The 57,177-nt window shown below is 68.7% G+C and carries 51 protein-coding genes, 3 tRNA genes, 1 pseudogene and 1 riboswitch (1 of these 56 only partly in view); of the genes and pseudogenes, 36 read left to right on the top strand and 19 right to left on the bottom strand.

The genetic code is table 11. The features are described from left to right. From recA to hflX, 11 genes are all read left to right on the top strand, one after another. Positions 1 to 1,611, top strand: the 3' portion of a protein-coding gene (recA, locus tag VFW71_12015; GenBank protein HEU5003485.1) for a recombinase RecA. The gene continues 567 nt to the left of window position 1, outside the view; the window shows 1,611 of its 2,178 coding nt (coding positions 568-2,178); the start codon falls outside the window, past its left edge; the stop codon is at positions 1,609 to 1,611. Continuing rightward, a complete protein-coding gene (locus VFW71_12010) occupies positions 1,583 to 2,176 on the top strand; it encodes a RecX family transcriptional regulator (GenBank protein HEU5003484.1) in 594 nt (197 codons plus the stop codon). The genes recA and VFW71_12010 overlap by 29 nt, the downstream gene beginning before the upstream one ends. Before the next feature lie 281 nt (positions 2,177 to 2,457). Continuing rightward, positions 2,458 to 3,987, top strand: coding sequence for a ribonuclease Y (gene rny / locus VFW71_12005; GenBank protein ID HEU5003483.1), 1,530 nt, complete (start codon positions 2,458 to 2,460; stop codon positions 3,985 to 3,987). 180 nt (positions 3,988 to 4,167) lie between these two features. Continuing rightward, positions 4,168 to 5,463 carry an ammonium transporter gene (locus VFW71_12000; GenBank protein HEU5003482.1) on the top strand — a complete coding sequence of 432 codons (1,296 nt, stop codon included), beginning with the start codon at positions 4,168 to 4,170 and terminating at the stop codon, positions 5,461 to 5,463. Continuing rightward, positions 5,460 to 5,798, top strand: coding sequence for a P-II family nitrogen regulator (locus VFW71_11995; protein HEU5003481.1), 339 nt, complete (start codon positions 5,460 to 5,462; stop codon positions 5,796 to 5,798). The genes VFW71_12000 and VFW71_11995 overlap by 4 nt, the downstream gene beginning before the upstream one ends. A 12-nt stretch (positions 5,799 to 5,810) precedes the next feature. After that, complete coding sequence (locus VFW71_11990) at positions 5,811 to 8,168, top strand: ACT domain-containing protein (protein ID HEU5003480.1); 2,358 nt, start codon at positions 5,811 to 5,813, stop codon at positions 8,166 to 8,168. 81 nt (positions 8,169 to 8,249) lie between these two features. Next, on the top strand, positions 8,250 to 9,596 hold the full coding sequence (miaB, locus tag VFW71_11985) for a tRNA (N6-isopentenyl adenosine(37)-C2)-methylthiotransferase MiaB (protein HEU5003479.1): 1,347 nt from the start codon (positions 8,250 to 8,252) through the stop codon (positions 9,594 to 9,596). Beyond that, on the top strand, positions 9,593 to 10,513 hold the full coding sequence (gene miaA, locus VFW71_11980; protein HEU5003478.1) for a tRNA (adenosine(37)-N6)-dimethylallyltransferase MiaA: 921 nt from the start codon (positions 9,593 to 9,595) through the stop codon (positions 10,511 to 10,513). The genes miaB and miaA overlap by 4 nt, the downstream gene beginning before the upstream one ends. Continuing rightward, positions 10,510 to 11,304: a diaminopimelate epimerase gene (gene dapF, locus VFW71_11975; GenBank protein ID HEU5003477.1), complete on the top strand. Its 795-nt coding sequence runs from the start codon at positions 10,510 to 10,512 to the stop codon at positions 11,302 to 11,304. Before miaA ends, dapF begins: the two co-directional genes overlap by 4 nt. A 10-nt stretch (positions 11,305 to 11,314) precedes the next feature. Continuing rightward, the gene (locus VFW71_11970) at positions 11,315 to 12,532 is read left to right on the top strand and encodes an LL-diaminopimelate aminotransferase (GenBank protein HEU5003476.1); all 1,218 of its coding nucleotides are present in this window, start codon (positions 11,315 to 11,317) and stop codon (positions 12,530 to 12,532) included. Then, positions 12,529 to 13,929 (top strand): GTPase HflX, encoded by a 1,401-nt coding sequence (gene hflX / locus VFW71_11965; protein ID HEU5003475.1) that lies wholly within the window; start codon positions 12,529 to 12,531, stop codon positions 13,927 to 13,929. The genes VFW71_11970 and hflX overlap by 4 nt, the downstream gene beginning before the upstream one ends. A 694-nt stretch (positions 13,930 to 14,623) precedes the next feature. On the opposite strand, the gene lexA is transcribed toward hflX, so the two are convergent. Further along, positions 14,624 to 15,292, bottom strand: coding sequence for a transcriptional repressor LexA (lexA, locus tag VFW71_11960; GenBank protein ID HEU5003474.1), 669 nt, complete (start codon positions 15,290 to 15,292; stop codon positions 14,624 to 14,626). Between the two features lie 151 nt (positions 15,293 to 15,443). On the opposite strand from lexA, the gene VFW71_11955 reads away from it, so the two are divergent. The 9 genes from VFW71_11955 to VFW71_11915 all read left to right on the top strand — a co-directional run bounded on the left by VFW71_11955 (position 15,444) and on the right by VFW71_11915 (position 23,330). Further along, positions 15,444 to 15,719: a LysM peptidoglycan-binding domain-containing protein gene (locus VFW71_11955; protein ID HEU5003473.1), complete on the top strand. Its 276-nt coding sequence runs from the start codon at positions 15,444 to 15,446 to the stop codon at positions 15,717 to 15,719. Between the two features lie 175 nt (positions 15,720 to 15,894). After that, on the top strand, positions 15,895 to 18,684 hold the full coding sequence (locus tag VFW71_11950; protein HEU5003472.1) for a vitamin B12-dependent ribonucleotide reductase: 2,790 nt from the start codon (positions 15,895 to 15,897) through the stop codon (positions 18,682 to 18,684). Positions 18,685 to 18,718: 34 nt separating this feature from the next. Next, entirely contained in the window at positions 18,719 to 19,078 is a 360-nt protein-coding gene (locus tag VFW71_11945; GenBank protein HEU5003471.1) for a VOC family protein, read from the top strand. Between the two features lie 106 nt (positions 19,079 to 19,184). After that, on the top strand, positions 19,185 to 19,673 hold the full coding sequence (gene nrdR, locus VFW71_11940) for a transcriptional regulator NrdR (protein ID HEU5003470.1): 489 nt from the start codon (positions 19,185 to 19,187) through the stop codon (positions 19,671 to 19,673). Further along, positions 19,670 to 20,113 carry a dUTP diphosphatase gene (gene dut / locus VFW71_11935; protein HEU5003469.1) on the top strand — a complete coding sequence of 148 codons (444 nt, stop codon included), beginning with the start codon at positions 19,670 to 19,672 and terminating at the stop codon, positions 20,111 to 20,113. The genes nrdR and dut overlap by 4 nt, the downstream gene beginning before the upstream one ends. Before the next feature lie 97 nt (positions 20,114 to 20,210). Continuing rightward, a complete protein-coding gene (locus tag VFW71_11930) occupies positions 20,211 to 20,768 on the top strand; it encodes a hypothetical protein (protein HEU5003468.1) in 558 nt (185 codons plus the stop codon). A gap of 12 nt (positions 20,769 to 20,780) precedes the next feature. Next, positions 20,781 to 20,856, top strand: a tRNA-Gly gene (locus VFW71_11925). 757 nt (positions 20,857 to 21,613) lie between these two features. Further along, positions 21,614 to 22,561, top strand: a complete 948-nt coding sequence (locus VFW71_11920) for an NADP-dependent oxidoreductase (protein ID HEU5003467.1) — start codon at positions 21,614 to 21,616, stop codon at positions 22,559 to 22,561. Positions 22,562 to 22,619: 58 nt separating this feature from the next. Further along, positions 22,620 to 23,330 carry a hypothetical protein gene (locus VFW71_11915; GenBank protein HEU5003466.1) on the top strand — a complete coding sequence of 237 codons (711 nt, stop codon included), beginning with the start codon at positions 22,620 to 22,622 and terminating at the stop codon, positions 23,328 to 23,330. Here the strand turns inward: VFW71_11915 and VFW71_11910 are convergent. Genes VFW71_11910 through VFW71_11900 form a run of 3 tightly spaced genes read right to left on the bottom strand, consistent with a single transcriptional unit; the run spans position 23,309 to position 26,126 of the window. Then, positions 23,309 to 24,118, bottom strand: coding sequence for an ABC transporter ATP-binding protein (locus VFW71_11910; GenBank protein ID HEU5003465.1), 810 nt, complete (start codon positions 24,116 to 24,118; stop codon positions 23,309 to 23,311). The genes VFW71_11915 and VFW71_11910 overlap by 22 nt on opposite strands. Further along, positions 24,115 to 25,131 (bottom strand): iron ABC transporter permease, encoded by a 1,017-nt coding sequence (locus VFW71_11905; GenBank protein ID HEU5003464.1) that lies wholly within the window; start codon positions 25,129 to 25,131, stop codon positions 24,115 to 24,117. Before VFW71_11905 ends, VFW71_11910 begins: the two co-directional genes overlap by 4 nt. Positions 25,132 to 25,184: 53 nt before the next feature. Continuing rightward, positions 25,185 to 26,126, bottom strand: coding sequence for a helical backbone metal receptor (locus VFW71_11900; GenBank protein HEU5003463.1), 942 nt, complete (start codon positions 26,124 to 26,126; stop codon positions 25,185 to 25,187). Positions 26,127 to 26,236: 110 nt separating this feature from the next. Continuing rightward, a riboswitch (cobalamin riboswitch) is annotated at positions 26,237 to 26,297 on the bottom strand. A gap of 152 nt (positions 26,298 to 26,449) precedes the next feature. Between VFW71_11900 and VFW71_11895 the strand changes: the two genes are divergently transcribed. From VFW71_11895 to VFW71_11875, 5 genes are all read left to right on the top strand, one after another. After that, positions 26,450 to 26,520 (top strand) — tRNA-Cys (locus VFW71_11895). 226 nt (positions 26,521 to 26,746) lie between these two features. Then, entirely contained in the window at positions 26,747 to 27,025 is a 279-nt protein-coding gene (locus VFW71_11890) for a hypothetical protein (protein ID HEU5003462.1), read from the top strand. Between the two features lie 103 nt (positions 27,026 to 27,128). Beyond that, positions 27,129 to 27,302, top strand: a complete 174-nt coding sequence (locus VFW71_11885; GenBank protein HEU5003461.1) for a hypothetical protein — start codon at positions 27,129 to 27,131, stop codon at positions 27,300 to 27,302. Positions 27,303 to 27,769: 467 nt separating this feature from the next. Beyond that, complete coding sequence (locus VFW71_11880) at positions 27,770 to 28,252, top strand: response regulator (protein ID HEU5003460.1); 483 nt, start codon at positions 27,770 to 27,772, stop codon at positions 28,250 to 28,252. A gap of 92 nt (positions 28,253 to 28,344) precedes the next feature. Further along, the gene (locus tag VFW71_11875; protein HEU5003459.1) at positions 28,345 to 29,349 is read left to right on the top strand and encodes a hypothetical protein; all 1,005 of its coding nucleotides are present in this window, start codon (positions 28,345 to 28,347) and stop codon (positions 29,347 to 29,349) included. 58 nt (positions 29,350 to 29,407) lie between these two features. Here the strand turns inward: VFW71_11875 and VFW71_11870 are convergent, their stop codons facing one another. Next, positions 29,408 to 30,292 carry a sigma-70 family RNA polymerase sigma factor gene (locus VFW71_11870; protein HEU5003458.1) on the bottom strand — a complete coding sequence of 295 codons (885 nt, stop codon included), beginning with the start codon at positions 30,290 to 30,292 and terminating at the stop codon, positions 29,408 to 29,410. A 299-nt stretch (positions 30,293 to 30,591) separates the two neighbouring features. Here VFW71_11870 and VFW71_11865 point away from each other — a divergent pair, with 299 nt between their 5' ends. Beyond that, the gene (locus VFW71_11865; GenBank protein HEU5003457.1) at positions 30,592 to 31,392 is read left to right on the top strand and encodes a hypothetical protein; all 801 of its coding nucleotides are present in this window, start codon (positions 30,592 to 30,594) and stop codon (positions 31,390 to 31,392) included. Between the two features lie 132 nt (positions 31,393 to 31,524). Here VFW71_11865 and VFW71_11860 read toward each other — a convergent pair whose 3' ends face one another. After that, entirely contained in the window at positions 31,525 to 32,523 is a 999-nt protein-coding gene (locus VFW71_11860; protein HEU5003456.1) for a hypothetical protein, read from the bottom strand. A 291-nt stretch (positions 32,524 to 32,814) separates the two neighbouring features. Here VFW71_11860 and VFW71_11855 point away from each other — a divergent pair, with 291 nt between their 5' ends. From VFW71_11855 to VFW71_11845, 3 genes are all read left to right on the top strand, one after another. Then, complete coding sequence (locus tag VFW71_11855; protein HEU5003455.1) at positions 32,815 to 32,979, top strand: alkaline phosphatase family protein; 165 nt, start codon at positions 32,815 to 32,817, stop codon at positions 32,977 to 32,979. Then, a complete protein-coding gene (locus VFW71_11850; GenBank protein HEU5003454.1) occupies positions 32,976 to 33,104 on the top strand; it encodes a hypothetical protein in 129 nt (42 codons plus the stop codon). The genes VFW71_11855 and VFW71_11850 overlap by 4 nt, the downstream gene beginning before the upstream one ends. A gap of 54 nt (positions 33,105 to 33,158) precedes the next feature. Beyond that, positions 33,159 to 33,230 (top strand) — tRNA-Val (locus tag VFW71_11845). A 938-nt stretch (positions 33,231 to 34,168) separates the two neighbouring features. Here the strand turns inward: VFW71_11845 and VFW71_11840 are convergent. The 8 genes from VFW71_11840 to VFW71_11805 form a co-directional block, all read right to left on the bottom strand. Further along, the gene (locus VFW71_11840; GenBank protein HEU5003453.1) at positions 34,169 to 34,807 is read right to left on the bottom strand and encodes a tyrosine-type recombinase/integrase; all 639 of its coding nucleotides are present in this window, start codon (positions 34,805 to 34,807) and stop codon (positions 34,169 to 34,171) included. Positions 34,808 to 34,909: 102 nt separating this feature from the next. Then, positions 34,910 to 35,284 (bottom strand): hypothetical protein, encoded by a 375-nt coding sequence (locus VFW71_11835; GenBank protein HEU5003452.1) that lies wholly within the window; start codon positions 35,282 to 35,284, stop codon positions 34,910 to 34,912. Then, entirely contained in the window at positions 35,277 to 35,504 is a 228-nt protein-coding gene (locus VFW71_11830; GenBank protein ID HEU5003451.1) for a helix-turn-helix domain-containing protein, read from the bottom strand. Before VFW71_11830 ends, VFW71_11835 begins: the two co-directional genes overlap by 8 nt. A 95-nt stretch (positions 35,505 to 35,599) precedes the next feature. Continuing rightward, the gene (locus tag VFW71_11825) at positions 35,600 to 37,105 is read right to left on the bottom strand and encodes a replication initiator (GenBank protein HEU5003450.1); all 1,506 of its coding nucleotides are present in this window, start codon (positions 37,103 to 37,105) and stop codon (positions 35,600 to 35,602) included. Continuing rightward, positions 37,098 to 38,765 (bottom strand): FtsK/SpoIIIE domain-containing protein, encoded by a 1,668-nt coding sequence (locus VFW71_11820; protein ID HEU5003449.1) that lies wholly within the window; start codon positions 38,763 to 38,765, stop codon positions 37,098 to 37,100. Before VFW71_11820 ends, VFW71_11825 begins: the two co-directional genes overlap by 8 nt. Next, complete coding sequence (locus tag VFW71_11815; protein ID HEU5003448.1) at positions 38,765 to 39,013, bottom strand: hypothetical protein; 249 nt, start codon at positions 39,011 to 39,013, stop codon at positions 38,765 to 38,767. Before VFW71_11815 ends, VFW71_11820 begins: the two co-directional genes overlap by 1 nt. Next, positions 39,010 to 39,450 (bottom strand): hypothetical protein, encoded by a 441-nt coding sequence (locus tag VFW71_11810; protein HEU5003447.1) that lies wholly within the window; start codon positions 39,448 to 39,450, stop codon positions 39,010 to 39,012. The genes VFW71_11815 and VFW71_11810 overlap by 4 nt, the downstream gene beginning before the upstream one ends. Continuing rightward, positions 39,447 to 39,794 carry a hypothetical protein gene (locus VFW71_11805; GenBank protein HEU5003446.1) on the bottom strand — a complete coding sequence of 116 codons (348 nt, stop codon included), beginning with the start codon at positions 39,792 to 39,794 and terminating at the stop codon, positions 39,447 to 39,449. Before VFW71_11805 ends, VFW71_11810 begins: the two co-directional genes overlap by 4 nt. A 170-nt stretch (positions 39,795 to 39,964) precedes the next feature. Between VFW71_11805 and VFW71_11800 the strand changes: the two genes are divergently transcribed. After that, positions 39,965 to 41,272, top strand: a complete 1,308-nt coding sequence (locus VFW71_11800; protein HEU5003445.1) for a helix-turn-helix transcriptional regulator — start codon at positions 39,965 to 39,967, stop codon at positions 41,270 to 41,272. On the opposite strand, the pseudogene VFW71_11795 reads toward VFW71_11800, so the two are convergent. Continuing rightward, positions 41,269 to 41,957: pseudogene (locus VFW71_11795) on the bottom strand (HAD family hydrolase). The gene VFW71_11800 and the pseudogene VFW71_11795 sit on opposite strands and share 4 nt — an antisense overlap. Before the next feature lie 713 nt (positions 41,958 to 42,670). Here VFW71_11795 and VFW71_11790 point away from each other — a divergent pair. The 3 genes from VFW71_11790 to VFW71_11780 all read left to right on the top strand — a co-directional run bounded on the left by VFW71_11790 (position 42,671) and on the right by VFW71_11780 (position 44,625). After that, positions 42,671 to 42,856 (top strand): hypothetical protein, encoded by a 186-nt coding sequence (locus tag VFW71_11790; protein ID HEU5003444.1) that lies wholly within the window; start codon positions 42,671 to 42,673, stop codon positions 42,854 to 42,856. 355 nt (positions 42,857 to 43,211) lie between these two features. Beyond that, positions 43,212 to 44,060 carry a hypothetical protein gene (locus VFW71_11785; GenBank protein HEU5003443.1) on the top strand — a complete coding sequence of 283 codons (849 nt, stop codon included), beginning with the start codon at positions 43,212 to 43,214 and terminating at the stop codon, positions 44,058 to 44,060. Continuing rightward, positions 44,023 to 44,625, top strand: coding sequence for a hypothetical protein (locus VFW71_11780; GenBank protein HEU5003442.1), 603 nt, complete (start codon positions 44,023 to 44,025; stop codon positions 44,623 to 44,625). Before VFW71_11785 ends, VFW71_11780 begins: the two co-directional genes overlap by 38 nt. Positions 44,626 to 44,680: 55 nt before the next feature. Here the strand turns inward: VFW71_11780 and VFW71_11775 are convergent, their stop codons facing one another. After that, on the bottom strand, positions 44,681 to 45,328 hold the full coding sequence (locus VFW71_11775; GenBank protein HEU5003441.1) for a hypothetical protein: 648 nt from the start codon (positions 45,326 to 45,328) through the stop codon (positions 44,681 to 44,683). A gap of 289 nt (positions 45,329 to 45,617) precedes the next feature. Here VFW71_11775 and VFW71_11770 point away from each other — a divergent pair, with 289 nt between their 5' ends. Further along, positions 45,618 to 46,151: a PH domain-containing protein gene (locus VFW71_11770; GenBank protein ID HEU5003440.1), complete on the top strand. Its 534-nt coding sequence runs from the start codon at positions 45,618 to 45,620 to the stop codon at positions 46,149 to 46,151. A gap of 584 nt (positions 46,152 to 46,735) precedes the next feature. Here VFW71_11770 and VFW71_11765 read toward each other — a convergent pair. Further along, positions 46,736 to 47,227: a carbonic anhydrase gene (locus VFW71_11765; protein HEU5003439.1), complete on the bottom strand. Its 492-nt coding sequence runs from the start codon at positions 47,225 to 47,227 to the stop codon at positions 46,736 to 46,738. A gap of 684 nt (positions 47,228 to 47,911) precedes the next feature. Here VFW71_11765 and VFW71_11760 point away from each other — a divergent pair. Continuing rightward, on the top strand, positions 47,912 to 52,885 hold the full coding sequence (locus VFW71_11760; GenBank protein ID HEU5003438.1) for a hypothetical protein: 4,974 nt from the start codon (positions 47,912 to 47,914) through the stop codon (positions 52,883 to 52,885). 186 nt (positions 52,886 to 53,071) lie between these two features. Here the strand turns inward: VFW71_11760 and VFW71_11755 are convergent, their stop codons facing one another. Together VFW71_11755 and VFW71_11750 are read right to left on the bottom strand one after the other, a co-directional pair. After that, the gene (locus VFW71_11755; GenBank protein HEU5003437.1) at positions 53,072 to 53,572 is read right to left on the bottom strand and encodes an SgcJ/EcaC family oxidoreductase; all 501 of its coding nucleotides are present in this window, start codon (positions 53,570 to 53,572) and stop codon (positions 53,072 to 53,074) included. Continuing rightward, the gene (locus VFW71_11750) at positions 53,569 to 54,387 is read right to left on the bottom strand and encodes an alpha/beta hydrolase (protein HEU5003436.1); all 819 of its coding nucleotides are present in this window, start codon (positions 54,385 to 54,387) and stop codon (positions 53,569 to 53,571) included. Before VFW71_11750 ends, VFW71_11755 begins: the two co-directional genes overlap by 4 nt. A gap of 159 nt (positions 54,388 to 54,546) precedes the next feature. Here VFW71_11750 and VFW71_11745 point away from each other — a divergent pair, with 159 nt between their 5' ends. Next, the gene (locus VFW71_11745; GenBank protein ID HEU5003435.1) at positions 54,547 to 56,907 is read left to right on the top strand and encodes a tetratricopeptide repeat protein; all 2,361 of its coding nucleotides are present in this window, start codon (positions 54,547 to 54,549) and stop codon (positions 56,905 to 56,907) included. Positions 56,908 to 57,177: the final 270 nt, after the last annotated feature.

Here is a 57,177-nt window from a genome sequence, read left to right as displayed (position 1 = left end):
AGCCGGTCAAACAGCATGATCATCTTCATCAACCAGTTGAGGGAAAAGATCGGCGTCATGTTCGGCTGCTTTTCCTATTCCACCCGCATTACGCTGGCGGACGGGACTCAGGAGAAGATCGGCAGGATTGTCAACCAGAAGCTGCCAGTGGAGGTCCTGTCCTACGACCCCGAGGCGGGGGCCGTCGTGCCGAAGAAGATCGTCAACTGGTTCGACAACGGCCCGACCGAAGGGTTCCTGCAGTTCACCGTCGCCCGGCCGGGCGGGAACGGGAGGGCGCAGTTCGCCTGCACGCCCAACCACCAGATCCGCACGCCTGGAGGGTGGCGGGAGGCCCAGGAGCTCCTCCCCGGGGACCGTGTCCTGCAGGCGGTGGACCGGGTGCTCTCCCCGTTCCAGTGGGAAGCCCTGCTGGGGATGCTCATGGGGGGCGGCGCCCTCTTGCCTTCCCGCAGCGGCCACGGGGCGCGCGTGCGGTGGGGCCACGGTGCCCACCAGGAGGCGTACTGCGACTGGAAGGCATCCCTGTTCGCCAACATAGGCCAGCGCCGGTCGACCACCGCCAAGGGGGCCGTGTCCTACGACCTCATGCCGCTGCCCGAGCTCGCCGAGCTGCGCCGGGCGGTCTCCATCAGCGGGAAGAAGGTCCTCAGTGCGGAGTACCTGAAGCAGCTCACCCCGCTCTCCCTGGCCCTCTGGTACATGGATGCCGCGAGCTTCGCCTTCGGTGCCCCGGGCACGCAGTCCGGGACCATCGGGGGGAGCGGCCGTGCCGACATCGGTATCGAGGCGATGGAAGAGGGCACCCGCCAGCGCCTGGTCGAGTACCTCGCCGACACCTGGGGGATCCAGGGCACCCTGATCGACCGGGCCGGCACGGCGGTGGTGGTGTTCCCTGAGGACGAGACCCGCAAGCTGGTCGAGCTCATCGCCCCGTATATCCACCCCTCGATGGACTACATGCTGCCGCCCCAGCTCCGGGGCCGGTTCGCCGTCGAGCCGAGGTTCGTGGAGCCCAGCAAGGAACTGATGCCGCTGCCGGTCGTCGAGATCCGCCAGAAGCCGCCCACCCGCAACGCCCACCGCTTCGACCTCGAGGTGGAGGGCACGCACAACTACTTCGTCGACGGGGTGATGGTCCACAACTCGCCCGAAACCACCCCGGGCGGTCGCGCCCTGAAGTTCTATTCCTCGGTCAGGCTGGACATCCGTAAGATCGAGAACATCAAGAGCGGCCAGGAGGTCACCGGGTCCCGGGTGCGGGTCAAGGTGGTCAAGTCCAAGGTCAGCGCCCCCTTCCGCCAAGCCGAGTTCGACGTCATGTACGGGCACGGGATCTCGAAAGAGGGGTCGGTGCTCGACGTCGCCGCCGAGCGGGGGATCGTGATGAAGTCCGGCTCCTGGTACCTGTTCGAGGGCGACCAGATCGGTCAGGGCCGGGAGAACTCCAAGGCGTTCCTCTCCGAGCACCCCGACGTGATGGAGGAGATCTGCCGCCGGGTGAAGACCGCGGTCGGGCTGGTGCCCGGGGCCGAGTCCGAGTCCAAGTCCGAGTCCATGGGGGCGCCCACCGAGCTGGACGATGCCGCGGTCTTCGCCCCCACCCGCTGACCCACCAGCCGACCCACTCGCTGGCCTGGGGGAGGCCCGGGCGGCCGCCCTCGACGCCGCCCTGACCTTCCTGGCACCAGCCCGGCGCACGTGCCTGGAGGTCCGCCGGCACCTGGCGAAGAAGGGGTTCGCCGAGGAGGCTGTCGCCCGGACCGAGGAGCGCCTGCTCGAGCTCGGCCTCCTCGACGACGCCGCCCTGGCGGCCGCCTGGGTGGAGCTCGCCGTGGTCGGGCGCCACGAGGGGCGCGCCCGGGCGGAGGCCGCCCTGGCCGCGCGCGGGGTCGAGGCGTCGGTCATCGCCACCGCTCTGGCCGCTCTGGCCGGGATGGAGGAGGGCGACGGAGAGCTGGACCGGGCCATCGCTGCCGGGAGTGCCCGGATGCGGGCGATGAGCGGCCCGCCCGCCGCCCTGCGCCGGCGCCTCTGGAGCTACCTGGCCCGGAGGGGCTTCGACGCCGACACGGTCGAGCAGGCCTGCAACCGCCTTCTCGACCCGGCGAGCACCCCTGACGATTCCGAAGAGCAGGCCGGAGAATCCCGGGTCTGGGGCGTCCGGGTACGGTAAGATTGGGTGCCGGCTTGAAGAAGCGGATGCACTGAACAGCTCCAGGCAGAGGTACCTGACGCACATATCCATCTATGCGAACCGTCCACTGTCACTAGCTCTACCACTCTCCCGGATCTTGGCGCCCTAGGAGGGCCGGGCACCGGATGTGCCCCGAAAGCCGACTCCCGAGAGGGACTGACAGCCGCATACCACTCTTCAGGCCGAGCGAAAGCTCGGCTTTTTTTGTGAACATACAGGGGTTTAGTGATCGATATGTGGTCTAAGGGAGGTCCTACAAGATGGCTGTTGTGCTTGCTATCGTGGGCCTGCTTGTCGGTGGCGGGATTGGCTATGTCGTTCGAAAGACCATGTCCGAGGCTCGAGCCGGAGCTATCGAGCTCCGTGCCCGGGAACTCCTGGCTGAGGCTGAGCGCGACGCAGTCGCGGTCAAGAGCCAGGCTCTGGTCGAGGCGAAAGACGAGGCCATTCGGATCCGGCAAGAGGCCGAGACAGAAGCCAGGGGGCGCGCCGTTGAGGTGCAGCGTCGTGAGGCTCGCCTGATTCAGAAGGAAGAAACGCTCGACGAGATGTCCCGCCGGCTCGAGGGCCGGGAACGCAACCTGCTGGACCGTGCCGCCGAGGCCGACCGCCTCCGCGCGCAGCTGACCGAGAACGTCGCCCGCCAGCAGACCGAGCTGGAGCGCCTCGCCGGGCTGACCGCCGCCGAAGCGCGGGAGACTTTGGTGCACCAGGTCCAGGACGAGGCCAAGCGCGAGGCCATGGTCATGGTGCGCGACATCGAGGCCCATGCCCGGGAGGAGGCCGACCGGCGGGCACGCAAGATCGTGGCGATCGCCATGCAGCGCATCGCGTCCGAGGAGACCTCGGAGAACTCGATCTCGGTGGTCACCCTGCCCAACGACGAGATGAAGGGCCGCATCATCGGTCGGGAGGGCCGCAACATCCGGGCCTTCGAGGCCGCCACCGGCACGAACCTCATCATCGACGACACCCCGGAGTCGGTCGTGCTGTCGTGCTTCGACCCGATCCGCCGGGAGACCGCCCGCCTGACCCTGGAGAAGCTGATCGGCGACGGGCGCATCCAGCCCGGGCGCATCGAGGAGATGTACGAGAAGTCGCGGGCCGAGGTCGAGCGGGCGATCCGGGAGGCCGGCGAATGGGGCCTGCTGGAGGTGGGGATCACCGACATGCACCCCGAGATGGTGAAAGTGCTCGGCCGGCTGAACTACCGGACTTCGTACGGCCAGAACATCCTGAAGCACCTGGTCGAGGCCGCCCACATCGCCGGCATCATCGCCGCCGAGCTGGGCACCGACGTCGAGCTCGCCAAGCGCTGCACGCTGCTGCACGACATCGGCAAGGCGATCACCCATGAGGTCGAGGGGTCGCACGCCCTCATCGGGGCGGAGCTCGCCCGCCGGCTGAAGGAGCCGCCGGCCGTCGTCCACGCCATCGAGGCCCACCACGGCGAGGTGGAGCCCCGCACGATCGAGGCGGTCATCGTCCAAACCGCCGACGCCATCTCCGGTGCCCGCCCCGGTGCCCGCCGGGAGACGCTGGAGACCTACGTCAAGCGGCTGCAGCGCCTCGAGGCCATTGCCGAGTCCTTCCACGGCGTGCAGAAGTGCTACGCCATGCAGGCCGGCCGGGAGATCCGGGTCATGGTCCGCCCGGAGCAGGTCGACGACCTGGGGGCCGAGATCCTGGCCCGGGACATCGCCAAGCGCATCGAGGAGGAGCTCCAGTACCCCGGCCAGATCAAGGTGATGGTGATCCGGGAGCACCGAGCCATCGAGTACGCCAAGTAGGCGGTGCGCGGGTGGTGAGCGCGACACGGCCCGAGTTGCGACGCTTGCCTGCCCGAGAGAGGCCCTGATCCCCGGATGGGCTTGAAATCTGGCGGGAACACTGCCTTAATCTCCCAGAAGTAGTCCGGCGGGTCGGGGGGAACGGGCAGGGTGCAGGTCAACACGGGCGATACCGCGTGGATGCTGGTCAGCACCGCGCTGGTGATGTTCATGACTCCCGGCCTGGCGCTGTTCTACGGCGGCCTGGTGCGGTCCAAGAACGTCCTCGGGACCATCATGCAGTGCTTTTTCGCCCTGGGCGCCGTCTCGATTGTCTGGTTCGTCGCTGGATACACGCTGGCTTTTGCGCCGGGCAACCGGGTGCTGGGCGGCCTCAAGTACCTCTTCCTGACCAACGTCGGGGCGACCCCGTCCCGGCTGGCGCCCACGATCCCGCACACCGTCTACATGACCTACCAGATGATGTTCGCCATCATCACGCCCGCCCTCATCATCGGAGCGGTGGCCGAGCGCATGCGCTTCCGCGGGTACGTCGTGTTCCTCAGCCTGTGGTCGCTCCTCGTCTACTCGCCGGTGGCCCACTGGGTGTGGGGCGGCGGGTTCCTGGGCGCCGGTCCGGGCCGCGTGGGGGCCATCGACTTCGCCGGCGGCACGGTGGTGCACATCAACGCCGGCGTCGCGGCCCTGGCCGCTCTGCTGTACCTGGGCAAGCGCCGGGGTTTCGGCCGGGAGGCGATGCATCCGCACAACATCCCGATGGTCGTGACCGGTGCCGCCATCCTGTGGTTCGGCTGGTTCGGCTTCAATGCCGGCAGCGCCCTCGGCTCGGGCGCCCTGGCGGGGCAGGCCTTCCTCAACACCCAGATGGCGACGGCGGCGGCGATGATCGGCTGGCTGGTCGCCGAGTGGGGCCGCAACAAGGTCCCGACCACCGTCGGCGCGGCCAGTGGGGCCGTGGCGGGCCTGGTGGCCGTGACCCCGGCCGCCGGGTACGTCGAGACCTGGGCCGCCGTCCTCATCGGCTTCGCCGCCGGCCTGATCTGCTACGCCGCGGTGTCGCTGAAGCCCCGGCTGGGCTACGACGACTCCCTCGACGTCGTGGGCGTCCACATGGTCGGCGGCATCGTGGGGGCCCTGCTGCTCGGCCTCTTCGCCACCAAGGCCATCAACCCTGCGGGCGCCGACGGGCTGTTCTACGGGCACCCCGTCCAGCTGGCCCGCCAGGCGATCGCCGTCGGCGTGATGATGGTCTACTCCTTCACCGTCAGCATGGTGCTGCTCAAGGTGACCGATCTCGTCGCCGGGCTGCGGGTGGACGAGCGAGCGGAGTTGACCGGCCTGGACCTGTCGCAGCATGCCGAGTCGGCCTACGTCACCGTCGAGAGCGGGACCCTGGTCACGCACCGCCCGGCGGCCTCGGCGACCAAGCCCAGCTCCAGCTCCAGCCGCCGTGACGCCAAGGAGGACTCGACATGAAGCTCGTCACAGCCATCGTCCAGCCCTTCCGCCTGGAAGAGGTCAAGGAGGCCCTCCAGGACGCCGGGATCCGGGGCATGACCGTGATCGAGGTGCGCGGCTTCGGCCGCCAGCGGGGCCACACCGAGGTCTACCGCGGGGCTGAGTACCAGGTCGACTTCGTCCCCAAGGTGCGCATCGAGGTGCTGTGCGACGACGGCCAGGTGGACCAGCTGGTGCAGGCGATCGTGGGGGCGGCCCGCACCGGCCAGATCGGCGACGGCAAGATCTTCGTCACTGCCGCCGAGCAGGTGGTGCGCATCCGCACCGGCGAGATGGGCCGGGACGCGGTCTAACATCGGGGCCCGATGAGCGAGCCTGAGCCGACGCGCCCCACCGAGCGGCTTCTCGAGGCCCGGCGTCGGATCCGGGAGGCCCACACCGCCGGAGCATCCGGGCTGGAGACCGCCCGGGCCCTGAGCGCCGCTGTCGACGACGCCCTGCGGGCGCTGTGGGATGGGGCCGGGGGCCACCCGGGGGCCGCCCTGGTGGCGGTCGGTGGCTACGGCCGCCAGGAGATGTCGCCCGGCTCGGACATCGACCTCATCGTGCTGCATGCCAAGCGGGACGACGTGTCCGCTCCGGCCCGGGCGCTGGCCTACGAGCTGTGGGACGCCGGGATGGACGTCGCCCCGGCGCTGCACACCCCGGCCGAGGGCCTGCGCCTCGCCACCAGCCGGGTCGACTCGCTGACTGCCTTCCTCGACGCCCGGCTGGTGGCCGGGGATCCGGGGCTGTTCGACGAATTCCGGGGGCGCCTCCAGATGTGGGCGGAACGGTGGCGGGACAAGGTCCGGGCCCAGCTGGCGGCGACGACCGGGGAGCGCCATGCGCGGGCGGGCGACGCCGGTGCCGAGCTGGAGCCCAACCTCAAGGCCGGGCGGGGAGCGCTGCGGGACCTGGCCACTCTGGGCTGGCTCGACCACCTGGAAGCCCCGCCGGCACCCCGGCCACCCGCGCTCGGTGCCGCCCTCGACTTCCTCCTCCGGGTCCGCCACGAGCTCCACTATCAGTCCGACCGGCACACCGACACCCTGGCGATGCGGGATCAGCAGGCGGTCGCCGAGGCTCTGGCGATCACAGCGGGCGACACCGACGGCCAGGGCCTCGCCCCGGAGGACGTGCTCATGCGCCGGCTCTACCGGCACTGCCGCACGGTCGCCCACCACCTGGAGGCCGCCTTCGGCCGGGCGGTCGAAATGGACCTCGGGACGCTGCCGGGCGGGCGTGCGGGGATGCGGTGGCCTGACGCGGTCCGGACCCGGTTCCTCGCCCTGCTCACCGGCGCCAACCCCCGGGCGGCATTCGAGGCCCTCGATGAAAAGGGGGTCTGGGTCGCTGCGGTCCCGGAGTGGGCCACCATCGCGTGCCTGCCGCAGCGCAACGTCTACCACCGCTTCGCTGTCGACGTGCACAGCCTGGAGACCGTGGCAGCCGTGCAAACGCTGCCCGGCCAGGCATTTCCCATCATCGCCGAGTCCCTCCCACCGCCCGGCCCGGACCGGGACCTCCTCACCGTCGCCTGCCTGTTCCACGACATCGGGAAGGGTGGCTCCGAGGACCATTCGGTGCGCGGGGAGCGCCTCGCCCGCTCGGCCGGGGAGCGCATGGGACTGGCTCCGGGCGACGTCGAGGACCTGGCCTGGCTCGTCCGCCACCACCTCCTCCTGGCCGAGACCGCCACCCGGCGGGACATCCGGGATGAGCGGGTGATCGTCACCGTCGCCGAATCCGTCGGCACCGGGCGCCGCCTCCGTCTCCTGGTGGCGCTCACCGCGGCGGACAGCATCGCCACCGGGCCGTCAGCCTGGGGGTCGTGGAAGGCGACGTTGATCTCGCGGCTGGCGGGCCGGGTGCTCCACCTCCTGGAGCGGGGCGAGTTGGTCGGGGGCGACGTCAGCGCCTTGGCGGCCCGGCGGGAACGCGACCTGCGGGGTGCGCTGGTGGGCTTCCCGGCCGCCGAGGTCGACGCCCACCTTGCCAACATGCCGCGCGAGTGGCTCCTGGGCGAACCCCCCGCCGAGCTGGTGCGCCAGTCGCAGGCGATGCTGGCGCCCTTGCGAGGCGACGAGGTGTCCCTCAGCGCCGAGCTCGAGGCCGGCTCGGGGATCTGGCAGGCCCTCGTCGTGGGCCGGGATCGGCCCGGGTTCTTTTCCCGGGTCTCCGGGACCCTGGCCCTGCACGGGTTCAACGTGGTCGGGGCCGAGGTCTACACCCGGGAGGACGGCCTGGCCCTGGAGGTCTTCCGGCTGGAGGCGCTCGGCGACGAGGAGCACCGCCTTGACCGCGCCCGGGAGGACCTGCGCAAGGTGCTGGCGGGCCGCTTGTCCCTCGACATGCGCCTGGCCCACAAACGCCGGGACTACGAGCCCCGCCAGGGGAAAGGCAAGGGAGGGCCACCCAGGATGGTCATCGACAACGACTCGTCTGACTTCTACACGCTGATCGACGTCCACGCCGAGGACCGCATCGGCCTGCTGTACGCCGTCACCAAGGTCCTGGCCGACCTGATGCTGGACATCCACAAGGCCAAGGTCTCGACCTACGGCCACGACGTGGTCGATGTCTTCTACGTCCGGGACGCCGAGGGCACCAAGATCACGGACCCCGGCCACGCACGGGAGGTGGAGGCCAGCGTCCTGTACGCCGTGAGCGCCGCTCGCTGAGCCCGGGAAGCAACGCCCCCCGGGCGCCCCGGCGCCGGACGGCCGCCGCGCCCGCCCCGCCGCCGGTATCGTGGGGGCACCGTGTCCAAGAGCTACTGGATCCGCACCTTCGGGTGCCAGATGAACGAGCACGACTCCGAGCGCATCGCGGGGCTCCTCGAGGCGCAGGGCTACCGGCGTGCGGACTCGGCGGAGGACGCCGACGTCATCCTCTTCAATACCTGCGCCATCCGGGAGAACGCCGACAACAAGCTCTACGGCAACCTGGGCGCGGTCAAGGCCCTCAAGGCGCAGCGGCCGGGCCGCCAGATCGTGGTCGGCGGCTGCCTCGCCGAGAAGGACCGGGGCCTTGTGGTGCAGAAGGCACCCTGGGTGGACGTGGTCTTCGGCACCCGCAACATCGAGGCCCTGCCCGGGCTCATGGGGGCGGCCGAGGCGCAGGGCGTGCCCATGGTCGAGTTCGCCGAGACCCTCTCGGTCTTCCCCTCGGCCCTGCCCGCCCGCCGGGGCTCGAAGACCCACGCCTGGGTGGCGATCCAGTTCGGCTGCAACAACGCGTGCACCTTCTGCATCGTGCCCAGTGTCCGGGGCCACGAGACCTCCCGGCGTATCGGCGACATCCTGGGCGAGGTGTCCGCCCTGGTGGCCGACGGGGTGGTCGAGGTCAGCCTCCTCGGCCAGAACGTCAACTCCTACGGCCGCGACGTGTACGGGACGCCCCGGTTCGCCGACCTGCTCCTGGCGCTCGACGGCATCCCGGGCCTGCGCCGGGTGCGGTTCACCTCGCCGCATCCCAAGGACTTCCGGGAGCCGGTCGCCCGGGCGATGGCCGCGTCGGGTGTGGTGTGCGAGCACCTCCACCTGCCGCTGCAGTCCGGCTCCGACCGGGTGCTGAAGGAGATGAAGCGGTCGTACTCCCGGGAGCGCTACCTGGACAAGATCGCCCTCGCCCGGCGGGAGATCCCCGGCCTGGCGATCACCACCGACATCATCGTGGGGTTCCCGGGCGAGACCGAGGAGGACTTCGCCGGCACCCTGTCGCTCGTGGAGGAGGTGGCCTTCGACGCCGCCTACACCTTCCAGTACTCGCCCCGCCCCGGGACGGTGGCCGGGGCCCGGGAGGACCAGATCCCCAAGCCGGTGGTGCAGGAGCGCTTCGACCGCCTGGTGGCCGCCCAGGAGCGCCACTCCCTGGCCCACAACCGGGACCTGGTCGGCGAGATTGTGGAGCTGCTCATCGAGGGGCCGTCCAAGAAGGTCCCGGGCAAGGCCACCGGGCGCACGCGGACCAACAAGCTCGTGCACGTGCCGGACCCCGACGGTGTGCTCGCAGACGGGCAGTTCGTCCACGCCCGGGTGATGTCCGCGGCCCCCCACCACCTGGAGGGCGAGGTCGTGCCCGACCGGGTCGGGGCCTCCCCCCGGTGACCCGGCCGCGGGTCCTGGCGCTCGTCGGCCCCACCGCCGCCGGCAAGACCGCCCTCGCCCTGGAGATCGCCCCCGGGCTGGGGGCCGAGATCGTCTCGATGGACTCGGCCATGGTGTACCGCGGGATGGACATCGGCACGGACAAGCCCTCGGCGGCCGAGCGCTCGCGGGTGCCCCACCACCTCATCGACATCGTCGAGCCCAGCCACACCCTGACGGTCGCCGACTTCCAGGCGCGGGCCCGGGCGGCGGTGAGCGCGGTGGTCGCCGCCGGGCGCGTGCCCCTGCTGGTCGGCGGCTCCGGGCTCTACGTGCGGGCGGTCATCGATCCCTTCGATTTCCCCGGCACCGACCCGGCGGTGCGGGCATCGCTCGAGGCGGAGGCGGCCGAGGTAGGTGCGCAGGCCCTGCACCGGCGCCTCGCAGGCCTGGATCCCCAGGCGGCGGCGCTCATCGACCCGGCCAACGCCCGGCGGACGATCCGGGCCCTCGAGGTCCTCGAGGTGACCGGGCGGCCCTTCTCGGCGTTCCGGACCGCCTGGCGCCAGCCCGAGTCGGTGTTCGACGTGACCCTCGTCGGGCTCACCGCCCCCCGCCCGGAGCTGGACCGGCGCATCGAGGTGCGGGTGGAGGCCCAGATCGAGCGGGGGCTGGTCGCCGAGGTCGAGGGCCTGGTGGCCGCCGGGATGCGGGCGTCGGCGACGTCGGTGCAGGCGCTCGGCTACGCCCAGGTGCTCGCCTTTCTGGACGGGGACTGCACCCTGGAGGAGTCGGTCATGGCCATCAAGGTCCGGACCCGCCGGTTCGCCCGCCGCCAGGAGCGGTGGTTCGGGGCTGATCCCCGGGTGGCGTGGTTCAACGCCGATGCGGCGGGTGCCGCGGCGGCACTACGAGCGGGAAGGGAGGCGGCGGCGTGAGCGGTGAGGTACCGGTTCGCCCGAAGGGGCCCCCGATCGAGTTCTCCAAGTACCAGGGGCTGGGCAACGACTTCATCATCATCTTCATCGAGGACGTCACCCCCGAGCTGGCCCGCTTCGCCTGCGACCGGCACTTCGGTATCGGGGCCGACGGCATCATCCGGCTGGTGCCGTCCTCCAGCCCGGAGATCGATTTCCACTTCCGGCTGTTCAATGCCGACGGCGGGGTGGCCGAGGTGTCCGGCAACGGGCTGCGCTGCGTCGGCCGCTTCCTGCACGAGGCCGGGTTGTGGTCGCAACCCCGCATCCGGGTGGAGTGCGGCGGTGACATCAAGGTGGTGGAGATCGCCGTGGCCGAGGGCGAGGTGGCCAGCGTCCGGGTGGACATGGGCGTCCCGCAGCTGCAGGGCACCGTCGAGCTGTTCGACCGCACCTGGCACAAGGTGGCGACCGGCAACCCGCACGCGGTCACCATCGTCGAGGACCTGGCGGTGGTGCCGATCCTGGAGCTGGGACCCCAGGTCGAGACCCACGACCACTTCCCCAACCGCACCAACGTCGAGTTCGTCCAGGTGGAAGGCGACGACGCCCTCGCCGTGCGCTTCTGGGAGCGGGGGGTGGGGGTGACGCTGGCATCGGGTTCGGGCTCGACCGCCGCGGTGGCCGCCGCCGGGCTGGACCGGGCAACCGTGCGCACCCTGGGCGGTGACCTGGTCGTCGAGCGCGGCGAGGACGGCCACCTCTACCAGACCGGCCCGGCCGCCCACGTGTACGACGGAGCCCTGCCGTGAGGGGCCGCGCGTGAGGACGGCCAAACGGATCGACCAGCTGCCGCCCTACCTGTTCGCCACGCTGGACCGGCGGATCGCCGAGGCCCGCGACCGGGGAGTGGACGTCATCTCGTTCGCCATCGGCGACCCCGACCTACCCACCCCGGGCCACATCGTGGCCGCTGCTCAGGCGGCGGTCGCCGACCCCGCCAACCACCGCTACCCGTCGTACTACGGGCTGGCGGACCTGCGCCGGGCCATCGCCGGCTACTACCAGCGGCGCTTCGGCATCGACCTCGACCCGGAGTCGCAGGTGCTCCCGCTCATCGGGTCGAAGGAGGGCATCCACAACTTGGCGACCGCCTTCGTGGATCCGGGCGACACCGTCCTCATCCCCGACCCGGGCTACCCGGTCTACGCCACCAGCGCCATCCTGGCCGGAGGCCGGCCGGTGCCCTTCCCGTTGGAAGCTGCCCATGGCTTCCAGCCCCGGCTGGGCGAGATCAGCCCGGGCGACGCCGTGGCCGCCAAGATCCTCTGGCTGAACTACCCGGGGAACCCGACCTCGGCGACGGTGGCGCCCGGGACCTTCGAGCAGGCGGTCGAGTTCTGCCGCAGCCACAACCTGCTGCTGGCCCACGACGCCGCCTATGTCGACGTCACCTACGACGGCTATGTCGCCCCCAGTGTCCTGCAGACCCCGGGGGCGACGGAGGTCGCCCTCGAGTTCGGCTCGCTGTCGAAGACCTACAACATGACCGGCTGGCGGATCGGCTGGGCGGTCGGGTCGCCGGTGGCGGTCGAGGCGCTCGGCCGGGTGAAGACCAACATCGACTCGGGCATCTTCAACGCCCTGCAGCGGGCGGGCATCGAGGCGCTCAACGGCCCGCAGGAGGCCGTGGCCGCCCAGTGCGCGGTGTACACCCGGCGGCGGGACACCCTGGTGGACGCCCTCAATGCGGCGGGCTGGGCCCTGGTCCCGCCCAAGGCGGCGCTGTACCTGTGGGCGCCGACCCCGGGCGGCGAGCCGTCCCAGGCCTTCGCCGACTTCCTGCTGGACCGGGCCGGGGTGGTCGTCACCCCCGGGGTCGGCTACGGGGCGGCGGGAGAGGGTTTTGTCCGCTTTTCGCTCACGATTGACGACGACCGCCTGGCCGAGGGGGCCGAGCGCATCGCCCGGGCATTGCGTGCGGCGGGCGGGAGGTCCGTCGGCAGTGGTGCCGCAGGCGGAGCGGCTGGAGGTCGGTGACGGGCAGGGTTCGGGCCTCGGCCGGCGGGGCGTCCCGGGGCGCGGCTTCTGGAGGGGCCAGCGCCGGCCCGGGCGGGCCGGGCTCCGAGGAGCGGGAGCGGGTGGTGCTGGTCGGCCTGGCCCGGTCGTCGAGCGAGCTTGAGGAGGCCGAGGCGTCGCTCGAGGAGCTGGCCCTCCTGGCCGACACGGCGGGGGCGGAGGCGGTCGAGCGGGTGCTCCAGGTACGCGACACCCCGGAGCCGGCCACCTACCTGGGCAGCGGCAAGGCCCGGGAGGTCATCCATCTCGCCAAGGCACTGCACGCCAGCGCGGTCATCTTCGACGACGAGCTGGCCCCCGCCCAGGGGCGCAACCTGGAGGACCTGGCCGGCGTGAACCCGCTGGCCCCCGACCAGCTGAAGATCATCGACCGCACCGGCCTCATCCTGGACGTCTTCTCCCAGCACGCCCACTCCGCCGAGGGCAAGTTGCAGGTGGAGCTCGCCCAGCTCACCTACGACCTGCCGCGGCTCCGGGGCTGGGGCGAGGTCCTCAGCCGCATGGGCGGTGGCATCGGCACGAGGCGGGGGCCGGGCGAGACCAAGCTGGAGGTCGACCGCCGGCGCATCCGGCGCCGGCTGCAGAAGCTGCGCCGGGACCTGGAGGACCTGGAGCGCACCCGGGAGACCAAGCGGGGCCGGCGGGTCCGCTCCGGCGTGCCCCAGATCTCGCTGGTGGGCTACACGAACTCGGGGAAGTCGACGCTGCTCAACGCCCTGACCGGGGCCGGGGTGCTGGTAGAGGACCGGCTGTTCTCGACGCTGGACCCCACCGCCCGGCGGCTGTCGCTGCCCGACGGGCGGGACGTGGTCCTGACCGACACCGTGGGGTTCGTCAAGAAGCTGCCCCACACGCTGGTGGAGGCCTTCCGCTCGACGCTGGAGGAGACGGCGGGCTCCGATCTGCTGCTCCACGTCGTCGACGCCGCCCAGCCCGATCCGGTGGCGCACTTGGAGGCGGTCGAGCGGGTGCTGGCCGAGATCGGGGCGCAGGACCTCCCGTCGATGGTGGTGCTGAACAAGCGGGACCTGCTGCCCGCCGGGGGGGCGGTGGCGCTGGCGGCCCGCTTCCCGGGGTCGGTGTTCATCTCCGCCCTGACCGGCGAAGGGCTGGACGACTTGCTGTCGGTGGTCGCCGACCGCATCCGGGCGGCCCACCTGGTGGCCGAGTTCTTCGTGCCCTTCGAGCGGGGCGACATCCGCAGCCAACTCCACGACGAGGCCGAGGTGCTGGACGAGTCGTTCGAGCCCGGCGGCGCCCGCCTCCAGGTTCGCACATCGACCGCCGTCCTGGCCCGGCTGGGGGAGTACCTGGTGGACGCGCCCCTGGAAGGTGCGGGTGCGGGCGAGGACGGGTAGGGGCCGGGCGACTGAAGTCCGTGAGTCTGCGGGGGTGCTATACGGACCTCAGCACTCACAGACTATTTGTCACCGCAATCCATAACTATGCGCCTTCGGTCCAACCGCTGAACGGCCCGCGGCCGTCGGCGATGGCGACTCGACTCGCGGCCGGAGTGCCGACGCGCCTTGCGGGCCCTAAGTCCGGGGCGTCACGTGCCATGTGCGCTTTGCCGGTGCTCCGCCGCCGACAATCGAGCGGCCGATCAGCCGATCATTGGCGACCATGGCAGGCTGGGGCTCCCGACTGCCCACCTTGGGAGCCGGGGGCTTTGGCGGGGGGGTCGGCGGAAGGCCATTCGACTTCGTTTCGTTCATGGGCGGACCCTTTCAAGCGAACCTCAGAATGGCAAACACCAAGGCGCTACTCTGGTCTCTCAGCGTCTGCCTTCTCGTCGTCGCAAGCGAACTTTCCGTCTGGACGCCCTGGTAGATCTTCGCCTTTGTTCCCGCCACCTGCCCGACGACATACACCGGAGCCGCCTCGGACAACTCGTGAACCCAGCGACGACAGTGGCCTTGGCGTCAATGCCGCGGGCCTCTTCCAGGAGGACGCGGCCTTGTTCGCCGATCTCAGAATTGATGAAGCGGTAGGTGGCTTCACGCTCAACGTCGTCCTTAGCGGCTCCGATGTCCATGTCGATCCCTTCGGGGCCTACATCCGCCGGAGGATCGCCACCACCTTGCCCAGGACCCGGACCTCGCCCTCGGGCTCGATCGGGTCGACGTTGGGGTTCTCGGGCATCAGCACGATGCGGCCCCCGGTGCGGAAGAACCGCTTCACCGTCGCCTCAGCCTCGCCGGTCGGTCCCTCGACCTGGGCGGCCACGATCTCGCCGTTGGACGGGTTGGCGTTGGCCCGGATGACCGCGTAGTCGCCGTCGTTGATGCCGGCGCCGATCATCGACTCGCCCCGCACGCGGAGCACGAAGTGGGGGGTGTCGTCCACGAACTCCTCCGGGACGGCGATGGTGCCTTCCTGCGTCTGCTCGGCCAGGGAGGTCGGCCCGGCGGCGATCGACCCGTAGACCGGCAGGGTCTGCGCCGCCGCCCGGCGGGGCGCCCCACCTTCCCAGCGGACCTCGATCGCCCGGGGCTTGGTGGGGTCCCGGCGCAGGTAGCCCCGGTCCTCCAGCGTCTTCAGGTGGACGTGGACCGTACTGGGCGACGCCAGGCCTACCGCATCGCCGATCTCCCGCACGGCCGGCGGGTAGCCCCGCTCCTCCACGCTCTGGACGATGTAGTCCAGGATGGCTCGCTGCCGGGTGCTGAGGTCGGTCCCGTCGGGGAGGCGGGTTCCGGAGTCCAGCGGTCGCTCGTTCATGGGCACCTCCCAGGTCGGTTCGGACTGTTGTGCTCTGTTGATGCGTCGTTGCGGGTGGTTCGAGGGCCAGTGTAGGGGCTCAGCGGAAAAAAGGCAAACATTTGTTCGGTTTTCTCTTGACGGCCCCCGGCCCCCGACCTACAGTGGCACCATGACAACGAACAGACGTTCCCGGGTACGGGCGTTCGTCGTGGCCGCCGGGGCCTGCCTGCTGGTCATGTTCGCCAAGCCCGCGCTCTGGGCGGGCGCTCCCGGGTCGGTGCCGCCGCCGGTGGTCCACGTCGTGGCGCCGGGCGAGACCCTGTGGAGCCTGGCCGAGCACTACGCCCCGCAGGAGGACCCTCGCCAGTACATCTACGACCTGCAGCAGGCCAACAACCTCGGCGACGGGGAGATCTACACCGGGGAGAAGCTGACCCTGCCGTAGGGCCACCGGCCCGCGAAACATTGCTTGTTGACTCTTACAGGTCTGTAATTTAGGCTCTCACCCCTACGAGATCTTGCGTCAGCGGCCGGCTGGACCACAACATGTTGATTTTTTCGCAGTCTCTGGAAAGAATGTCGCCGGCCGCTGCGTTTCATAGTGGGGAGGGCACATGAGAGTGAGCGACGGCGTTCACACGGCAGGGCTCCGCATGGAGCGGTACTTCACGCAGCCCGGGCTCCACCCCTATGCGGAGGTGGAGTGGGAGCGGCGGGACGCCCGCATCGGCTCAGGCGACAAGATCGCCTTCGAGCAGCGCGACCTGGAGTTCCCGAAGGCCTGGTCGCAGAATGCCACCAACATCGTGGCCCAGAAGTACTTCCGGGGCCCGCTCGGGTCGCCCCGCCGGGAGGGGTCGGTCAAATCCATGATCGACCGGGTCGTGGGCTGGTACACCGAGCGGGGGATCGGGGACCGGTACTTCTCCGACGGGAGCGAGGAGACCTTCGCCGCCGAGCTCACCCACCTGCTGCTGATGCAGAAGATGGCGTTCAATTCGCCGGTGTGGTTCAACGTCGGCCTGGTCAACCCGCCCCGGGTGTCGGCCTGCTTCATCCTCGACGTCGAGGACGACATGCAGTCGATCCTCAACTGGTACGTCGAGGAGGGCCTGATCTTCAAGGCCGGGTCGGGGGCGGGGATCAACCTCTCCAAGCTGCGCTCCTCCAAGGAGCTGCTCACCTCGGGTGGGACGGCGTCCGGGCCGGTGTCGTTCATGCGGGGCGCCGACGCCTCGGCCGGCACCATCAAGTCCGGCGGCTCCACCCGCCGGGCGGCCAAGATGGTGGTCCTGGACGTGGACCACCCCGACGTCGAGGAGTTCATCACCTGCAAGGTCCGGGAGGAGCGCAAGGCCCGGGCTCTGCGGGAGGCGGGCTTCGACATGGACCTCGACGGGGCGGACTCGCACTCGCTGCAGTACCAGAACGCCAACAACTCGGTGGGCCTGAGCGACGCCTTCCTGCAGGCCTACCTCGACGACCGGGACTGGGACCTGAAGGCGGTGAAGGACGGCCGGACCATCAAGACCCTGAAGGCCCGGGCGCTGATGCGGGAGATCGCCGAGGCGGCCTGGGAATGCGCCGACCCGGGCGTGTTCTACCTGGACACCATGAACCGGTGGCACACCTCGCCGGCGGCGGGGCCGATCCGGGCAACTAACCCATGTGGGGAATATGTCCGTCCTGCCAATACATCCTGCAACCTGGCGTCCATCCGCCTGACCAAGTTCGTGCAGGACGACGGCAGCTTCGACGTCGCCTCGTTCACCGCGGCTGTCGAGACCACCATCACGGCCATGGACATCTCGGTGCACAACGCCGAGTACCCGACCCCCAAGGTCACCGCCATGGTCAACAACTACCGGGAGCTCGGCATCGGCTACACCGATCTCGGCGCCCTGCTCATGCAACAGGGGGTGTCCTACGACTCCGACGCCGGGCGGGCGTGGGCGGCGGCCATCACCGCCCTCATGAGCGGCGTGGCCTACCGGCGCTCGGCGGAGATCGCCGGCGTCCTCGGCCCCTACCCGGGCTGGACGGTGCCGGGCAACGCCGAGGCCCACCTCGATGTCATCCGCCGGCACCGGGACGCGGTCGATGGCATCGATACTGCGCTGGCGCCCCGGCGCATCGTCGACGCCGCCAAGCTGGCCTGGGACGACGCCCTCGAGCTGGGCGAGCGCTACGGCTACCGCAACGCCCAGGTGAGCCTCATCGCACCGACCGGAACCATCAGCTTCCTGCTCGACGCCGACACCACCGGCATCGAGCCCGACCTCGCGCTGGCCAAGACCAAGAAGCTGGTGGGCGGGGGGACGATGAAGATCGTCAACCAGGGAGTGCCGAAGGCGCTGAAGCAGCTCGGCTACCCGCCCCGCCATGTCGCCGACATCGTCGACTACGTGACCGAGAACAACACGGTCAAGGGGGCGCCGCACCTGCACGAGGACCACTACCCGGTCTTCGACTGCGCCATGGGCGACAGCCCGATCCACTACATGGGCCACGTGAAGATGCTGGCCGCCGTGCAGCCCTTCCTGTCCGGGTCCTCCTCCAAGACGGTGAACATGCCGGAGACCGCCACCGTCGAGGAGATCGAGGCCCTCTACCTGGAGGGCTGGCGCCTCGGGCTGAAGAACCTGGCGATCTACCGGGACAACTGCAAGGTGGGCCAGCCGTTGTCGGCCGACAAGAAGGGGGGCGACAAGAAGGGGAGCGACAAGGCCACGCCTGCCGCCGCCGAGGCCCCCAAGGCGGCCGAGCGGCCGAGCCCGGTGCGCCGTCGCCTGCCCCGCAAGCGGCCGTCGAAGACCACCTCGTTCCGCATCGCCGACTGCGACGGCTACGTCAACGCCGGGGAGTACCCCGACACCGGGGAGCTGGGCGAGATCTTCCTGAAGGTGGCCAAGCAGGGCAGCACGCTGGCCGGAGTGATGGACGCCTTCGCCATCGCCATCTCCATCGGCCTGCAGTACGGGGTGCCGCTGAAGGCCTACGTCGAGAAGTTCATCAACATGCGCTTCGAGCCTTCAGGCATCACCGACGACCCCGACTTCCGCTTCGCCACCTCGGTGGTCGACTACATCTTCCGGCGGCTGGGGGCCGACTACCTGAGCCCCGAGGACCGGGCGGCGCTCAACGTCTTCACCACCACCGAGCGCAAGCGGGCACTCGACGGCGGGCAGCCGATCGTCACCAACGGCCACGGCAGTCACCTCGAGGGTTCGGAGGCCGCAGCTCCGGCTGCCCCGGCGCCCCCCGACATGCCCGTCGAGGGGCTGCCCCGGCTGGTCGTGCGCAACCCCGCCGTCGATGCCCCTCTGTGCTACACGTGCGGAATCTCGATGCGGCCGGCGGGATCGTGCTTCGTATGCGAGTCGTGCGGGACGACGAGCGGCTGCTCGTAGCTCTGCCTGAAGTCAGCGGCGAGGGTGGGGGACCGTGAGCGAGATCGGTCACCTCGCCCTCGTCGTCTCCAACCCGGACGCCTCCCTGGCCTTCTACCGGGACGTCTTCGGTCTGCGGGGGTGGGTGCGGGAGGCGGATGACGGTGTGGTCCTGACCACGCCGGCCGGGTTCGTCTTGGCCTTCGTGCAGGGGCGCCCGGCGGATCTCGGGATGGCCCATTTCGGCTTCCGCCTGTCCGGCGCCGAGGCGGTGGAGGCCCGGCGGCGGGAGTTCGCCGCCCGGGGGCTGCGGGAGGTCGCCTGGTGGGAGGAGCCCGGCCTGACCTCCCTGAAGGTGGCGGACCCGGACGGCTACGTGGTCGAGTTCTTCGCCGACACCCGGCGTCCGGTCTGAGCCGGCGTCGCATCCGGGCGGGCTCCGGACGGACAAGCCCAACATCTAGAGCGGCTAGTTGGAAGAGCCACCACATGTGGTCCCTGGCAGCGTAGAATTCTTCGCGATGCGTTGCCCGACATGTGGTGAGGATCAGGACCGGGTTGTGGACTCGCGCGTCGCCGAGGACGGCCACGCCATCCGGCGCCGCCGGGAGTGCGAGGGGTGCGGTCAACGCTTCACCACCTTCGAGCGCATGGAGAACGCCCCGCTGCTCGTCGCCAAGCGCTCCGGGGGCCGGCAGTCCTTCGACCGGGAGAAGCTGCTCTCCGGCATCCGCAAGGCGTGCAAGAACCGTCAGGTGGCGCCCGAGACCCTGGACCGGCTGGTGGACGACATCGTCGAGACCATCCGCCTCGAGGGGCGCACCGTCGTCTCCAGCGCCGATCTCGGCCGGGACGTGCTGGAGCGCCTGCGCGACATCGACGAGGTGGCCTACCTGCGCTTCGCCAGTGTCTACAAGGACTTCAAGGAACTGAACGACTTCGAGCGCGAGCTGGGCCTGCTGGCCAAGAAGGTGCCCCCCAAGCAGCCCGCCGGGGTCCCGGAGGAGTGAGCGAGGGCCTCCGGGTCCCGATCCGCCGCCTCGACACAGGACTGCCCCTGCCGGCGTACGCCCGAGTCGGCGATGCCGGCCTCGACCTCTTCGCAGCCGCGTCGGTGACGCTGGCACCGGGGGAGCGCTCCCGCATCCCCACGGGCGTCGCCGTGGCCATTCCCCCCGGGTATGCCGGCTTCGTGCAGCCCCGGTCCGGGGCGGCGGCCCGCCAGGGCCTGGGCTTGGTGAACTCACCCGGGCTCATCGACAGCGGGTACCGGGGCGAGATCGCCGTGGTGGCCATCAACCTGGACCCGGCCGAGCCGATCGCGATCGAGCGGGGCGACAAGGTGGCGCAGCTGGTGATCCAGCCCGTGGTCGTGGCGGCACTGGAGGAGGTCGACGAGCTGCCTGCGTCCGAGCGGGGAGCAGGCGGGTTCGGGTCCACCGGTCGGTGAGGCGGGCTCGAAACTGGGGACATTTGTCCCACAATCCGGGACAAATGTCCCCGACATCAGCTCGGGCCGCCCCCTGTGGTCTGAGTACCATGGCGGCATGCGCCCGCCCACCCTCCGACGACTGACGACCACCGCATGGCTGTCGGGGATGGCCCTGGTCCCGCCCGCGGTCGTGGCGCTCCTGGACGGGTTGGCGCACGGGCTCGCCCTGCGGTCGATGATGCCCGACGTGCTGGCCATGACCCTGACGGTGGCGGCGCCGGTGTGGCCGCTGTCCCTGCTGGCTGGGTCGATCATCCTGCGCCGTGGCAAGCCTGGCCCGGCCCCGGCCGATGCTCAGTACCCCACCACATCCCGCTTGGCCATCATGCTGCTGGGGGTCTCGGCGGCGATCTGCATCATCGAAGTGGCGACGCTGGCACTGTGGCCTGCGAGGTTCAACCCGGCGTGGTTCGGGACGACGGCGGGTGGGTTCCTCGGCTTCGCCGGGCTGGGCCTCGTCGTGGGCCTGGCGGCCCGGTGGCAGGAGAGCCGGATGGCACTCGGCCTGTGGACCAATCCCCGGGCGCTGGTGGCCCTGTTCACCAATGCCGGGTCGGACCACCCGCCGGAGACGCTGTACTACGGCGGGGGGATCGGCCCCGGCGTACGGTAGGATGGCCGGAACGCGGACGTGGCTCAGTTGGTAGAGCATCACCTTGCCAAGGTGAGGGTCGCGGGTTCGAATCCCGTCGTCCGCTCCAGGTAAACCCCCTTCTCATGAGGAGACCGGCGCTCGGGTGGGGCCGTGCCCGGGCCGGGCCGTGAGGGCCGGCGGTGGCTCCCCGGGCAATGTTGGCGGCGTGGTACAGCCAGGGGATGTACTACTCCACCAACTATCTCCGGGCCGTCCTCCGGGCCGCCCCGGCGGGGGCCGGCGCAACCGGCGGTCTGCCCCTGACCGTCGAGTCCGATGGGTTTCCGGTTGAGGGCTACGGGTGGTCAAGGTGACCGAGGTTTGGGGCTACCAGTAACGTGGCTTACCATTGACCTGCCATGGACGAACGCACCTTGAGGCAGCAACGGCGGTATCTGCTCACCACCCTTGGGATCAAGCCAAGAGAGGGTCGGCGGATCTACCGGGGCGTGGCAGCCGGGATCGCTCCTGGGAGTGCCGAGCTCGCGGCCCTGGTCGTGAACTATGCCCTCAGCGATGAGCGGCGCATGCGCGGGCAAGTTGTGTTTGCAGGGTTCCAAGTCGTGTTCGCCGCTGCCTGGGCCGCGATGGCCATACTGATGAGGCACAGCACTGGTGGAGGGCGCTACCCGCTCTTCTTTCTTGGGTTTGCCGTTTGTGCAGGACTCAACGGGGTCGCCCTGATAGTTCGGGTGAGGCAAATGCATAGAATCTCACTCGAGTTCGGTGGTTCCTTGACCCCCCTGGGCACGGCGCAGCTCCCGTCCAGGGCCAGCTCCGGGGCTGAACGACTGCACCCAAGAGGGGAGACGCTGACGCATCAGGTGGCGGCCGCCGTTGTCGCCACCGCCTACGGCGGGCCGGAGGTGCTCCGCCTCGTCGACGCCCCCACCGCGGCCCCCGGCCCGGGCGAGGTGCTCCTCGACGTCCGGGCAGCCGGCACCAACCCTGTCGACTACAAGTCCTACAGCGGCGCCTTCAGCCGGGATCCGGCGGCTCTTCCGATGCGCCTGGGCCTGGAGGCGTCGGGGATGGTCACGGCCGTCGGCCAAAACGCCGCCGGGCCGGCCGGCCCGATCGCCGTCGGCGATGAGGTCGTCGCCTACCGCATCCAGGGGGCCTACGCGTCGCAGGTTGTGGTCCCGGCCGAAGCGGTCGTGCCCAAGCCGCCGGCACTCTCGTTCGAGGAGGCCGGCGGTCTGCTCCTCGCCGGGGCGACCGCGGTGCACTGCGTGTCAGCCGCCGCCATCACCGCCGGCGAGACCGTCGTCATCCACGGGGCGGCGGGTGGCGTCGGGCTCATGGCCGTCCAGCTCGCACGCATCGCCGGTGTCCGGGTCGTCGCCACGGCCAGCGAGTCCCGCCACGCCTACCTCCGGGAGCTGGGCGCCGAGCCCGTCACCTACGGTCCCGGGCTCCTCGAGCGCATACGGAGTCTCGCCCCCGTGGGCGTTGCCGCCGCCATCGACACCGCCGGGACCGACGAGGCCATCGACGTCTCGCTGGCTCTGGTCGCCGACTATCACCGGGTCGTCAGCATCGCTGCGGTCCGGCGGGGGTTCGCCGAGGGGATCAGGGTGCTCGGCGGCGCGCCCGGGGCTGACCCGGGCACGGAGATCCGGGCCGCCGCCCGGCTCGAGCTGGTCCGCCTCGCCGAGGCCAGGCGCCTCCGGGTCCGGGTGGCGGCCACCGTTCCGCTCACGGAGGTGGCCGAGGCTCACCGGTTGGTCGCCCGTGGCCATACATTCGGCAAGATCGTTCTGGTTCCGTAAGCCTTGCCCGCTCGCACCCCGTGCGGTTTTGGTCGGCAGGGGGCATGCTCATACACCGATGGTCACTGCCGAGCGGCACGAACGGGGATGGGCCCCGGGCATGGTCGGGGCCGCGCTGTTCGCCGCCTTCGGTGTCCTCTCGGCCGTCCTGCTCGTCCGCGAGGTACGGGACGGCCCCCCGAACGGCGCCGTGACCCTCCACGCCGTCGCCCTGGGAACGCTCTACCTCATGCCGGCGGTGCTGGCCATCCTCGGCGTCGGCCGGGGGCGGCGGCGGGGACTTCTGGCGGCGGCGGCCGTGATGGGGTTCGCCCTTGTCCCCACGTCGCTCTCGTTCACCCCGCTGCTGATCGTCCCGAGCGTCCTGTCCCTGATCAGCTACGTCCGCCTGGGTTCCGGTCCCCATCCCCGCCTCGCCGTCGGCCTCGCCGCGCTGGCGGCCTTTCTCGTCGCCGCCGGATGCGCCGGCCTGCTGATCTTCGGCGGGGCCCGGACCCGCTGCTACACCTACATCCAGGAGCCGGGCGGGCAGCGGATCTATCACGCCGCCCCGGTGAACCCCCAGAGGGGGATCAATTCGGTCCTTGCCGGGCCGAGCGCGCCCGCCGGCGGATCGTCGGGCAGCGGGTGCAACCAGGACCTCACCCCGCCCGCCCGGTCGCTGGCGGCCCTGGCCCTCCTCGCCGCGTTCCTGGGGGCCGCGATCTGGGCATCGAGCCCGGCGGCCGAGACGGCCCCGAGCGAGGCCTACAGCCCGGCGGCCGGCTGAGCCCGGCGCTGCCCGGGGCGGGGCGGCACCACCACGGTTGTGCCATCCACCTCGATCACTGACACCGGCGTCCCGTAGCAGCGCTCGAGGAGATCGGCCTCCAGCACCTCGGCCGCCGCCCCGGTCGCCACCGGACGGCCCTCGGCCAGCAGCAGGAACCGCTCGGCGTACTGCCCGGCCAGGGTGAGGTCGTGCAGGGCGGAGATCACCGCCAGGCCCCGGGCGAGGCGGAGGTCGTCCACCAGGGAGAGCACCTCGTGCTGGTGGCCGAGGTCGAGGGCGGTGGTCGGCTCGTCGAGCAGCAGCACCGCCGGTTCCTGAGCCAGCGAACGGGCGATCACCGCCCGCTGGCGCTCGCCCCCGGACAGGGTGGTGATCGCCCGGCTGGCCAGCGCCGAGAGGCCGAGCTGGGCCAGGAGCGCCTCGACCACGATCCAGTCGGTGCGGCGCTCGAAGCCGAAGCGCGGCACGTGCGGTGTGCGGCCGAGCAGCACGTACTCGGCAACCAACATGCCCTCGGGGAAGACCGGGTGCTGGGGGACGACCGCCACCTGCCGGGCCCGTTGCGCCCGGGGCAGGGCCTGGGCCTCATGGCCCGCCAACCGGATCGACCCCTGGTAGGGCATCCCGCCCGCGATGCAGCGCAACAGGGTGGTCTTGCCCGCCCCGTTCGGTCCGACCACCGCCAGCCACTCGCCGGCGGTCAGGGCGAACCCGACGCCTTCCAGGATCCGCCGCCCGTCGATGGACACGCTCAGCTCCCGCACCTCGATCACCGGGACGCTCATGTCCGGGAAACCCGCCGGGCGAGCAGGGCGAGGAAGAACGGCCCACCGATGAGCGCGGTGATGACCCCGATCGGGATCTCGGCCGGGGCGATGGCGGTGCGGGCGAAGAGGTCGGCGGCCACGAGAAACGCCCCACCGCCCACGATGCTGAGCGGGATGACCGCCCGGTTGGACGACCCCACCAGCAACCGGACGGTGTGGGGAACGATGATGCCCACGAAGCCGATCAGCCCGCTGACCGACACCGCCGCGGCGGTGGCCAGCGTGGCGCTGAGCACGACGGTGAGCCGGGTGCGCTCGACCGCCAGACCGAGGGTGGCGGCCTCCTCGTCGCCCACCGCCAGCACGTCGATGACCCGCAGGTGCAGCAGGACGCCCACCGTCCCGATCACCGCCCACGGCAGCATCAGGGCGACGCTGTGCCACGAGGCCGTCGCCAGGCTGCCGAGGATCCAGGAGTACACCGAGCGCAGGGTTGAGTCCGAGCGCTGCTGGTAGTAGGTCTGGACGGCGGTGAGGAGGCTGGTGACCGCCACCCCGGCGAGGATGAGCGTGGCGGTGGAGCGGATGCGGTTCCGCCCCCGGGCGAGGGCCCAGGTGGCCCCGACCGCCAGCATGGCCCCGGCGAAGGCGGCCGCCTGGATGGGGCCGATCGGGCCGAGAGACCCGACGAATCCCGACGTGATCACCAGGGTGGCGCCCAGGCCGGCACCGGCTGCCGCCCCCAGCAGGTACGGGTCCGCCAGCGGGTTGCGGAACACGCCCTGGTAGGCGCCGCCGGCCATGCTGAGCATCGAGCCGACCAGCAGCCCGAGCACCACCCGGGGCGCCCGGATCTGCCAGACGATGGCGAGGTCGGCGGCGCTCAGCCCGGTGTGCACGCGCAGGAGCGGGAGCTTGGACGCCAGCCCCAGCAGCACCTCCCGGGGGGGCAGCGCCACCGGCCCGATCAGCACCCCGGCGGCCAGCGACGCCGCCAGCGCAGCGAGCACCAGGGCCCAGCCGGAGGCCAATCCCCGGCGCGGCCGCACACCGGCGAGCGGGCGCCGGGTCGGGGTGGCGGGGACTACGGCGTCGGCGATGCCCCGCCTCCCTTCACCGCCTGCACGATGGCGGCCAGCAGGTCGGTGACCCGGGGGCCCCAGCGGGAGGCGATGTCGTCGTCCAGCGTGATGACCCGGTGGTCCTTGACCGCGCTCAACGTCGCCCAACCGGGCCGGGCGGCGATGGTGGCCGCAGTCTGGGCGCAACACTTGCTGTCGGCCAGGAAGACGAAGTCGGGGTTGGCGGCAATGATCGTCTCCGGGTTGAGCTGCGGGTACCCGGTGCCGTCATCGTGTGGGTCGGCGATGTTCTTCAGGCCGGCCAGGGAGAACAGGCTCCCGATGAAGGTGTGCGAGGTGGCGGTGTAGAAGGTCTGGTCGAGCTCGTAGTAGTAGGTCTCGGTGATGCCCGCCGACGGCAGGGCCGCCACGAGCGACGACACCTTCGCCCTGGTGGCGTCCACGAGCGCAGCGGCCGCGGTGGTGTGCCCGGTGGCGGCCCCGAGCTGGGTCATCTCGGTATAGGCGTCGGCGAGGGTGTTGGCGGCGGGCTCATTGAGCACCGGGATGCCCAGCTTGCCGAGGCTGGCGATCAGGCCCTCGACGTCGCCGCTCAGCACGACGAGGTCGGGCCGGTACCCGGCGATCGCCTCGACGTTGGGCGTCACGCCGGACAGGCTCGTCTTCGGGACCCCGGCGGGGTAGTTGGAGTCCTGGTCGACCGCCACCACCTGGGGGCCGGCGCCCTCGGCGTAGAGGTCCTCCGTGAGGGTGGGGGAGAGCGAGACGATGCGGGTGGGCTTCGCCTCGATGGTCACCGCCCCGTTGGTGGCCTGGATGGTCTGCGGGAAGTTCCCCCCGGCCGACGGGGTGGTCGATGCCGTGGTCGTGGCCTTCGAGCAGGCCGCGAGCAGCAGGACGGCGGCAGCGGCGGGTGCGGCGCAGCGGACAACTCGGATTCGCATAGCTCCTCCTGTCAGTCGAGTGTGGGCCCGGTCGACAGGGGGCTTGCTAGGCGCCGGTCGCACGAGAACCCCTTTCCTCGAGGGCGTTCGTGTCCTCCTGCGGCAGGCGACCTGGCTCGGTCCGGAATGAGGGACCTTACAGTTGCGGGACAGCGCCGGATTTGCACCGGCTTCGCTGCCGTGAAGGCTGGTAGGGAGTCTAGCCTCCTCCGGCCCCGGAAGGCCAGAGTGGTGGCTGCAGTAGAATCGGCGCAGCGGCCTGCGGGGCTGGGGCCGCACCGATAGGTGCCATCCGAGGAGCGGCGACCCCGCTCCTTTTGAATGGCGGCGTGGCCGAGTGGTTAGGCAGCGGTCTGCAAAACCGCGCACGGCAGTTCAATTCTGCCCGCCGCCTCAATTGATCGATGCAGCCGCTGAGGACGCCGGCCGCCGCGCGCTGGCCACCGAGGGCTCGTCATCCCGTCCGGATCGCGCGGATCGCATACGTCATTCACAGACTGGTTCGCGCGCTGTTCGCGAACCGGCCCCCTGTTCGTTCACACGGGCCCCCGGGAGCATGCGAATCGGGCCATCCGTCCGGATGTCGCCTGACCGATGCAGCGAGACCGAAGGAGGTTTCCATGCACCATCGAGGCTGGGCACCGGCGCTGGCTGCCGAGTGCGGCCTGGCGACCAACTACCGCACCGTCGACCACCCCAGCCTGCCGAACTACGCGGGTGCCGTCACCGGCCTGCCCTACGCCTCGCTGAAGCCGATCAAGTCCGACTGCAACCCGAGCAAGCGGTGCAGCACCTTCGCCCCCAGCATCTTCGGCGAGTGGGCTGGAAGGCGTGCGAGGAAAGCAATGCCGGTGAGTAAGCGGTGCGCCACAACCCGCCGCCCTACCTCTCGTCGCTGACCACCTGCTCGAGCCTCGACGCGCCCTACCCGCAGCTGGCCACCGACCGGCGGCCGGGACGCTGCCGGCGTTCTCGTTCGTCACGCCCAACCTCATCGACGACATGCAGGAAGGCACGTCGACCGCTGTGGTGGTCACCTGGGACGAGGGCGAGGGTGGCAAGGTGAACGACAGCGCCACCAACACCAACACCACCGACATCGGCTGCCATGTGGTCACCATCAAAACGGGGGCAAGTGACCTCATCCCTGCGTCCCCGACACGGCCGCAAGGGTAGTGACGGCGACTACCCCGGCAGCTCCCCTGGCGGCGCCATCCAATTGGGCGCCGGCGGGGGGTGGCACCGGGTGCTGCAGCGTGGCCAAGTCCCGGCCAAGTCCGGGCATATCTGCTCGGAAAACCGGCCGATCACGCCAACGGGTGCCTGTCCTCGATGGGCGCTCAGGTCGACTGCGCGGTGCTTCTGACGGGTAAAGCCCTTGCCCCTGCTCGTTCTTGGCGACCGCAGGGTTCCGTCGGCTGGCTCCGTCTGTCGAGAAGATGAAGCATCACGTCGGGATAGATTTGGCGCCGAAATGCTGCCCCGGTCGTCTCGTTTCCGGGAGATTCCTGCAATTCGGGCCACCAGTAACTCAGTGCGTTCGGCCGCGCGGGCTACGCATTAAAGCTTTTAATAAATAGTCCATCCGCGCTATCCCGCGGCCTCATCGGGGGGGCACGGGGGGCCGACTATATGTAGAGCGCATGGGGCCCAACGGCGGAGGGGACATCCATGGCGCCGAAGCGGCGGCGACGGGCCTCGAGCCCTCCGACGCCTCGGCGCTCAAGGTGCTCGTCGGTGACAACGACGAGGCCACACTGAACCTACTGGTCGACATGCTGGAGGTTTCAGGCTGCGAGGTCCTCACGGCCCGCAGCGGGCTCGACGTCATCGCCGAGGCCATCAACTTCGGCCCCCACCTCATCATCCTCGAGGGCAAGCTCCCGGGCATGGACGGGTGGTCGGTGTGCTCGGTGCTCTCCGATGTCCTGGAGGACACCCCGCTGGTGTTCCTGTCCACCCAGTGCCAGGGTGACGACTTCGTCCGGGCAAAGGAGCACGGGGCCTCGTGCTGCATCCGCAAGCCGTTCGGGATGGGCGACCTCATGAAAATCGTGGAGCCCCTGAGCGCCGACCTGGATCGGGCGAACCGCCAGAGCCTGCTCCGCGGCCTGGATGCCGACTAACAAACGAATCTGGCGCACGCGGACGTAGCCGATCTGTACCTGGGGCGGCGATTTGTGCGCCACCCGCGGCTGCCGCCATGATGGGGCGGCCGATGGGGAAGGTGGGCACGAGAGCGCGGGACTGGGCGGCCACTGCGGTGGGGGTGCTGTGCTGCGTCGTGCTCCTGGCGACGCCCGCCCTCGCCTTCACGGTCGCCCCGCCCGGCGCCACCGTGCAGGCGGGCAACGACGTCACCGCCGCCCTGGGCGGCCTGCCGCTGGCGGCTGACGGCGGACCGGCCTGCCTGGAGGTGGCGAACCCCACCACGACGCCCAGCCCCTCGGTGTCCTTCAGCCCGGCGTGCAGCGGGTCGGCCGGGTGGTCGTCCACGATGACCATCATCACCATTCCGGCGACGCCGGCGGCCACCTACCAGATCCAGATTGACGTGTGCGCCGCACCCGGGTGCGTCCTGCACACCACGGCGGGCAACATCGGCAATGGCACGCCGGTGCAGAGCCAGATGTTTACGCTCACCGTCACGCCCGGGCTGCCGGTGTCGGGCACAACGCCCACCCCCACGCCATCGCCCAGCCCCCCGCCCGCCCTGTCGCCGGTGAGGACGACGGCCGCTCCGGCTCGTACGGCGACGCCGACGAAGCCGGCGACCATCACGGCACCGCCACCGCCAGCCACCCCCGTGGCGGTCCCCACCCCGACACCGTCTCCGTCCCCGAGCCCCTCGCCGTCCACCCAGGCTGCCGGGCAGGCGGGGGTGCTCACCCTGGATCGGGCCGAAGTGGCCCCCGGGGGATCGGTCGCCGTCTCCGGGACCGGCTGCACGCCGGGGTCGGCCGTCAGCGTCACCCTGGCGTCGAAGGTCACCAGCACCGCCACCGCCGACGCCACCGGCCAGTTCCGGGCGAACCTCAAGGCCCCCTCATCGATCAAGGACGGCCGCTACCAGGTCGTCGCCCGGTGTGGCCCGACGCTCAGCACCGTGATCGACGTGGGCTCGTCGAGCCACGCCCTGCTGTACGTGATTGTGGTCGTGGTGCTGCTGGCGATCGTGTTCGTGCTGGGCCTGCTGGCCGAGCGCTCACGGGGCCGGGCCTGATCGGATCTGATCGCGGACGCTGGAGGGAGGCGCTGAAGGGCCCTTGAGGTCTTCCGTGTCACGCTGAGCCGCCGGCAGATCTGAGCTCCAGGCGGGCGATACGTTCGGGGTCGGCCAGGATCGTCATCTCGGCGACCCGGCCAGCGACCACGGTGATGCCCATCACCGAGAACAGGCGGCCGTCGGGGGTGGTGATGATCCCCAGGGCACCGTTCACGAGGGCTGCCCGGGTGTGGGGCGCATGGTGGGAGAACATGAGCGCCTGGCGGGCGACCGCCTCCCGGCCCACCACAGCCCGGGTCGGATGGCCGGGGCCGAGGTCCACCCGCAGCACGACGTCGGGGGCCAGCACGGCCGCCAGCTCCTCGAAGGAGCCGCCCCGGGAGGCGGCGAGGAAGGCGTCCACCACCGCCCGCTGGCGCCCGACATCGGTCTCGCCCACCCTTGCGCCGGCGGACACCCGGCGCCGCGCCCGGCTGGCCAGCTGGCGGGTGGCGACCGGCGAGCGGCCGAGGATGGCGGCGATCTCGCCGAAGGGGAGGTCGAAGAAATCGTGGAGCACGAAGGCCACCCGCTCCGCCGGGGTGAGCTGCTCCAGCACCACCAGCAGGGCCAGCCCGACGGTGTCGGCCATCAGGGCCTCGGCCTCGGGGTCGACGACGTCCAGCTCGGCGATCACCGGATCCGGCACGTGGATCTCGAGGGACTCCTCCCGCCGGGCACGGCGGGCCCGGAGCTGGTCGAGGCACACCCGGGAGACCACCGTGGTCAGCCAAGCGCCGAGGTTGTCCACGCCCTCGGCCCCGGACCGGCTCGCCTTGAGCCAGGTTTCCTGCACGGCGTCGTCCGCCTCGGCGAGCGATCCCAGCATGCGGTAGGCCACCGAGCGCAGGCGGGCGCGTTGGCTCTGGAAGGCCTGCGCCAGCACGTCCGTCTCGGTCAACGTGGCCTCCTCACCGGTGTCAACACAACGACGCCTGCCGGCAGGCCCGATGTGACAGCCCCCCATTGTTGCCGCCTATAGTTCCTGCCTTGCGACGCTGGTTCACGGGGGTCCTGGTGGCGGCGATCCTCGCCGGGTGCTCGGGTCCGCCCCCGGGGACGAAGCAGGGGGCACCGCCGCCTCTGCCATCAACCCCGCCCGCTCCGGCACCCAGTGTGCCGGGTCCCGGTGCGCCGGGGCCGTCTCCGACTCTCGGTGCGACCCTCAACCAAAGGCCCGAGCCCCCACTGCCCCAACCGGTGCAGGAGACCGCCGCCGCCGCGGTCGGCGCCCGCCTGTACGTCATCGGCGGGTACAACGCCGGCGGGGCCAGCACCCCCAACGTCTTCGTGTTCGATGGCTCGTCGTGGGCAAGTGGACCGGCCCTGCCCGAAGCGGTCAACCACCCGGCCGCCGCCACCCTCGGCACCACCGTCTACGTGGCCGGGGGGTTCACGGCCGGCGGGGCCACCGCCAGGGTCTTCGCCCTCCCGGCGGGTGCCACGGTGTGGCAAGCCATTGCCCCGCTCCGGCGGGCGAGGGGGGCCCTGGTGCTGGTGGCCGACCGTGGGCGCCTCATCGCCGCGGGCGGCAACGACGGCGCGGCCCAGGTGGCCGGAGCGGAGGCCTACGACCCGGCCACCAACGCCTGGACCGACCTGCCGCCCCTGCCTCATCCCCGCAACCACGCCGCCGGGTTCCCGGACAACGGGCAGGTGTGCCTCGCCGGCGGGCGGGAGCCGTCCACCAGCGCCGCCGTGGACTGCCTCGACCCGGCCGGTTCCTGGACCGCCGGCCAGTCCCTGCCCACCGCCACCTCGGGCGCCGCAGGCGGGATGGTCGACGGGATCACGGTGGTGGCGGGCGGGGAGCCTGCGGGCGAGACCAGCCTCACCACGGTGGTCCAGGAGCAGATGGGCGGGACGTGGAGCCAGGTGCCGATGCTGACGCCCCGCCACGGCACCGGCTACGCCCTGTACCAGGGTCGGTTGTGGATGTGCGGCGGAGCCACTGCGCCCGGCATCCACGCCACGGCGGCCTGCACGTCCATCGGGGCGTGAAGAGCGCAAGCCCCTCTGGTCCCCGAGCTCCCGCAGGAAGGAGCCGAAACTTGTGGAATGCGCCGCCATATTGGCGGCAGTTTCCACAGGTTTTGTCGAATACCTTCGGCTTCCGGGCGCGCGGCCAAACGCTTACGGCCCAGGCGCCGGGATGGCGATATCCAGGCGGTCGTAGCGGCCCGTGAAGCTGCACGAGCTGCCCTGGGCCTCGCAGGTCTGGAGCAGGATATGGATGTGCTGGTAGTCGGCCGCCGAGAACGGCAGCACGAAGTCCTTGTTCACTGCCCCGCTGTCGTCCGGGCTCACGATCAGGCCGTCCAGGATGTCGCATGTGCTGAGGTAGTGGCATGGGTCGTCGGGGCAGGGCAGGCCGGCGGTGCCGTGCACCCCGGCGCACGCCTGGGCCAACGGCTGGCCGCGCGGAAGGCCGGTCACCCGGACGGCGACGTAGCTCCGCTCCCGCAGGCGGGTCGCCGATACGCTGAGCTCGATGCTGCCCTGACCGGCCGTCTCGGTCACCGAGGCGGATCCCTGCGGCACCGGATCGATCGACTGGCTGCGGGCCTCCAGGCGGATGGCGCTGTAGGTGGCCACCGCCGCCAGCATCGCCCCCACCAGCAGGAGCACCAGCTGCGTGTGGGCGCCGTCCTTAGGCTGCGTGGCCTCCCCGGCGGCCGACGCCACCCAGAACACCGGGCGTTGCTGGTGGCGGCGGCGGGCCAGCTGGACGACCTCGGCCACGACGGCGACGCCGATGATGCCCCCGCCCACCAGCGTGCTGATCCACTCCTGCGCGGCAGTGGTGGTGCCGGGAATCGGGACGATCACCACCGTGAGGCTGCCGAGGCCCACCAGGCAGGCGATGAGGGCGATGGCCAGGGAGCGGGCCACCCGCCAGGTTGAGGCCACGAAGACGCTGGAGACGGCGAACATCAGGGCGAACAGCAGGAGCGCGGCGATGAACGAGGGCACCACCGCCTCGTTGCGCAGGATGGTGGTGACCTCGCCGCTCTTCAGCCCGACGAAGTTGAGCGCCCCGATGAAGCCCGCTAGCAGCAGGCCGAGGAGGTTGCGGGTGTTCTCGAGGTAGCGGCTGACGCCCTCGCCTGCGTGCCCATCCTCGTCCGCCAACCCATCCCTCCCCGGGAAAGCCTACGCCTTGTCGCCCTTGTCCCTGGTGGATCCCTGCCGTGGCATGGGGATCTGGCCCGCTTCTCCCGAGAGACCCGGGGGGAGAAGGAGCACGAAGGCAATGAACGACTCTTCCATCTCGCGCTCGATCTCGCGCCGAACCGTCCTGAAGGGCATGGCGCTCGGCGCCGGGTTGGCCGTGGCCGGGCCGTTCTCCCGGCTCGGCTCCGCCCTGGCCAAGGACCCTCTTCGTGCCTCACCTACGACGAGCATGGCGGCTACTACGACCATGTGCCGCCGCCCGCCGCCATCCCGCCCGCCATCACGGTGCCGCCCGACCTCCCGGGCGGCTTCGTCCGCTACGGCTTCCGCGTCCCGGCGGTCATCGCGTCGCCCTGGGTCAAGCCCAACTACGTGTCGCATGTGACCCATGACCACACCTCGATCCTGAATTGATCGAGACCAAGTGGAACCTGCCCGCCGTGGCCGCCCGGGACGCCAACGCCGACAAGCTGCCGGGCAGCCTGCACCTCAACAAGTCGGTGGCCGGTCTGGCCGGGCAGTACCCCCCCAATGGGTAGGCCGGGGGCAGCGCCGGTTTATACTCGCCCTCTCCCACGGGCTGTTGTGGGCCCGGGCGCATAGCTCAGGGGGAGAGCGCTTCCTTGACACGGAAGAGGTCCGAGGTTCAAATCCTCGTGCGCCCACAACGCTGAAACCCTTGGTACGTAACGGTTTTCGTTCATAGCCACTGAGTTCGGACCGGGGCGCGTTCGGGCCTCGGGGCGCAGAAAAGGCGCAAGACCAGGTGGGACGGTCTGAGATCCGGCTGAGTGCTGACGATTCTGACGCCCATCGCCGGTTAGGTCCAGGCGGCCCATCGCCTTGGCGCCGATCCGGATCAGGAGCAGCCCTGACGGCCGGGTTCGGCCCGGGGCCCCCAATTCATTGATTCAAGCATCCGGCGACCGCTGCAGCCCCGACTGCTTGAGAGAAGGGGACGCCATTCTGAGTGAGTCCATTACCAACAGGGAATCCCGTCATCTGGGCGGAGCTTGAATCCATCGCAACCCAAATGCCGGCGGGATCGCGCCACGGTCCGCCAGCCAGCGGTGCTCGAACATTGGCTAGGCTTACAAGACCACGATCCGTCCGTATATCGACAAACCAGATGTTATCGCCGTCGGCGGCGAGATCAGGGGAGTGCACCGTCTTGGCCACCAAAGGGTCGCCGGCGTTCCCTGGGGCACCGGCTTGAACGTCTGACACCAGCTCGTTCGCTACCGCAGGGGGCACGGTTAAGCAGAGAGGACTCGTTGTGGGGGAAGGGGAACCCGAGGCCACTGGCGTAGGTCCCGCACCAAGCTGAAGAGGCTGATTCTGTGCGCTCTTCCCGTGGAACAACTCAGAGAAGAGCCCAATGAAGAGTAGGACAGCGATGAGCCCGCCGAAAATGTGTCCGCGCTTCTGTGGCTTTCGCTCCATCACCAAGTGCTTCTGCCACTTCCCACACGTGAACCATAGTTCGTACGTCTACCACGTGGCAAGGGCCCTTTATTTCCTGAGACAACGTCCAATCTACATTCCGCCGGTAGCACGGCGACACCACGTTATGACGAGCAGCCATTGCCCAGGATGGGCGCCTTCAGCTCTGGTTTGCGGCCGGGCCCGAGGTGTGCCGGCGATGCTCCGCCTCAAGGAAGAGAGCCCCCAGGCGCTCGTTCGCCCGATCCTCGGTGCGGTGAAGGATATGGCGGTAGCGGGTGAGGAACTGGCGCCACCCGGCCCGGGCGGCAATCTCCGACTCGGTGAGCCCCGCCTCGATCCAGAAGCTAACCGCCGTATGTCTCAGGTCGTGGACCCTCAAATCACCCAGACCCGCCTTCGCTACTGCCGGTTCCCAGGTCCGGCGCACAAAGTTCCTGGGTGAGAACGGTCCGCCCTGAGGTGCTGGGAAGACAAGGTCCGAACGGTCACTCGAATACCGGGCGATGTGCTCGGCGACGGAATCCATCACCGGGCGAGGGATGCCAACCACCCGCCGACCGGCCCAGCTCGTGGGCGGACCGAACACGGGCCGACCGTGCACCAGACTCAGAACTTCGGCCACCTCGACGGCCGAGCGGAGAGCCAGCACCCGGTGCCGGCGCAGACCGAGCAGCTCGCCCCTGCGCAGCCCGCCGTAGGCCCCCAGGAGCACGAAAGCCCGGTAGCGCTGGTCCATCACGTCGGCGAGCTCCACCACCTGGTCCTCGGTGAGGAAGCGCATCTCTGCCTCGTGCACCTCGGGCAGCAAGCAGCTTGCGCACGCCGGCGCATGGGTTCTTGGCCAGCCGCCCGGCCGTGACGGCGCCGTCCAGCAGCTGGGCGAAGATCTGGTAGGCCTTCAGGACTGTCGCCGGCGCCAGCTCCTCGTCGACCAGCTCGGCTGCCCACTCCGCAACATCTCGTAGCGGATCGCCGTCAGCCGCCAGTCGTCGAAGGTCGGCAGGATGTGGTTCTTGAGGATCGAGGCATGCTGCGCCCGGGTCGACGCCCGCAGCCTCGCCTCCGTCGCCTGCCACTTCTCCACCCACTCACCGAAGGTCATTCTGCCGAGCCGGGGATCCACCCACTCGCCCCTGAGGTTGTCGACCTCGACGCTGGCGGCGTAGCGCTCGGCGTCTCCCCGCCGCTTGAAGGTCTTCTTGTGCTGACGCCCGTCTGGTGAGCGATACCGCACCTGGTAGTGGCCAGTCGCAAGCTTCTGGACGCTAGCCACTGCCCCCTCCCCTTCGTCCGCCTACCACCTGCTTCATAGGCTCAGCGGCGCCCAGTAGCCGAAGCAGCGCCGGCGTGGGCACGTACAGCCGCCGACCGACCTTGATCGTCGGCAGCTCCCCGGCCGATGTGGCCCGGTACCCAGCGCTCCGGCTCAACCCCAGCAATCTGCAGGTCTCCTCCACCGACAGCACCGGCGGCAGAGCACCCAGCTGTCTCATGATGTCCCTGTCCATCTTGCCTTCCTCCTCGCAAGGCGCCCCAACACTCGCTGCACCAGTACCCGACGAGCTCCCACCGTCCAGGACGTCAGCCCTCATGCCGCCCACCTCCTCTGTCGCATCGCCTCTCGTGCGTTTTGCCGTTCCTCCCGGGCTCGGGCGGCCGCCGCAGCTGCCAGCCAGGCCTCCCCGTGGCTCTGGTAGCCCCAGCCGAGGTACTGCCAGGAGCGGAGGATCTCCACCTGGTCCTCGGCGATTGGGCGGCCCCACTGGTCGAGGCCGTTGGCCTCCTCGCCCAGCTCCTCCCTGCGGGCGTGCCGGCGACGCACCTCACCCAGCTCCTTGAACGTGGTGGAGTAGCGCAAGCTCTTGGACAGGAAGTGGCCGCCGAAGCCCAGCTGGTGCGCCCGCTTCCGGAGCTTGAGCTCCCCGAACCCGGGACGCACACCGAGCTTCACCGCCGCCCACACCAGCGCCCGGATGTGCTCCGGGGTATCCAGGGCGTCGATGTCGTCGTCCTCAGCGAGCGCCTCTGTGGGCAATCCGAGCTCTTCGGCGCCTTTGGACAAGTACTTAGCGACATAGGAGGCCACCTTCTCCTCGGTGATCTCGCCATCGCCGTGGATCACCCGGCAGTCGAGCTCGGGCCCGAACTGCAGCCGGGTCTGCTTGCCCAGCCGGGCGAGCTCGGGGACCTCAACGAACGCCGAAGCCCTCGCTGCCTCGATCGCCCGGTCGAGGAGCTCGAGACTGACCGCCGCCGGCGGCGGAGCGACCTCCGTGCTCCCCATCGGTGCCGACCCATCGATGCGGATGACGGCGTGGAAGTGCACCACCCCCCGGCGCTGGAACTCGGCCACCTTCGCCATCCGGAGTACCACCACCGAGCGCAGCTGCTTCTGGGTGACGCCCAGGAGCTTGGCGAGCTCCCGGGGCAGGTAGGTCCAGAACCGGTGCCAGAGCTTCGGCGCCATCGCGTTCCAGACCACCTGGGCCTCGGTGTCGATGCACTCCGGGCACAGCGGCGTGCCCAGCTCGGGATCGCCCTCCCGGTGGCGGGCGGTGCAGCTGATCCGCCGCCCGTGCGGGCAGCGCTCGGTGCCCCGGGGGTGGCAGCGCTCCACCTTGCCCCCTCGCACCCGGCGAGCGTGCACCGCCCCGAACGACGGCGCCGTAAGGGTGGCAAACACCTTCGGGTGATCGGCGACACGCAACGGCATCCCCTTGCCGCCCCGCAGCCCGGTCACCACCACCTGGTAGGCGTCGCCCTGATGCCAGAAGGCGCACGACGGGCACTTGGCCCTGAGCCGTGAGCCGCAGGCCACCAGCAGGGTGTTGTCCGGCTCGTTCAGCGTGGAGAACCGGGTGCGCACCTCGCCCGTGCCCCGGTCGACCTCGGCGACGTGGCCGGTGATCCGGATCGGTCGGCAGCAGTACCGGGCATGTCGCACCTGGCGGTCCCAGCCGTAGAAGTGGTCGCAGCTGCGCTCCCAGGCCTCCTGGAGCAACGGCGGTAAGGGAGCGTCCCCCAGCCCGGCGAAGTCGGGGATGTCGTACGACGAGGCGTCCCGGGCCACGATGTGCCCCCAGCCCTCAGCCATGTGCCACCACCTCCTCCGCCACCTGAGGGACCACGGCCAGCCGGGCACGAGCCCGCAGCGCCTCCGCCCGGCGGGCAAGGGAGGCCACGTCGTCGTCGGACAGGTAGAAGGCCTTCAGCCGCTCGGGCAGCCCGCCCTCGGCGAGCAGGAAGCCGACCCCCCGGCAGGCGGCATCGATGCCGGCCGCCGAGTACCCCTGCGACGCCCAGCCCTGCCCGTGGATGGTGTCCGAGGCCTGCGGGGTCGTGCAGCGCAGCGCCCACCGGAAGGCGAAAAGATCCCTCAGGGAGGTGGGCACGATGTCGGAAGCCGGCTTCTGGGTGGCGTCCACCACGATGATGCCGGCCGCCCGCCCCTTGGACACCAGATCCCGCAGCAAGCTGGAGGACTCAGCCGACGCCTTGCGGTCCACCCCGGCGGTGTACTCGGCCAGTTCGTCGATACAGACGACACGCAAAGGCACCTCGGCGTCCCCCGGCTCCACCTTGCGCCGCCCCCGGGCCACCAGCAGCTCGTAGCGGGCCACCATGTCCGCCCACAGCTCCCGGAGCACCTCGATGGCATCGTCGACGTCGGAGCAGCTGAAGTGATCGGCGACTCGCCGCCACTCGCCGAGCTCGACGCCCCGCTTGCCGTCGAACAGCGAGAGGCGCACGGCGGGATCCAGGGCCGCTGCGGCGATGACCAGTTGCAGGATGGAGGACTTGCCCCCACCCAGCTCCCCCCCGAGCAACAGGTTGCGATAGGCGACGCACATCGACACCGCCGCCCCGTGCTCGCCCACTCCCAACGGGAACGAGCTCCACAGGTTCATGCGCACCGCCGACAGCCAGGAACACACCAGGGCCTTGGTGCCTGCCAGCGGGTCCCGGCGCACGATGGTCACCGAGGCGTAGCGGGCGTTGTCCGGGTCCCGGGCGACTCTCACCTCCCGGACCTCCAGCACCGCCGCCAGGGCGTCGAGGGCGTCCTCCAGCTCGCCGGCGTGGCCCCCCTTGGCCAGGCGCACCCGCACCACGTCGCCCAGGGGAACCCGGCTCACTGCCACCGGCAAAGGGACCCGGTCGTTGTGGTTGGCCAGGCCGACATGCCGGGCCGCCCGCATCAGCCGCCGGCGCAGCCGAGACTTGGGCAAGACCCGCGCCAGGAACCGGCGCACCGGCCCGACGAACATGACGACGCCCAGGACACCAGCGCCGCCCACGCCCCAGTAGCGGCCCAGGTTGGCGATGAGCACCAGGGCGAGCTCGTAGCCCAATGCCACCAGGGCGAGCTCCACCCGGTAGGCCCACAACACCCGGAGCAGGCGGCGCAGCATCCCGGCCCCAGGCATCGCCACCGGCTCGACGTTGGGCGGGGGAGCCTCGATCATCCGGGGTCCGACCCGGCGCACTCGGTCGCTCATCGCCGCCCCCCTTCCTGCCCGCACCGCCGAGGCCTCGATCTGCAGCGCCCGCAGCTGGGCAATGCCGAGATCCCCGGGGGTGAGCTCCGCCGGCAGCCCGCTCGCCTTGAGCCCCGGGACCCAGACGTGCTCCCGGAACCAGCGCCAGGACAGAGGCTTGCGGGAGAAGTCGGTGAACGGCAGCGCATCCCGGCGCTCGTCCACGTAGCGGGCCAGGTGCTCGGCCAGCACGTCGGCCTCCTCGTCCCGGAGCATCACCCGGCCGGGGTGGCGGAGCAGCCGGAACCGGGCCCCGCCGAGGACTCGACCACCTCCTCGTAGACGTCGGTGCAGGCCGCCAGTGCCGAGCACCAGCACCGCCGCACGGCGACCGCCTCCCCCCAGCGCAGGGCACTGTGGCGTAGCAGCACCACGAGGGCCGAGTAGCGGGGATCGATGGCACGGGCGGGCTCGCTGACCGCGTGCTCATCCACCACCGAGTGCCAGGGGTCCACCCGGCTCATGGCGCACCCCCGATCCCGGCACCGACCCGAGCGCCCCGGGCGATCTCGATGGCCGCCAGCGCCCGGGCGAAGTTGGCGTCGTCCAGGGTGGCGACCAGCTCCCGGACCGACACCGCGCCCGTGGCCCGCCACAGATCGGCCGCCAGCGCCACGAAGAGCTGCTCGGCGTGGCTCCAGGCGCCCGAGGCCTCGACCAGCGCCTCGATGTCCACCGAGTAGCCGGTGACATCCACAAATGGCCCCAACTTCCCCGCCAGCAGGGGAGAGGCCAGCAGGTAGGTCACCGAGTCCCACTCGGCCCAGCCGGTGAACACGAAGCGTTCCAGCAGCGCATGAAGGCTCTCGGGCGCCGCCACCAGGTCGACGCCGCAGTGCGGGCAGACGACCTCCTCGCCCCCGGGGTACTCCCGGTGGCAGCCCAGGCAGAACCGGGTCATGACGCACCCCCGCTCTTGGCCGGAGCGGGAGCGTGACCGTTCAGCGGCTCGATCCGCCCAGCCCGGAACGACAAGCCGTGACGACCGTCGATCGCCCAGTCGGAGACCTCCAGTTCTGCAACCCGCACCGGCATGCCCTGCTTGAGGCCCGCTGCCGGCGTGCCGGAGAACTTCACCCCGAAGATCTGGCTGCCCTTGGCCCCCATGGCGATGAGCTCCATGGAGAACACCGGCTCGCCGTCTCGGTCAACCTTGGGCTGGTTACGGTTCTCGTATTCCACCACCGGCTCCGGTGGCAGCGAACACACGAACTGCAAGGCGGATGTGTCGATCGGCAACCGCATGGGTCCCTGCTCGATCCCGGAGCTCCCACGCCGGGAACTCGCTTGCCTCCGAGGATCGAGGTGGGGGAGGTTTTGCAGAAGGGCCCGGTGCTAGTCCTTTTGCTAGTCCGTTTCGTATTCCTTTCGCTTCGTCAGTGCATTTGGCAGCCTCATCGCTTACAGTCGATCCCGTGGAGCGGGCACGAGGCGCCGATCTGGTGGCGGAGCCGGCGGGAGCTGGCCCCAACCTCGCCCTGAAGGCTGAGCGGCTTCGCCTCGGGATGACCCAGGCGAAAGTTGCGGAGGCCGTTGCCGCCCTGGCCTGGGAGCACCACGCCGAGCGCCTCGGCATCGACGCCATGATGGTGTCGAAGTGGGAGCGGGGCCAGAAGCGCCCCCGCAGGCCCTACCGGCGCCTTCTGTGCCTGCTGTACGGCCGGACCGAGGCCGAGCTCGGCGTACGCCCTGCGCCGCTCACCGCCCTCACCTCCGACCTCGACGGAGACGACATGAACCGACGTGACTTTCTCAAGAATGCCGCCCTCATGGGGCTTGCATCAGCCGTGCCGGTTCCGACTGCCGACAACCTGTCCCGCATGTTCGAGGCCCCCCGGATCGATCCCGCCATCGTCACCGCCTTCGCCTCAACGGTTGAGATGCAGCGCACGATCTACTGGAGCTCGCCGCCCCGGTCCCTGTTCGAGGCCACCAACGCCCACGCCCGGCTCGGACTCGACCTCCTACGCACAGCTGCCGGCGATGAGCGCACCAAGCTGGCCAGCGCCGTCGCCCACGCCGCCTTGTTGTCCGGCAGGCTGGCGTTCTTCGACCTGGTCGAGCCGCACACCGCCCGGCAGAGCCTCTCCGTCGCCCGGGAGCTTGCCGAGCAGGCCGACGATCAGCCCCTGATCGCCGCCGTCTTCGCCCACCTCGCATTCCTGCCCGGCTTCAACGGCGATCCTGCGGCCACCGGTGCCGCCCTGGACGCCGCCGATACCAAGGCCAAGCGCTTCGCAGGTCCTCGTACTCGTTCGTGGCTGCACTGTGTTCGGGCCGAGATCGATGCCCGCACCGGCCGAAGAGGCGAGGCCCTTTCAGAGGCGTCCCGGGCCGAGGACTCATTGGACTCGCCTGGCGTGGACCCCCTCTGGCTCGACTTCTTCGACGCTTCACGCCTTGACGGGTTCCGGGGCTACGTCCAGCTTCTCGCCGGGGACCACGAGGGGGCCGCCGAAAGCCTGCAGCGGGCCTGCGCAACGCTGCCGGAATCGGCGGTCAAGCAGCGCTCCGTGTGGCTGATCGACCGGGCGACCGCGCATGCCGACGCCGATCCCGATCACGCCCTGGACCTCGCCACCCAAGCGGTCGTGGACCTCCGGGAGCATTGGTACCCGACCGCTCGTGACCGCTTCCCGGCCCTGCGCTCAGCCTTCGCCGCAACGCCCCTGGCAGGCGCACTCGAAGAGCGTCTCCGCCCTCTCGCCGGGATCGCGATCTAGCCAGCGACGTTGTGCTGGCGGACGAGCTGCGGGAGCTCGGCCAGGTCCCGCAGTCGGAATAGGCATCTCGCCTCGATGACCGAGTCCCGCAGTATGAAGCCCCAGGGGCCACGCCGGATGAATGCCGTGAGCAAGCCCGCCTCCTGTGCCGGCTCGATGTCGTTGTCCAAGCGGTCGCCGACGTAAAGCGTCTCGACCGCCGGCACGCCGAGCTCCTCAACCACCCGGGCGAAGAAGTGCTGCGAAGGCTTCTCGACCCCGAGCTCGTCGGACGTGAGCACGGCATCGGCAAGGAGACCTCGTCGCCGGATGGTTGCCCCGACTTCGGCTGTCTGGTTCCCCGCCAGGGCTACCACCAGTCCCATTGCCTTGAGCGCCGACAGTCACGGCCGGCGTCGGGGTACAGGTTCACCTCCGTCACGCCCTCCGGGTGACCGGCCTCCCGGCGGAGCTTGCGCTCCGTGCCCAGGTCGAAGCCGGGACGGAAGTGCCCAAAGGCCTCCCGGTAATCGCCGCCCCGAGCGATGACGGCGCCCATCACGGCCGAGAACGTGTGCCGGGGAACGCCTAGCCAGTCGGCCCAGGCGCCGTACTAACTGGTTTCGTCCACGACGGTCTCGCCGACGTCGAAGACGACGGCCTGAATCGCTGGAACTTCTTGCCTGCCACCAAGCGTCACCGACATACCCTAACTTCGCTCCATCTGATCCAGCTCAGCGGTCTTCACGCCCCCCAGATCTCAGGCGGCCGTAGTTCTCGGCCGGGTGCTCCCGAAGAAACACTCTAGGAGCAGTCTTTGCACACCTCCGCTCCCGGTGTGAAGGCCGATACCGACTTGGTCAAGGAGCACAAAGCGCACCGCTTCTGTGACACCACGAGCCCCTTCACGCCCCCGCCCGGCCCGCAGTGCTTGCAGTCCCGAATCTCCGCCCGATCGAGGGGCTCCGCTATTTCACCACCCCAATCGTAGCCCTTTACGGCCGCTTTGGCGCTTTCATAGGCGTCCTGATAGCTGTCGAAGCCCGCCTCCCAAAGGCCCACGTCTGACTCTGCGGGCAATAGACCATGGGAGCCCTCGCCTCCCCTCGCCCATCCGCACTCATCGCGATGGATCATCACGTATCGATGTACGTAGTTCCGGTAGTAGCAGAAGCCCAAACCCCCACCTCCAAGCTTTAGCCCCATCTCTCCGAGCCCAATTGTCCGCTCCGGGCTCTGGGCCCTCAAGGGCGGTCCGGTCCTCACTGCGCTCCGGTCCTCCCGTGGCTTCGCCATGACCTGCGGTCACCCTTGACCGCCCAGATCCTCCGCTTTTTGTGGCGCCTACGAAATGATGGGGTAGGTCTGAGCAAGGCCAAGGACCTCCCCGACGTCCGTTGAGCGGAGAGGAGAGAGCCCATGGCCCGCATCACATCGGTTGTCGTCCCCCTGGCAAGCGCTGCACAGTCGTTGACGCTGGAGATCCGATCGATCCTCGATCTGCACACCCAGGAGATCGGCCAGCGCCGGGAGGAGGTTGTTACCCACCTCGATGCCGCCCTTGACGCCCTGGATGAGCTCGTCGACGTGCTGGAGCGTTCCTGACCCGGGGTGCGGTCGTCAGCAGTCCCCGAAACGGCCCTGGCCCCCAGGCTAGCTGTGCCGATTTCCTGTACATAGCATCAAGGCCGGCCTCCGGCCGGCACGCTCCTGCGGGCGGGCCTTCGGCCCGTCCTCGGAGCTACCAATCGGGGCGCCCTGTGCACCGGCACGCGGCTTTGGGGCCGACGCTGTTCTGCTTCAATCTGCCGGTCAGACGATAGAAGGACCCCTCACAATCCTTCAATCTACCTCCTCGGCCAAGTATCCTCTCATAAGATAACAGTCCGAGAGCGTATCGGCGACGGAGGAGGCACAATTGGCTCAACGTTACACTAGACGGAAACTAGAGGTCTTCGAGATGCACGGTCATCTCGGTGATGCTCCGTTTGACTACTTGTCCTTCTTTCAACAAGTCAGCTTAGTTCCGGGCGATTCACGGATTCTAGTCACTGAGGACCGTATAGTCGCAATACCGCACCTAGAGGTGGATGAAGATGATGCGAGGGTCCGTCTCGCAGCCTACGAGGGAAGCAGAGGTCAGAACCCTCTAATCTTCAACACCACAGATGCCAGTGAGCGTATCCAACAATTGGATCGGGGTGAAATCGTTGCCACAAAGACTCACGCTCTCATTGATATTTCCGGACGAATTGCAATCGTGGAGTACAATCATCGTGGAGCCAAGGCGGTCGATATAGCGGATGTCGTTGAGCGGTCCGCTCAGACACTTCCTGCTTATGCCTCTGCCACATTTGCTTTGACTCCCGTGGTAGATATGCGCTTCCTAGAGGCTATCGAACTGTTTGAACGTATTCAGCTCGCCAGAATACGTATAGTACGGCCAAACCTCGACTGGACGGACCACTATAATCGCCTAACCGAAATCGCATCTGACTCAGATGCGCGGACTGTTGCAATCGAGGCGACGGCAAAACGAAACGCAAGTCTTAGCCGGAACAACGGCGTGATCCAGTTGATCAAGGGTGTACTTGGTCAAAGGTTCGCGGGCGTGAAAAGCGCGCTCCTGACGGGCGTTAAGCCCGGGGAGTCATCGCCCACGTCGGTTTCCTTACGGGATCACACGGAGCATCAAAGAACGCCTGTGAAGCTGACAAATGAAGGGCACGTCGAAGACGAGGATATCGACGACAAACTGGCAGAATATCTAAATGAAAGATTGGCGGAGGCCCCAGCTGAAGAAGCGTAGGTTCCTCAAAGCCTATCGCCAGTACGGCGCTGACGAGGTCAGACCGCGCCTGGCTGAAGTCGTCAAGGGGGCGGAGTTCTGGGTGGCCTTGGCAGTGGGGGCTGGACTCGCTGGCATCGGAGGGGATTCGCCGCTCCACAGGCTTCAGGCTGGGCAAGTTGACAGCGCCATCATCACTTACGCGGCGATCGCGTTTGGGTTCTGCCTGGCGGGTCTGACTATTGCCATCACCCTGCCGGATGCTGCCTTCGCTACTGAGCTTGCTACTCCCGAGAACGGTAAGCCGCCCTCCCGCACTGCCTTTTCAGACCTTTTGTTCGTGTTCTCGTGGACAGCGGTAACCCACTGGCTTGTGATTGTCCTATCTCTCTTAGCGCTGCCTCTGTTGCGACCCGACGCCCCTTTGATCGGTGCCGAATCCTCCGTTTATCATCGATTCATCGTGGGCCTGACCGTGGCAGCCACGATCTATGCGCTCCTCCAGTTCTTGATAACCGTAATCACGCTTTCGCAAGTCGGGAACGTTTATGTGCAGCATATTCAGCGGCACGATCCCGATGATTGAACGGGGATGGGTGCCAAGGAATGGTCTGGAAAGAATGGGCAATAGGACAGGAGTCCTATGCGGCAGCTGCCTTAAGTCCCTTCCAGATTTCCAAGTAGCTAACCGCTTCACCACGTAGTAGGAGTTCACAATCCCGCACAGGTTTACCCAACGCGAGGATGGCGCCACGCCGGAGGTCAAGCACGCCGACAGTTTCGTCCTCCTCACTACCGGCCGTGAGAAGGTGCAGGATAAGATCTGCCTTTGTGCGATGGGGAAGCTTGGTCAGGTTCCGCTCCTTGAAATATAGCTTCAGTAGCCAATTGTTTCCATCAATCCTAAGCGCGATCTCAGGGTTGACGGAGACAGTCAGTTGGCCCGAAGACCATTCCCACTTTCTTCCCGGTCCTCGCCACGTAACCTTCTGTTGGGCCAGGAACTTATGGAAGCCGTCCGCGCAGAGGCGGAAAGCCGCCTGTTTCCTCGGGTCTGCGAACAGTAGAGACTCGATGGTCTCGAGCGGTGCCCCCTGGACAGCTTTGGATAAATAGAGCTTCATGGGCTTGTAGAAGTCCGGGTTGAACCCCTTTCCATCAAAGGACCTGCGGTTAGCATCGATGGAATCTCGGAGACGAATGGCATCTCGCACAGCTTGAACGCGACCCGATGGTGTGCTCGTGACGAAGTCTGTAAAGTGCGTCAATGAGATCTTGAGATCGTTCACGTCTCTCTCTCCTCCTGCTGCTGCCCGGGTAACCATATATGGTGGTAACCCAAGCATGGGACCCTATATATGGGATGTGAGCATCATAGTGTCTACCGCCCGGTCGTCAAGGACCTTCCGTACGTGTGTTTGGGAATGAGGTCAATCGCCTCCTGTAGGCACGGGACCTCTGAGCGCTCGGCACGAACGTGCAAGGGCTGCGCTTGGGTAGCGTCACTCGGCAACGTGGTGTCGCTTACAAGGATACGTAGTATCGTATCATTTCCCTTGGAGTCATGGAGCAACGAAAATGCCACTGTCCGACAAGAAAAGAGAACAGATGCAGAAGGACGCCGCCCCCGTGCTCATGCCAGGCGAGCAAGTGGTGGACGCCACGAGCGGCTTAGCAGAAGTGCGGCGCTTTGGGCAAAACACGCGTCGGCGGGCTACTGTCCTTGTAACGGATAGGCGTGTGGTCATCTTCTCTAAGAAGGTTGGAGGGTATGACGTCCAAGACTACGCATATGGCCTCCTGACTGGCGTGGATCACAAGAAGGGCATGGCCTTCGGTCACTTGAGCCTTCGGGCATCTGGGGACAGCGCCGACCTGTCCCAAGTCGAGAAAACGGATGTTGAGCGCGTCTCCCAGCTGATCCGGGACCGTATGGCTCTATCCCACCAACCAGGTCAGCAACCCGACAGACGCCAAGCCATTCCCCCCCAAGCCGCAGGCACTTCTCAAGGTTCCGTCGCAGATGAGCTTGTCAAACTGGCTCGTCTTCGAGACCAAGGCATTTTGACTGAAGACGAGTTCGTCGCTCAGAAAGCAAAGTTGCTCGGCTAGCCTACCCCCTCGGTACGAGGCCTGGGACTTGGCTGGCGTCTTCTGCTCCACGGGCGGTTTCGGTGACGGTCGGGTTCCAATCAGACCCGTCTGATCGCCCGAGACTCTGGTTGCGGGGCGCAAAAAGGGCGCAAACCAGCTGGGATCACAAGGAATCCTCGGGGGACGTGGGGGAACGCCGTTCTCCTTACTGCACAAGCGTTTCCGACGTTTCCCCAGGCCAACCGCCTAGGCCGAAATCACCCCGCATTTACTTGACACGGAAGAGGTCCGAGGTTCAAATCCTCGTGCGCCCACAGTGCAGACATGTCTAAAGATGTGTCAACGATCGGGGCGTTGATGAGGTGTCAGCACTTGGCCCAATTGACCGGATCTCGAAGCGCCATTAGGCGCGCGAAATCCGCCACGCCCAAGAGCCCAAAGTCTTCTCTGCGAGAGTTCGTGGCCCAGTTGCCGGGCCCCATCCAACTCCACGAATAGATCGTCGGCGCCGAACTCCTCTCCCAGTCGGACCTCGGAGGTAATTGACGTTCTGGTCGGCGCCGTCCGCCGCCCTCCGGTGAAGGGATGACCAAACGGGGGTCTCAGGTCACCTCGCGCAGCTTGCCCGTTTCTATCGAGTACACGAAGCCTCGGATGTTGTCCTTATGAGGAATGAATGGACTGGCCTTGATCCGCTTGATCGACTGGCGCACGTCCTCGTCGAGGTCCGGGAAGGCCTCCATCGCGAATTCGGGCTTGATTCCCACGTCGTCTTGGATCTGGCGCTTCACGGCGTCGTCGGTGAAGGTAAGCATGCCGCAGTCGGTGTGATGAATGAGGACGATCTCTGTCGTCCCGAGCAGCCGTTGCGAGATCACCAGGGAGCGGATGGCATCGTCGGTCGCCACGCCCCCCGCGTTACGAATGATGTGGGCATCACCGATGTCCAGTCCCAGGAGCCTGCTCACATGGAGCCGCGCGTCCATGCAAGCCAGGACTGCGAGGTGTTTGGCGGGCGGCATCGGCAGGCCCCCCCGGTCGAAGGAGACTGCATATGTCTCATTGTTCCTAAGAGCCTCATCAGTAGCGCTCATGGTTGCCTCCCTTCGCAGGACCGTTACCCACACTCTGACCTATGCTTGCCCCATTTGCAAGGGAGAAATGAGCGATAGTGTGGCCGCCGCGTCGGTCACTGGACCAGGGCGCAACCCTGGAGCCTGGGCCAGAGGCTGATCCGGGCCTGAGGTGGTGCAGGAGGAAGTCTTAGCGGCCCCCGAGACGCTCGGCTCACTGGTGCCCTTGTACTCTCGACGCCGCCAGGGCGGCCTTCGACCACTCCCGGATCTGGCCTGCCGAGGCGTTCTGCAACGTCCAGGGTAGGCATCCTCGCCGGTGAGCTCCCTCCAGGCGCTCGGCCCAACCCGGCGTAAGCGTGCGACGGTACTGGCGGCCGGCGGCACCGCCAAAGGGAGCTCGCCGAGGTCGCCGGGCTCATGGCATTGCAGGTGCTCGGGGGCATTCCCTGGGATCCCGACGAGGTGCGCCGGGACCGGGAGCAACAGACGCCCGGTCACGGGCCAGTCGGCCCGGGCCTACTGTCGGCTGTCGGCGGTGACCGTGCCGCCGCTCCCTTCGCAAGAGGCGCCGGCGCCGAGCGGAAGGGTGGTTGCGGATGGAGCCTGACGGCCTTGCGTATGGCCGAGCGGGGCCGTCCGTACCTACCTTCTAAACTGTATGCTGGGCCTCAGTCGTCCCGCCTGGCGAAAGGGGTAGCCTTCGTGAACGGCATCGACTCGATCCCCCTCGGAAGAGCCACCAACATCTTCCGCGGCCTCAACGCCAACTGGGACCCGGGCGCCGGCAGGGTCGACATCCTCTACCCGCCCGCCGACCCGCCCCTGCGCACCACCGAGCCTACGGCTCCGCCCTCCCGGGGGACGTGGGACTACCCGAGCATCTCCCTGCACGACACGCCCCAGAGCCTCCTCAGCGCTCTGATCCCCTACGACGTCGTCGCCCCCGCCGCCGACGTCCACGCCCCGGAGCTGCCCGCCGGGGCGTTGCTCATGGGTGCGGCCCGCAACCCGGAGGCGCTGGCCGAGATCAGCGAGACCATCGGTGTCGACCTCGCCATACCCGGGCGGGGCTATGCGCTGGTCAAGCTGGAGCGGCGGGATGGGATCGCCCAGCACGCCGCCGAGGAGGGCGACGTGCTCATGCACATGCGCCCCCGCAAGCCCGATCCCGCCCTCGGCCTGGACAACAGCTTCCTGGACGCCACCCGCCAGCTCCGCCACGCCGGCATCGAGGAGAAGCAGGACTACGGCACGGAGCTGGACAGGCGGCGGGCCGAGCACTTCCTCGAGCACTTCGCCCGGTGGGGAACCCACTTTGTGTCACGCATCGACATCGGGGACGCCATCGTGCAGGTGTTTGCCTTCCCCGAGCAGCGTTTTGCCCGCATCAAGAAGGCCTACGCCGACGGCAAGAACCCGCTGTCCGGCCCTGGGGCGGTCGAGTTCGTCTACTTCACCACCGACGCTGTCAAGGGTGAGTTCGGTTACGTCGCCGAGTACGGGGCCGTCCTGTGCCTGAGCAACTCGGACCGCTTCCGCACCAGCCTGGAGGGGCACGACTGGTACGAGCCGACTTTCGCCCGCCGAGACACGCTCTTCGCGCCCTTCGACGCCGGCGCACGCCTGACCCTCGAGGCCCTCGACCGGGAATTCGTCGAGCAGGCGCCGACCCGGGTACAGCTCAGCCCCTTGAGCCTGTTCGTCGAGTTCAAGCGCACGCTGCTCTGGCAGCGGGTTCTGCAGGCGGCGCTCGCCCAGAAATACGGGGACTCGATCAACCCGAACTTCGCCCCGGTCGATGACCGCGACTTCGCGCGCCTCCTCCCCCAGGATCAGCCCGGGGTGGTCTCCGCTCTCGCCACCCCGACGATCACCGTCTACAAGTCCCGCATCGACGTGGGCGACCTCCAGCTGGTCGCCGCCGACACGGTGAAGGACTTCACGGTGTTCGGCAACGTGGTGAATTGCTCGAGTCAGGGGACGACCCTCCCTGGGCAGCGGATCGGCCTCTTCGGGCAGGTCATCGACATGCGGACCAGCGGCCGACCGGTGGCGGTCGAGGTCTCCGATGCCGCCTACGACGCCATGAGCGTCGCCTGCCAGGAGTTTCTGGGCGCCATGGCGGTGCGCAACCGGGTAGGCAGCAAGTACCGGGTGGTAGCCGACGGGTTGGCCTACGGGCTGATCGGCGAGGGCCGCGACGCCGACCCGATTGTGGTCGGCGATGTCCGGGGGGTGCCGCCTGCAACCGCGCTCCCGACGCTGGTCGACGGACTGCAGTTCGCCACCGTCCTCGCCGAGGCGGTGCTCGGCAACCAGAGCGCCGGTGAGGGCACAGGGATCCAGGGATTCATGCGGGACTTCCTGCGCTGGTTGGCGGCGTTCATCCCGGCGGGCACCAGCGACAAGCAACTCCTTGCCCTGCGGGTGCGCGTGCTGGACCTGGCGAGCTACGCCGTCGATGCCAACTACGGCAGCTTCGTGCCGCTGCTGCCCTACGGGGAGTATCGGGAGTATGTCGAGCGCATCCTGGAATACGCCGCAGCGATCGAGGGCGCCATCAACCAGACCACGCTCGAGATTGAGGCCCGCCGGCAGCGCGAGCTGGTGATCGACGTCGCCAAGCAGCTCAACGAGAACATCGTCCAGACCGGTGAGCTGCTCGCCAAGACAATTGAGGCCAACGCCGCCCAGCAGCAGGACATCAACCGGATGTACGACGGCATCATCGAGAAGCAGAAGGGCGAGGCGATCCAGCAGGCCGATAAGGTGGGGAAGCTCGAATCGGCGCTGTTTGTGCAGCAGGCCGAGGTCGACGCCGCCATCCAGCGCTACAAGAGCGCGGTCACGCAATGGCAGACCCTCGAGGGCATCAAGTTCGGCATCGAGGTCGCCACCAACCTCTTCTCCCTCGGCACCTCGATCGCCGTCCCCGCCAGCTCGATCTCGGCGGTGAAGGATCTCGGCCTGCTGGCCCAGCGGATCCAGAAGACGCTCAATGTGTTGAACGCCACCTGGAAGCTGTACTCCGGGATCGCCACCGAGGTTGACAAGCTCAAGAAGGCGCAGTCGGCCCTCGACGGCCTGGACGGCACCGACTTCGGCAGCCCGACGCCCTCGGACTGGGACGAAACCTTGCTCAAGTTCAAGGCCCTGTTGGACATGGGCCCAAGCGACGGCCCGGCGGCGGCCGCCAAAGCCGACCTGAGCGCAACCTTTTCCATCCTGGTGAGCCGGGGCAAGGCAGTGCTTTCCGCTAAATCCGCCCAGCACCAGATCGAGCGGGATATCTATACGAACCAGCTGCAGCAGGAAATAAATCGTCGGCAGGCGGCTCGCCTCGAGGCCCTGAAGGGGGCCTTGCATCCCAAGGACATCAAGGACCTAGACACGGCGAAGATCGACCTGATCGGGCTCACCGGCCATCTCAGCTTCCTGCGCGACCAGATGCTGGCCATCCTGGCCAAGGCGTTCGCCCAGCAGGACCAGGCGCTCCAGTACGCCAACCTGCAGCCGCCGACGCTGATCCTGTCCTACAGCGTGCTCAAGTTCCGGGAGGCGCGGGTACGCCAGACGCGCGCCACGATCGTCGCCCGGGAGGCGTTGACCCAGCACCAGGTGTCCACCACCACTCCGATCGAGTACCGGATCGAGGGCGTGCCGCTGGCAGACGTCACCCGGGGGAACACCTTCGCCTTCGAGCTCCCCCTTGACGCCCGCTCGTTCAGCCAGTACGTGGACGCACGGGTGGTGTCGGTGGTGGCGGAGGTCGTTGGGGTGAAGAGCACCGAGTCGGGGCGCTACCTGGTGCAGCTCACCTACGGGGGCACGCCCTTCCTGGACCGCGACACCCAGCGGCAGCCCCATACCTACCGCACCCCGTGGCGCGAACGGGTCTACGAATACGAGGCGGGGACGAACAAGCCCCGGTTCACCGATGGCGGCCGCAGCTGGTCCGAAGGCGTCAGCCGGGTGACCCCGTTCTCGTCCTGGAGCGTCGCCTTCCCGGACACCTCTACCAATAGGGAGATCGCGTTCGAGGGCACCACGGCGACGGTCGTGCTGCGCTTCGTCCTCGAAGCCCGCATCGTCGACGCCCGCACGCTGCTCCAGCGCCGCTTGCGGGCCGGGGAGCCGGGGCTGCGCCTGAGGGCGGCGCCCGCAGCTGCCCAGGTCCCCAGCACCCCGGACCTGGTCAGCGCCATGTCCGCCCAGGGGGCCTGCACCAACGGGTGGGATGTGGTTTTCAACATGTCCCTCGCCCAGATCGACCGGGTGCTCCGCGAGCAGTACGACGCCCTGAAGCGGGACACCACCTACAAGAACACCATCAAGGTGGAGACCAAGACCCGCATCCGTGAGGGGGTCTACGCCATCAAGCGCTGGGACCTTACCTACGGCTATCCCCAGCTCTCCTTCACCACCCCGAAGGAGACCGACGTCCGCCTCGACTTCGGGCTCACTGGGACCCTCACCGAGTGCGATCAGCGGGGCGACAAGCCGCCGGAGTGTGACAACCCCGTGGCCATCGACGGCACCACCCTGACCGCCTACGTGGCGATCTCCAAGGTGATCGGCACCGCCGGGGGGCACGACGTGATCGAGGTGACCCTCGACCTGCAGACCGGCGCCTTCGATGTCAACCGCATCGAGATGGATCCCGTGGAGAAGGTGGACTTCAGCCGGGCGGTGGCGGCCTACTTCGCCACCAACCCGGTCAAGTTCCTCATCAACCGCCTGGACTTGACCCAGGTGCCGACGATCGAGGCGCTGCGGCCGAACGCCTTCCAGTTCAAGAAGCTCACCACGCCCTCGTCCGCCAAGATGTTGCAGCTGTTCATCCAGACCGGCGGGCGGAGCCTGCTGGACTACAGCCAGACCTTCCTGAACGGCGTGCCCGAGCCCATCCCGCAGGGGGAGGAGTGCAGCCTCATGCTGCGCAGCGGCCTGCTTTTCTCGTCGGTCATCCCGGGCAGCCTGCGGAAGGGCAACTGGGTGGCCGCGGGGGACGATCCCGGGAACCCGGCGAAGGCTTGGACGGGGAGGTTCAGTACGGCAAACGTCGTGGGCAAGGTGGACATGAGCAAGTTGAATCACTCCGTAAGTTCCGGCGGGGGCCGCGGCGGCGGCAGTTTCACGGACTACACCTACTGGATCCCGGGCGGCAACGACGTCACCTGGTCGCTGGAGGGGACGAAGCTTATTGCCCGCCCTGACGGTCGCATCAACCTCACCGGATCGCGCAGCAACACGATGAAGTACACGCAAAAGGCCTGCACCACGGTCTACCCGTGCCTTTTCAGCTGCACCAGTTGCCGTGAATCCGATATGTCCACCCAGGTCGATATCAACGTCAACGGTCAGCTGGTCGTCGACGTGGGCGGGGCCGGGCGCGAGCAGACCATCAAGATGCGGGTGGTCAACCCTGCAGGTACGGTCACCGGCCACATGTCCGGTGGCGGGCCGAGCGGGTCGGACGACTTCGCCGCGCAGGTGAACAACGAGATCCGCAACCAACTGCCTTCGCAGATCACCCAGCAGCTCGACGTGCCCTTCGAAGCGGTGTCGGTCTTCGCGCTCAAGAACCTGCTGTTCCCCACGAAGAACTACATCCGCTTCGAGGGCGGCTACGTGCCGGGCGACCTGCTGGTCGTGGGGACCTTCCAGTCGGGCTGAGCTCCGGCCTGGGATGCTTGCGAGTCCGCCCAAGCGAGGTTTTCAGATCGGCTTCGCAACGATGAACGGTGGCCGGCAAGCGCACCTGTCAGGCAGCACGGGCTCCGTGTCGGGCACACACCTGTCAATGGCTGATCAACGACGGCCGAAAACTGCCCGCCCGGCTCCGGTCGAGACCTGCGCGCGTCAGTGGGCTTTGGTCGGCCCCTCATTGTGAAAAATCACGAAACGCCACGCTGCGGGATCCTCGGGAGGGAGGCCGGCCAATTCCATGTTGTGCCACACCGCGATCCGCCAACCTTCGGTCGTAGTGCGCATCACGAGGCTGAACAGGCCGTACCGTGTCGGGCGGGGACTGCCATCGAGCGTACGTGCTCCGTGCATGGTCCACCAGGCATCCACGGCGGCGAGACCGGGGGCAAGAAATGCCGTGTCGATGCGCAGGGTGTGCTGTTCGCTGTCACTGAACATTGTGGCGAACAGAGGTGCCACAAAACGCTCGACGCCGTCCCGACCTCTCGCTTGCATCCCACGCACGTTGGTGAAGCGGGCATCACCCGTGAACAGTGCGGCGAACTTGCTGGCGTCGTGCACATTCCACGCGACATCGATTTGCTCGAGAACCTGCCGGATATCCGTGACATCGGATCGTTCCTCCTCGTTTGCGACCCCCATTTCGGCGCTCATCGCCCCACCTCACCGATGAAGTCCTCGAGGCGCTGTGCGACCTCGTTTGGGTGGACGAACGCAGCACCGTGGCCCCCGGGAACGTCGGCGATCTTGGCGTCGAGGCGGGCGCTCAGCCACTCGGCCGCCTCGCGAAAGAACGGCGGGCTCTCCGCCCCCACCAACAACCGTACGGGAACCCTGTTCTCCCGTAGGGCGCCCTCATCCGGCAACCAGCCGGACAGGCTCTCGAACTCGACGCCGAACAGTACGCCGCCGTCGGCTTTCATGCGCTCGTATACGGCCGGGTCCAAGGCGTCGATGGCAGGTCCCACGGCGAATCGGTAGAAGGCGTCGGCTGCCGCCGGAGGACCACCGGCGGTCATCGCCTCGCCGATCACCGGACCGAGGACCGCCATGACGGCCCCTGGGTCTGCGAGCGTGCCCATCATCGCCGGGTCGTGCAGGGCGACCCCCTGGACGGTCGCCGGATGCCGAAGGCCGAGGTCGAGCGCGATGGGGGCCCCGATGCTGTGCCCATAGACCAACGGGCGGCTGACACCCAGGGCGACCAGGAGGGCCGCGGCGTCGTCCGATTGCTGCTCCACCGTAGTGGTGGTCCAGCCTTCGGGGGCGGGGCTGCGGGAGTTGCCCCGTCGGTCGTAGGTGATGACTCGGTGATCTCGGCCAAGCACGTCGCTGAACTCGCCGAACTGGCCGGCATCGGCAAGCCCGCCCGCAATGAGCAGGATCGCCGAGCCCTCCCCTCTGCTCTCGTAGTGGAGCGTGGTCCCGTTTGCCTGCACCGTGCCGACTTCGATTGCCGATATGCCCATGGCATCCCCTTTCCCTGTTCAGATGCAACCGCCTGCTGTCGCCAAGTCTGGGGGGCGGGGCAGCGGTCGACCAGGAAACGGACCCACCGTCTCGGTCACCGAGTTGGCACGCACTTGTGGGCGACCGCAGTAGCATCAGGGCAACGACAGGGTACTGATATGGGCATTCCGGACGACACTCTCGCGATATGCCTGCGGGGGCATCGGATCTCTGCGGGATTAACTCAGGAGGAGTTAGCCGAAAGAGCCGGGGTCAGCCAGCGAACCATCAGCGACATCGAGCGCGGGCTCCGCGCCCGCATGTACCCGACCACCGCCAGACTCCTGGCGGGTGCGCTGGGCCTGGAGCCGAACGAGCGGCAGCGGTTTGAGGCAGTCGCGCGGGGCCGGAGTGGGCACGCGGATGGCAGTGCAAGGTCGGGCGACAGGCGCGGCAGCAACGCCCGGCTCCCCGTTCCCCTGACTCGCCTCATCGGGCGCGCGCAGGAACTCGGCACGATCGGCGCCGCGCTCCGGGATCGTTACCTGCGGCTGGTCACCCTGACTGGCCCGGGGGGCATCGGCAAGACCCGCCTGGCTGTTGAGGCCGCTGGCCAGGCCCTTGAAGGGTTTGCCGACGGCGTGTGCTTCGTGCCCCTCGCTGCCATCCAGGAGCCCGGCCTAGTGGCCCCGGCGATTGCCGATGCCCTTGGGGTAGGCCAGGTCGAGGGCGCCCTGCTCGAGGCGATCGAGGAGCACCTGGCCAGCAGCACGGTCCTGATCGTCCTCGACACCTTCGAGCATGTCCTCGAAGCGAGGGCCGTGGTTGCCACCCTCATCGCAGCCGGTGCCGGCGTGCGCATCCTGGTCACGAGTCGAGCGCCGCTGCATCTGCGAGGGGAACGGGAGATCCCGGTTCCCCCACTGGACCTTCTCGGCGCGTTGGACGCAGGAGGGAGCCTTGCCGCCAGTCCGGCTGCCGCGCTGTTCGTGGAGAGGGCGTTGGCGGTGAAACCGGACCTTGACATCGGAGAGCGCTCGCTGGGGACGATCGCCGAGATCTGCCGCCGCCTGGAAGGCCTGCCACTGGCCATCGAACTTGCGGCAGCGCGGGCTCGTCACCTACCCCTACCGGCGTTGCTGGCCAGGCTGAAGGATCGTCTGCAGATCCTCACGGGTGGGCCTACCGACCTTCCGGGCCGCCAGCAGGCGATGGTCGACACGCTCCGGTGGAGCTACGAGCTGCTGAGGGAGGGCGAGCAAGTGCTCTTCCGGCGGCTCTGCGTCTTTGTCGGTCAATTCACGCTCGATGCAGCCGAATTTGTTTGTGGAATGCCGGGGGGCAGCGATCTGCTGGGAGGGGTCAGCAACCTGGTCGATCGCAGCCTGCTGCTCCTCGCAGACTCCCCCGACGGGGCCGCCCGCTATCGGATGCTCGACATCATCCGTGAGTTCGGTGAGGGCCTCGATGAGTCGGAGCTACTCGATGACCGTCATGCCCGATACTTCCTCAACCTGGCGGAGGCCGCAGAGCCCGAACTGCGCGGGCCTGACCAGTCGACCTGGCTCACTCGCCTTGCTGCCGATCGGGAGAACCTCAGGGCCGCCCTCGGATGGGCCGTCGATCACGCCCAAGCAGAGATCGCCCTCCGGCTCGCCGGCGCCCTATGGATGTTCTGGCGCCTCGACGGTGCCTTCAACGAGGGCCGGCGTTGGCTCGACGCCGCGCTGTCGTTTGGTCCGTCAGCGCACCCACGACCACGCGCAAAGGCGTTGTGGGGCGCCGCCTGGCTTGCCTACCACCAGGGGGCATATGCCCAGGCCGGTGCGTTCGGCGACCAGCTGCTGACGCTGGCTCAGCAGGGAGGTGACCCATTGGAGCTGCGCAATGCCGTCACGATCGCAGGGCTCGTGGCCGTTGCCGAGGGGAGCTACGCGCAGGGGGTGGCATCGTTCCGAGATGCCCTGGACATCTGCCGCGGCGGCGGTCCCCGCTGGCACCTGGCGACGTCTCTCTTCAACCTCGGGTGGGCAGAGGCGCGGGCGGGCGACAGCGATGCTGCGGAGGTTCACCTTGACGAGGCACTGGCCCTCTACCGGGAACTCGGGGACCGCCACTTCGTGGCGAGAGCGCTGACGCAGGCGGGCTATGCCGCCCTCCTCCGGGGCGACCTCCGCGCGGCAGTGACCCTTTCCGCATCGAGCCTCGAGATGTTTCGTGAGTTGAAGGACGCCTGGGGTCTGGCCGAGGGCCTGGAGGCCGTATCCGCCGTCATGTCTGCGACAGGAAATGCCCGGCAGGCAGCACGCACAGCCGGCGCCGCATCGTCCATCCGCGAGTCGATTACCACGCAACAGCATCCCTTTGACCGGGTCATCAATGAGCGCTGTCTGGCGGGGGCACGCGAGGATCTCGGTGAGCCGGCCTGGAGCCGAGCGTGGGCGGAGGGTCGCTCCATGACTCCGGAGCAGGCGTATGAGGAGGCCTCTCGGGAGGCAGTCACGGTCGTTCATCATCTCTCGGGGAGGGCGGGTGGTTGATACGGCAGACCGACCCCCGATAAGAGTCCAGATGGCGCTAACGAATCTCGAGCACCTGTTCCTGGTAAGACGCAGTCAAATCACACGTCTTGTTGCCGATCAGGTTCGGTCCAGATATGGACAGGAAGAGTGTACGTGGCCATGCCAAAGTCCCCACTGGTGGCCACTTAGAACGCCCCACGGGTGGCCGCAAGGAAGCCCCACCTCCGCCTGAAATCCGAGTCCTGGCCCCTCCGGCCGGTGACGGTGTCGGTGTCCGCCAGCACCACA

The sequence above is a fragment of the Actinomycetota bacterium genome (assembly GCA_035765775.1).
Taxonomy (GTDB): Bacteria; Actinomycetota; CADDZG01; order JAHWKV01; family JAOPZY01; genus DASTWV01.
The sequence above is the reverse complement of the archived record's forward strand: the minus strand, read 5'-3'. Positions and strand labels throughout refer to the sequence as shown.

What these genes read in the sequence shown, in the direction of transcription:
- VFW71_12010 (HEU5003484.1), top strand. Translation starts at nt 1,583, where the DNA reads ATGCCGCGGTCTTCGCCCCCACCCGCTGACCCACCAGCCGACCCACTC.
- rny (HEU5003483.1), top strand. Translation starts at nt 2,458, where the DNA reads ATGGCTGTTGTGCTTGCTATCGTGGGCCTGCTTGTCGGTGGCGGGATT.
- VFW71_12000 (HEU5003482.1), top strand. Translation starts at nt 4,168, where the DNA reads ATGCTGGTCAGCACCGCGCTGGTGATGTTCATGACTCCCGGCCTGGCG.
- VFW71_11995 (HEU5003481.1), top strand. Translation starts at nt 5,460, where the DNA reads ATGAAGCTCGTCACAGCCATCGTCCAGCCCTTCCGCCTGGAAGAGGTC.
- VFW71_11990 (HEU5003480.1), top strand. Translation starts at nt 5,811, where the DNA reads ATGAGCGAGCCTGAGCCGACGCGCCCCACCGAGCGGCTTCTCGAGGCC.
- lexA (HEU5003474.1), bottom strand. Translation starts at nt 15,292, where the DNA reads ATGAACGAGCGACCGCTGGACTCCGGAACCCGCCTCCCCGACGGGACC.
- VFW71_11955 (HEU5003473.1), top strand. Translation starts at nt 15,444, where the DNA reads ATGACAACGAACAGACGTTCCCGGGTACGGGCGTTCGTCGTGGCCGCC.
- nrdR (HEU5003470.1), top strand. Translation starts at nt 19,185, where the DNA reads ATGCGTTGCCCGACATGTGGTGAGGATCAGGACCGGGTTGTGGACTCG.
- VFW71_11930 (HEU5003468.1), top strand. Translation starts at nt 20,211, where the DNA reads ATGCGCCCGCCCACCCTCCGACGACTGACGACCACCGCATGGCTGTCG.
- VFW71_11915 (HEU5003466.1), top strand. Translation starts at nt 22,620, where the DNA reads ATGGTCACTGCCGAGCGGCACGAACGGGGATGGGCCCCGGGCATGGTC.
- VFW71_11910 (HEU5003465.1), bottom strand. Translation starts at nt 24,118, where the DNA reads ATGAGCGTCCCGGTGATCGAGGTGCGGGAGCTGAGCGTGTCCATCGAC.
- VFW71_11900 (HEU5003463.1), bottom strand. Translation starts at nt 26,126, where the DNA reads ATGCGAATCCGAGTTGTCCGCTGCGCCGCACCCGCCGCTGCCGCCGTC.
- VFW71_11890 (HEU5003462.1), top strand. Translation starts at nt 26,747, where the DNA reads ATGCACCATCGAGGCTGGGCACCGGCGCTGGCTGCCGAGTGCGGCCTG.
- VFW71_11885 (HEU5003461.1), top strand. Translation starts at nt 27,129, where the DNA reads ATGCAGGAAGGCACGTCGACCGCTGTGGTGGTCACCTGGGACGAGGGC.
- VFW71_11880 (HEU5003460.1), top strand. Translation starts at nt 27,770, where the DNA reads ATGGGGCCCAACGGCGGAGGGGACATCCATGGCGCCGAAGCGGCGGCG.
- VFW71_11875 (HEU5003459.1), top strand. Translation starts at nt 28,345, where the DNA reads ATGGGGAAGGTGGGCACGAGAGCGCGGGACTGGGCGGCCACTGCGGTG.
- VFW71_11830 (HEU5003451.1), bottom strand. Translation starts at nt 35,504, where the DNA reads ATGAGACAGCTGGGTGCTCTGCCGCCGGTGCTGTCGGTGGAGGAGACC.
- VFW71_11825 (HEU5003450.1), bottom strand. Translation starts at nt 37,105, where the DNA reads ATGGCTGAGGGCTGGGGGCACATCGTGGCCCGGGACGCCTCGTCGTAC.
- VFW71_11820 (HEU5003449.1), bottom strand. Translation starts at nt 38,765, where the DNA reads ATGCTCCGGGACGAGGAGGCCGACGTGCTGGCCGAGCACCTGGCCCGC.
- VFW71_11815 (HEU5003448.1), bottom strand. Translation starts at nt 39,013, where the DNA reads ATGAGCCGGGTGGACCCCTGGCACTCGGTGGTGGATGAGCACGCGGTC.
- VFW71_11810 (HEU5003447.1), bottom strand. Translation starts at nt 39,450, where the DNA reads ATGACCCGGTTCTGCCTGGGCTGCCACCGGGAGTACCCCGGGGGCGAG.
- VFW71_11805 (HEU5003446.1), bottom strand. Translation starts at nt 39,794, where the DNA reads ATGCGGTTGCCGATCGACACATCCGCCTTGCAGTTCGTGTGTTCGCTG.
- VFW71_11790 (HEU5003444.1), top strand. Translation starts at nt 42,671, where the DNA reads ATGGCCCGCATCACATCGGTTGTCGTCCCCCTGGCAAGCGCTGCACAG.
- VFW71_11785 (HEU5003443.1), top strand. Translation starts at nt 43,212, where the DNA reads ATGCACGGTCATCTCGGTGATGCTCCGTTTGACTACTTGTCCTTCTTT.
- VFW71_11780 (HEU5003442.1), top strand. Translation starts at nt 44,023, where the DNA reads ATGAAAGATTGGCGGAGGCCCCAGCTGAAGAAGCGTAGGTTCCTCAAA.
- VFW71_11770 (HEU5003440.1), top strand. Translation starts at nt 45,618, where the DNA reads ATGCCACTGTCCGACAAGAAAAGAGAACAGATGCAGAAGGACGCCGCC.
- VFW71_11765 (HEU5003439.1), bottom strand. Translation starts at nt 47,227, where the DNA reads ATGAGCGCTACTGATGAGGCTCTTAGGAACAATGAGACATATGCAGTC.
- VFW71_11755 (HEU5003437.1), bottom strand. Translation starts at nt 53,572, where the DNA reads ATGAGCGCCGAAATGGGGGTCGCAAACGAGGAGGAACGATCCGATGTC.
- VFW71_11750 (HEU5003436.1), bottom strand. Translation starts at nt 54,387, where the DNA reads ATGGGCATATCGGCAATCGAAGTCGGCACGGTGCAGGCAAACGGGACC.
- VFW71_11745 (HEU5003435.1), top strand. Translation starts at nt 54,547, where the DNA reads ATGGGCATTCCGGACGACACTCTCGCGATATGCCTGCGGGGGCATCGG.